Origin of the sequence: Fructobacillus parabroussonetiae (genome assembly GCF_018437265.1) — a bacterium.
Classification (GTDB): Bacteria; Bacillota; Bacilli; order Lactobacillales; family Lactobacillaceae; genus Fructobacillus; species Fructobacillus parabroussonetiae.
The window spans coordinates 1-57,671 of the sequence record NZ_JAAMFL010000002.1; the positions used below are offsets into that span (position 1 = coordinate 1).

Annotated in this window: 52 protein-coding genes, 1 pseudogene and 1 other annotated feature; of the genes and pseudogenes, 38 read left to right on the top strand and 15 right to left on the bottom strand. The window is 46.4% G+C overall.

The window, feature by feature from the left end; translation table 11 throughout:
* Positions 1 to 1,293: DUF2075 domain-containing protein (locus G6R30_RS01140; RefSeq protein ID WP_338018319.1), on the top strand; the 1,293-nt coding region annotated here is incomplete at its 5' end.
* A gap of 35 nt (positions 1,294 to 1,328) precedes the next feature.
* Here G6R30_RS01140 and G6R30_RS01145 read toward each other — a convergent pair.
* Positions 1,329 to 2,105 carry a TIGR01457 family HAD-type hydrolase gene (locus G6R30_RS01145; protein WP_213820646.1) on the bottom strand — a complete coding sequence of 259 codons (777 nt, stop codon included), beginning with the start codon at positions 2,103 to 2,105 and terminating at the stop codon, positions 1,329 to 1,331.
* A 125-nt stretch (positions 2,106 to 2,230) separates the two neighbouring features.
* On the opposite strand from G6R30_RS01145, the gene G6R30_RS01150 reads away from it, so the two are divergent.
* Together G6R30_RS01150 and G6R30_RS01155 are read left to right on the top strand one after the other, a co-directional pair.
* Entirely contained in the window at positions 2,231 to 4,387 is a 2,157-nt protein-coding gene (locus G6R30_RS01150; protein ID WP_213820647.1) for an LTA synthase family protein, read from the top strand.
* A 53-nt stretch (positions 4,388 to 4,440) separates the two neighbouring features.
* Positions 4,441 to 5,343, top strand: coding sequence for an RluA family pseudouridine synthase (locus tag G6R30_RS01155; RefSeq protein WP_213820648.1), 903 nt, complete (start codon positions 4,441 to 4,443; stop codon positions 5,341 to 5,343).
* A gap of 36 nt (positions 5,344 to 5,379) precedes the next feature.
* On the opposite strand, the gene G6R30_RS01160 is transcribed toward G6R30_RS01155, so the two are convergent.
* Positions 5,380 to 6,099, bottom strand: a complete 720-nt coding sequence (locus G6R30_RS01160) for an MIP/aquaporin family protein (RefSeq protein WP_213820649.1) — start codon at positions 6,097 to 6,099, stop codon at positions 5,380 to 5,382.
* 95 nt (positions 6,100 to 6,194) lie between these two features.
* Positions 6,195 to 8,495 carry a copper-translocating P-type ATPase gene (locus tag G6R30_RS01165; RefSeq protein ID WP_238476758.1) on the bottom strand — a complete coding sequence of 767 codons (2,301 nt, stop codon included), beginning with the start codon at positions 8,493 to 8,495 and terminating at the stop codon, positions 6,195 to 6,197.
* Positions 8,496 to 8,789: 294 nt separating this feature from the next.
* Here G6R30_RS01165 and G6R30_RS01170 point away from each other — a divergent pair, with 294 nt between their 5' ends.
* The 9 genes from G6R30_RS01170 to G6R30_RS01210 all read left to right on the top strand — a co-directional run bounded on the left by G6R30_RS01170 (position 8,790) and on the right by G6R30_RS01210 (position 19,164).
* Complete coding sequence (locus G6R30_RS01170) at positions 8,790 to 10,088, top strand: chloride channel protein (RefSeq protein WP_213820651.1); 1,299 nt, start codon at positions 8,790 to 8,792, stop codon at positions 10,086 to 10,088.
* Positions 10,089 to 10,181: 93 nt separating this feature from the next.
* Entirely contained in the window at positions 10,182 to 11,843 is a 1,662-nt protein-coding gene (locus tag G6R30_RS01175) for a formate--tetrahydrofolate ligase (RefSeq protein WP_213820653.1), read from the top strand.
* Positions 11,844 to 12,185: 342 nt separating this feature from the next.
* Positions 12,186 to 13,337, top strand: a complete 1,152-nt coding sequence (locus tag G6R30_RS01180) for a PTS sugar transporter subunit IIC (protein ID WP_213820800.1) — start codon at positions 12,186 to 12,188, stop codon at positions 13,335 to 13,337.
* An 87-nt stretch (positions 13,338 to 13,424) separates the two neighbouring features.
* Positions 13,425 to 13,652, top strand: a binding site (T-box leader).
* A gap of 62 nt (positions 13,653 to 13,714) precedes the next feature.
* On the top strand, positions 13,715 to 15,175 hold the full coding sequence (locus tag G6R30_RS01185; RefSeq protein WP_213820655.1) for an ABC transporter substrate-binding protein/permease: 1,461 nt from the start codon (positions 13,715 to 13,717) through the stop codon (positions 15,173 to 15,175).
* The gene (locus G6R30_RS01190) at positions 15,168 to 15,911 is read left to right on the top strand and encodes an amino acid ABC transporter ATP-binding protein (RefSeq protein ID WP_213820657.1); all 744 of its coding nucleotides are present in this window, start codon (positions 15,168 to 15,170) and stop codon (positions 15,909 to 15,911) included. Before G6R30_RS01185 ends, G6R30_RS01190 begins: the two co-directional genes overlap by 8 nt.
* Positions 15,912 to 16,050: 139 nt before the next feature.
* On the top strand, positions 16,051 to 16,548 hold the full coding sequence (locus G6R30_RS01195) for a TetR/AcrR family transcriptional regulator (RefSeq protein WP_213820659.1): 498 nt from the start codon (positions 16,051 to 16,053) through the stop codon (positions 16,546 to 16,548).
* A gap of 11 nt (positions 16,549 to 16,559) precedes the next feature.
* Positions 16,560 to 17,612 (top strand): FtsX-like permease family protein, encoded by a 1,053-nt coding sequence (locus G6R30_RS01200; protein WP_213820661.1) that lies wholly within the window; start codon positions 16,560 to 16,562, stop codon positions 17,610 to 17,612.
* A 2-nt stretch (positions 17,613 to 17,614) separates the two neighbouring features.
* Positions 17,615 to 18,295, top strand: coding sequence for an ABC transporter ATP-binding protein (locus tag G6R30_RS01205; protein WP_213820663.1), 681 nt, complete (start codon positions 17,615 to 17,617; stop codon positions 18,293 to 18,295).
* A 104-nt stretch (positions 18,296 to 18,399) separates the two neighbouring features.
* Entirely contained in the window at positions 18,400 to 19,164 is a 765-nt protein-coding gene (locus tag G6R30_RS01210) for a CPBP family intramembrane glutamic endopeptidase (protein WP_213820665.1), read from the top strand.
* A 48-nt stretch (positions 19,165 to 19,212) separates the two neighbouring features.
* On the opposite strand, the gene G6R30_RS01215 is transcribed toward G6R30_RS01210, so the two are convergent.
* Both G6R30_RS01215 and G6R30_RS01220 read right to left on the bottom strand, forming a co-directional pair.
* Positions 19,213 to 20,103 (bottom strand): metal ABC transporter solute-binding protein, Zn/Mn family, encoded by an 891-nt coding sequence (locus G6R30_RS01215; RefSeq protein WP_213820667.1) that lies wholly within the window; start codon positions 20,101 to 20,103, stop codon positions 19,213 to 19,215.
* Between the two features lie 80 nt (positions 20,104 to 20,183).
* Positions 20,184 to 20,837 carry a LysR family transcriptional regulator gene (locus tag G6R30_RS01220; protein ID WP_213820669.1) on the bottom strand — a complete coding sequence of 218 codons (654 nt, stop codon included), beginning with the start codon at positions 20,835 to 20,837 and terminating at the stop codon, positions 20,184 to 20,186.
* Positions 20,838 to 21,061: 224 nt separating this feature from the next.
* On the opposite strand from G6R30_RS01220, the pseudogene G6R30_RS01225 reads away from it, so the two are divergent.
* Positions 21,062 to 22,690 (top strand): annotated as a pseudogene (locus tag G6R30_RS01225) (malolactic enzyme); the annotation flags it as partial.
* A gap of 114 nt (positions 22,691 to 22,804) precedes the next feature.
* Here the strand turns inward: G6R30_RS01225 and G6R30_RS01230 are convergent.
* On the bottom strand, positions 22,805 to 24,100 hold the full coding sequence (locus G6R30_RS01230) for a threonine/serine exporter family protein (RefSeq protein ID WP_238476760.1): 1,296 nt from the start codon (positions 24,098 to 24,100) through the stop codon (positions 22,805 to 22,807).
* A gap of 285 nt (positions 24,101 to 24,385) precedes the next feature.
* A complete protein-coding gene (rpiA, locus tag G6R30_RS01235; protein ID WP_213820675.1) occupies positions 24,386 to 25,060 on the bottom strand; it encodes a ribose-5-phosphate isomerase RpiA in 675 nt (224 codons plus the stop codon).
* A 154-nt stretch (positions 25,061 to 25,214) separates the two neighbouring features.
* Here rpiA and G6R30_RS01240 point away from each other — a divergent pair, with 154 nt between their 5' ends.
* The 3 genes from G6R30_RS01240 (at position 25,215) to lepB (ending at position 27,223) form a co-directional block, all read left to right on the top strand.
* On the top strand, positions 25,215 to 26,150 hold the full coding sequence (locus G6R30_RS01240) for a ribokinase (RefSeq protein WP_213820677.1): 936 nt from the start codon (positions 25,215 to 25,217) through the stop codon (positions 26,148 to 26,150).
* A gap of 12 nt (positions 26,151 to 26,162) precedes the next feature.
* Positions 26,163 to 26,504: a hypothetical protein gene (locus tag G6R30_RS01245; RefSeq protein ID WP_213820679.1), complete on the top strand. Its 342-nt coding sequence runs from the start codon at positions 26,163 to 26,165 to the stop codon at positions 26,502 to 26,504.
* Positions 26,505 to 26,599: 95 nt separating this feature from the next.
* Entirely contained in the window at positions 26,600 to 27,223 is a 624-nt protein-coding gene (lepB, locus tag G6R30_RS01250; protein ID WP_238476759.1) for a signal peptidase I, read from the top strand.
* A 127-nt stretch (positions 27,224 to 27,350) separates the two neighbouring features.
* Here lepB and G6R30_RS01255 read toward each other — a convergent pair whose 3' ends face one another.
* The 4 genes from G6R30_RS01255 to G6R30_RS01270 all read right to left on the bottom strand — a co-directional run bounded on the left by G6R30_RS01255 (position 27,351) and on the right by G6R30_RS01270 (position 29,473).
* Complete coding sequence (locus tag G6R30_RS01255) at positions 27,351 to 27,896, bottom strand: helix-turn-helix domain-containing protein (RefSeq protein WP_213820683.1); 546 nt, start codon at positions 27,894 to 27,896, stop codon at positions 27,351 to 27,353.
* A 356-nt stretch (positions 27,897 to 28,252) separates the two neighbouring features.
* Positions 28,253 to 28,417 (bottom strand): hypothetical protein, encoded by a 165-nt coding sequence (locus tag G6R30_RS01260; RefSeq protein ID WP_213820685.1) that lies wholly within the window; start codon positions 28,415 to 28,417, stop codon positions 28,253 to 28,255.
* 52 nt (positions 28,418 to 28,469) lie between these two features.
* Entirely contained in the window at positions 28,470 to 28,832 is a 363-nt protein-coding gene (locus G6R30_RS01265) for a hypothetical protein (RefSeq protein WP_213820687.1), read from the bottom strand.
* A gap of 149 nt (positions 28,833 to 28,981) precedes the next feature.
* Entirely contained in the window at positions 28,982 to 29,473 is a 492-nt protein-coding gene (locus G6R30_RS01270) for a hypothetical protein (protein ID WP_213820689.1), read from the bottom strand.
* A gap of 236 nt (positions 29,474 to 29,709) precedes the next feature.
* On the opposite strand from G6R30_RS01270, the gene G6R30_RS01275 reads away from it, so the two are divergent.
* Entirely contained in the window at positions 29,710 to 30,144 is a 435-nt protein-coding gene (locus G6R30_RS01275) for a DUF1440 domain-containing protein (RefSeq protein ID WP_213820691.1), read from the top strand.
* A gap of 199 nt (positions 30,145 to 30,343) precedes the next feature.
* Positions 30,344 to 30,664 carry a helix-turn-helix domain-containing protein gene (locus tag G6R30_RS01280; RefSeq protein ID WP_213820693.1) on the top strand — a complete coding sequence of 107 codons (321 nt, stop codon included), beginning with the start codon at positions 30,344 to 30,346 and terminating at the stop codon, positions 30,662 to 30,664.
* A 58-nt stretch (positions 30,665 to 30,722) separates the two neighbouring features.
* Here the strand turns inward: G6R30_RS01280 and G6R30_RS01285 are convergent, their stop codons facing one another.
* A complete protein-coding gene (locus G6R30_RS01285) occupies positions 30,723 to 32,693 on the bottom strand; it encodes an ABC transporter ATP-binding protein/permease (RefSeq protein ID WP_213820695.1) in 1,971 nt (656 codons plus the stop codon).
* Positions 32,694 to 32,825: 132 nt separating this feature from the next.
* On the opposite strand from G6R30_RS01285, the gene G6R30_RS01290 reads away from it, so the two are divergent.
* The 3 genes from G6R30_RS01290 to G6R30_RS01300 all read left to right on the top strand — a co-directional run bounded on the left by G6R30_RS01290 (position 32,826) and on the right by G6R30_RS01300 (position 34,736).
* Positions 32,826 to 33,512, top strand: coding sequence for an HD domain-containing protein (locus G6R30_RS01290; protein WP_213820698.1), 687 nt, complete (start codon positions 32,826 to 32,828; stop codon positions 33,510 to 33,512).
* Positions 33,512 to 34,030 (top strand): GNAT family N-acetyltransferase, encoded by a 519-nt coding sequence (locus tag G6R30_RS01295; RefSeq protein WP_213820700.1) that lies wholly within the window; start codon positions 33,512 to 33,514, stop codon positions 34,028 to 34,030. Before G6R30_RS01290 ends, G6R30_RS01295 begins: the two co-directional genes overlap by 1 nt.
* A gap of 130 nt (positions 34,031 to 34,160) precedes the next feature.
* Positions 34,161 to 34,736, top strand: coding sequence for a cadmium resistance transporter (locus G6R30_RS01300; RefSeq protein WP_213820702.1), 576 nt, complete (start codon positions 34,161 to 34,163; stop codon positions 34,734 to 34,736).
* A gap of 51 nt (positions 34,737 to 34,787) precedes the next feature.
* On the opposite strand, the gene zwf is transcribed toward G6R30_RS01300, so the two are convergent.
* Positions 34,788 to 36,248, bottom strand: a complete 1,461-nt coding sequence (zwf, locus tag G6R30_RS01305; protein WP_213820704.1) for a glucose-6-phosphate dehydrogenase — start codon at positions 36,246 to 36,248, stop codon at positions 34,788 to 34,790.
* A gap of 244 nt (positions 36,249 to 36,492) precedes the next feature.
* Here zwf and G6R30_RS01310 point away from each other — a divergent pair, with 244 nt between their 5' ends.
* From G6R30_RS01310 to dnaB, 8 genes are all read left to right on the top strand, one after another.
* Entirely contained in the window at positions 36,493 to 37,731 is a 1,239-nt protein-coding gene (locus G6R30_RS01310; RefSeq protein WP_213820706.1) for an MFS transporter, read from the top strand.
* A 29-nt stretch (positions 37,732 to 37,760) separates the two neighbouring features.
* The gene (locus G6R30_RS01315; protein WP_213820708.1) at positions 37,761 to 39,134 is read left to right on the top strand and encodes a Na+/H+ antiporter NhaC family protein; all 1,374 of its coding nucleotides are present in this window, start codon (positions 37,761 to 37,763) and stop codon (positions 39,132 to 39,134) included.
* A gap of 196 nt (positions 39,135 to 39,330) precedes the next feature.
* Positions 39,331 to 39,630 (top strand): 30S ribosomal protein S6, encoded by a 300-nt coding sequence (rpsF, locus tag G6R30_RS01320; protein ID WP_213820710.1) that lies wholly within the window; start codon positions 39,331 to 39,333, stop codon positions 39,628 to 39,630.
* Positions 39,631 to 39,660: 30 nt separating this feature from the next.
* Positions 39,661 to 40,191 carry a single-stranded DNA-binding protein gene (ssb, locus tag G6R30_RS01325; protein WP_213820712.1) on the top strand — a complete coding sequence of 177 codons (531 nt, stop codon included), beginning with the start codon at positions 39,661 to 39,663 and terminating at the stop codon, positions 40,189 to 40,191.
* Between the two features lie 27 nt (positions 40,192 to 40,218).
* Positions 40,219 to 40,482 (top strand): 30S ribosomal protein S18, encoded by a 264-nt coding sequence (gene rpsR, locus G6R30_RS01330; protein WP_213809430.1) that lies wholly within the window; start codon positions 40,219 to 40,221, stop codon positions 40,480 to 40,482.
* Between the two features lie 127 nt (positions 40,483 to 40,609).
* Positions 40,610 to 42,634, top strand: coding sequence for a DHH family phosphoesterase (locus G6R30_RS01335; RefSeq protein ID WP_213820713.1), 2,025 nt, complete (start codon positions 40,610 to 40,612; stop codon positions 42,632 to 42,634).
* A gap of 50 nt (positions 42,635 to 42,684) precedes the next feature.
* Complete coding sequence (rplI, locus tag G6R30_RS01340) at positions 42,685 to 43,137, top strand: 50S ribosomal protein L9 (RefSeq protein ID WP_213820715.1); 453 nt, start codon at positions 42,685 to 42,687, stop codon at positions 43,135 to 43,137.
* A 2-nt stretch (positions 43,138 to 43,139) separates the two neighbouring features.
* A complete protein-coding gene (dnaB, locus tag G6R30_RS01345; RefSeq protein WP_213820717.1) occupies positions 43,140 to 44,627 on the top strand; it encodes a replicative DNA helicase in 1,488 nt (495 codons plus the stop codon).
* A gap of 39 nt (positions 44,628 to 44,666) precedes the next feature.
* Here dnaB and G6R30_RS01350 read toward each other — a convergent pair whose 3' ends face one another.
* Positions 44,667 to 45,164 (bottom strand): aminoacyl-tRNA deacylase, encoded by a 498-nt coding sequence (locus tag G6R30_RS01350; protein ID WP_213820719.1) that lies wholly within the window; start codon positions 45,162 to 45,164, stop codon positions 44,667 to 44,669.
* Between the two features lie 82 nt (positions 45,165 to 45,246).
* On the opposite strand from G6R30_RS01350, the gene G6R30_RS01355 reads away from it, so the two are divergent.
* The 8 genes from G6R30_RS01355 (at position 45,247) to G6R30_RS01390 (ending at position 55,439) form a co-directional block, all read left to right on the top strand.
* Positions 45,247 to 45,975: a GntR family transcriptional regulator gene (locus G6R30_RS01355; protein ID WP_213820721.1), complete on the top strand. Its 729-nt coding sequence runs from the start codon at positions 45,247 to 45,249 to the stop codon at positions 45,973 to 45,975.
* Positions 45,976 to 46,201: 226 nt separating this feature from the next.
* Positions 46,202 to 48,655: a phosphoketolase family protein gene (locus tag G6R30_RS01360; protein WP_213820723.1), complete on the top strand. Its 2,454-nt coding sequence runs from the start codon at positions 46,202 to 46,204 to the stop codon at positions 48,653 to 48,655.
* 127 nt (positions 48,656 to 48,782) lie between these two features.
* Entirely contained in the window at positions 48,783 to 49,607 is an 825-nt protein-coding gene (locus G6R30_RS01365; protein ID WP_213820725.1) for a Cof-type HAD-IIB family hydrolase, read from the top strand.
* A 97-nt stretch (positions 49,608 to 49,704) separates the two neighbouring features.
* Positions 49,705 to 50,685, top strand: coding sequence for a ribose-phosphate diphosphokinase (locus tag G6R30_RS01370; protein ID WP_213820727.1), 981 nt, complete (start codon positions 49,705 to 49,707; stop codon positions 50,683 to 50,685).
* A 171-nt stretch (positions 50,686 to 50,856) separates the two neighbouring features.
* Positions 50,857 to 51,567 (top strand): response regulator YycF, encoded by a 711-nt coding sequence (yycF, locus tag G6R30_RS01375; protein WP_213820729.1) that lies wholly within the window; start codon positions 50,857 to 50,859, stop codon positions 51,565 to 51,567.
* Positions 51,568 to 51,607: 40 nt separating this feature from the next.
* On the top strand, positions 51,608 to 53,449 hold the full coding sequence (locus G6R30_RS01380) for an ATP-binding protein (RefSeq protein WP_213820731.1): 1,842 nt from the start codon (positions 51,608 to 51,610) through the stop codon (positions 53,447 to 53,449).
* A 64-nt stretch (positions 53,450 to 53,513) separates the two neighbouring features.
* On the top strand, positions 53,514 to 54,650 hold the full coding sequence (locus G6R30_RS01385; RefSeq protein WP_213820733.1) for a S1C family serine protease: 1,137 nt from the start codon (positions 53,514 to 53,516) through the stop codon (positions 54,648 to 54,650).
* 147 nt (positions 54,651 to 54,797) lie between these two features.
* Positions 54,798 to 55,439, top strand: a complete 642-nt coding sequence (locus G6R30_RS01390) for a deoxynucleoside kinase (protein ID WP_213820735.1) — start codon at positions 54,798 to 54,800, stop codon at positions 55,437 to 55,439.
* Positions 55,440 to 55,498: 59 nt separating this feature from the next.
* Here the strand turns inward: G6R30_RS01390 and G6R30_RS01395 are convergent, their stop codons facing one another.
* Positions 55,499 to 56,455 carry a nucleoside hydrolase gene (locus G6R30_RS01395; RefSeq protein WP_213820737.1) on the bottom strand — a complete coding sequence of 319 codons (957 nt, stop codon included), beginning with the start codon at positions 56,453 to 56,455 and terminating at the stop codon, positions 55,499 to 55,501.
* A gap of 89 nt (positions 56,456 to 56,544) precedes the next feature.
* Here G6R30_RS01395 and G6R30_RS01400 point away from each other — a divergent pair, with 89 nt between their 5' ends.
* Positions 56,545 to 57,561, top strand: coding sequence for an NAD(P)/FAD-dependent oxidoreductase (locus G6R30_RS01400; RefSeq protein ID WP_213820739.1), 1,017 nt, complete (start codon positions 56,545 to 56,547; stop codon positions 57,559 to 57,561).
* Positions 57,562 to 57,671: the final 110 nt, after the last annotated feature.

The following is a 57,671-nucleotide window of genomic DNA, read 5'->3' on the forward strand; positions in this document are numbered from 1 at the left end:
GGTTCGAATCCAGGATGGCCCATTGATCAGTCGACTTCGGTCGGCTTTTTTTGTGCCCTTTTTCCGGTGTATACTAAGGGTATGAAAACAAGTATTGATGAAAATTTAAATGCCTATGATCGTGATGATTTATCACAAGAACAGGAACGAGTCATTGACCAGTTAAAGGATTATATCAAGCATTCCCTTCAGTCTGACCAGCACCATGTTGCCGTCATTAAGGGGGCGGCCGGTACCGGGAAATCCGTTGTTTTAACAAAGTTGTTTAAGGAACTTCGTGATGGCCAAAAGGATTCGAATAGTCCCTACTATGGACTAAAAACTGCCTTTACAGTTAATCATCCAGAGCTGTTAAAAGTTTATCAAGATATGGGTGCTAAGTACCAAAACATCTATAAGAAAGATTATCAACGACCAACTTCGATCATTAACGGTTTAGATAAAAAGCATGAAAACTTGGATGTCCTTTTTATTGATGAAGGCCACTTGTTACTTACAAAGCCGGAACCCTATGTGAAATTTCGCCAACAGAACCAGTTATCGGAGCTAATTCGTTTAGCCAAAGTCGTCGTGGTGGTTTTTGACTTTTCACAAGTGATTCAGAGTAAGATGTTTTGGGACCAGGCGCTTCTTGATCAGGTGCTTGAAAAAATCCCACACCAATATTTCCACCTCGATTTTCAATACCGGATGCAAGCTAGTCCAGCAGTCAATCATTGGATCGACGACTTTTCAAAGGGCATTCTCTCTCCCTTACCAAAAAAGGCGGAGCGAAATGGCTACGACCTTGAAATCTTTGGGAGTGCTGCCGATCTATTTGAAAAGCTGAAGGAAGTTGATGCCAAGATGGGTATGGCACGGGTTGTCTCGACAACTGGTTTTCATCATGATGAGGGTGGTAAGCATCACGTCGTAATGGACGATTTCGATCAGCCCTGGGATGAATATGATCCGCAGGAATTGACTTGGGCCAAACGACCCGAATCGATTAATGAAGTGGGGTCGATTTATACGGTTCAAGGATTTGACTTGAACTTAGTCGGCTTATTGTTGAGCCCGGCTTTTGAATATGATCCGGTTCATGATCGCATTTGGGTTAATCCAAAAAAGGTCATTCACCGAGAAATTTATAAAAAGTCGCCACATCTAACCAACCAGCAGGCAATTGCAAAAGCCAAGCAGGACTTTATGCTGAATGCCTTAAACATCTTAGCAAAACGCGGCCGTTACGGTCTTTACATTGCGGCTGCTGATCCGGCATTAAGCAAACGCTTATGTGAATTAGCAAAATAAAAGACATCGAGTCCAACGATTCGATGTCTTTTTAGTTAAAATGACCACTGATCGAAGTTATCGATGCTGTGAGTTGGTTGAATTTCTTTTTTGGCGACCTGTTCTTTTGTTGAAACACCCGTGTAAACCAAAAGGGTTGATAAGCCGTTTTGAATGCCGGCCAGAATGTCGGTTTGGTAGTTATCCCCGACCATAATTGGATTATTTGGCATTTTTAAGCGCTTTAAGGCCCCTTCCATGATGGGTGCCTCTGGCTTTGCGATAATCGTAGCAGAGACGCCAGAGGCCGTTTCAATGGCCGCAACTAAGGAACCGGCTCCAGGGAGCATGCCCTTTTCGGATGGTAGGTTGGTATCCGCATTGGTGGCGATAAATTTGGCGCCGCCCTGGATGGCAAAAGTCGCTTCCATCAGCTTCTGATAAGAGAACCGCCGGTCTAGTCCCATGACGACGTAGTCCGCCTGCTCGTCATCAACAATTTGAATGTCTGGTCGGTCAAAGGCTTCTTTTAGACCGGCCTCACCAATCAGATAGACTTTTTTAATCGTCTTTCCTGATGGATCCCCAGCCACAAAATCAGCGGTTGCCATCGCCGACGTATAAACCTGTTCGGGTGTTGTTTGGATGTCATGAATTTTTGTCAAATCGTCCGCGAAAGCTTCCGCTGTTTTTGTGGAGTTGTTCGTGACAAAAAGGTAGGGAATGCCCGCTTTTTTCAAGCCATCCACAAAACGTTTTGCTTCTGGAATTCGGTTTTTTCCGTGATAAATGGTGCCGTCAAGATCGATTAAGTAAGCATCGTATTTTGCCATGTTGATTCTCCTTTAAAGAACACTTGTCACCATTGTCTACTATCTCAGGACGCCTTTCAAGTAAATTGTTTTCAGCACCTTGTTTTTCTGAAACTTTCCTTGTTTAACGGTATAATAGAGCTATTATGGAATGGTTAAAAAAACAAAGAAAACGTGTGAAAAAGGGGCTCGTCTGGTCCGGAGAAAAGGCGCAAACGCGACTTGGCTTTTATTTCTGGATGGTCTTTTTGCTTTGGGCAAAAACAATCTTAGCTTATGGCGTTGATTTCCATTGGATGCACGCCAGCAATCCCTATCAATTCTTCTTGGTTTTGATTAACCCACTGGGCTTTACTTTTTTTGTGATGGCCTTGCCACTCTTCTTTAAAAAGCGGCCGCTTGTTTATGGGGGTATGATTGTTCTGGATGCCCTGCTCACCACTTTCCTTTATTTGAACGTGGTTTATTATCGTGAATTTACGGATTTCATGTCGGTCAACACCATTTTGACCTACTCTTCTGTTAATCAAGGTGGCAAAGCCGCGGGCGCTGTTTCCTTTAGCTACGGTGATGTGTTCTTTTGGCTGGACCTTGTAGTGCTTTTGTACCTGTTATTCCGGAAACGAATTCGAATGGATCAATCCTGGATTAAGAAAAGTCGCGTTGCGCTATTCATGATGTCTGCCTTTACCTTAATGATGGCCAACTTAGTGCTGGCTGACATCGACCGCCCACAGCTATTAACCCGCCAATTTGACCGTGTGTACTTGGTTAAATACCTTGGCATTGGGCCCTTTATGGGCTTAGATGCCTACAATACCTTTAATACCTCTCAGGTTCGAAAGGCGGCCAAGCCCGAGGAATTGAAGACGGTGCAAAAATATGTCCAGCAGCATTATGCAGGGATGAATACGACCTATGCTGGTAAGGCAAAGGGAAAGAACGTGATTGTGATTCACCTGGAGTCCTTCCAACAATTTTCGATTGATCAAAAAGTCAATGGACAAGAAGTCACCCCTTTCTTGAATTCGCTCTACCACAGCAAAGATTCCCTTTCCTTTGATAACTTTTTCCACGAAGTCGGTCAGGGAAAAACTTCGGATGCCGAAAACATGTTGGAGACCTCAACCTTTGGTCTGCCACAGGGCTCGCTCTTTGCCAAATTGGGGAACGATCAGACTTTCCAAGCCATGCCAGCGATTTTGAATCAACGGGCGGGCTACTCTTCTGCGGTTTTCCACGGCAATAATGGCTCCTTCTGGAATCGAACAAATGTCTACAAAAACATGGGTTACCAGAATTGGGTTTCTGGGGAATACTTCGATACATCAGGGAAGCGCTCAACTGCGTGGGGACTGAAAGATAAGTTGCTTTTCAAGGATTCAATTCCCTACCTGGAACAATTGCAACAGCCTTTCTACGCGAAATATTTGACGGTCACTAATCACACGCCGTTTGAATTGGATAAGGAAGATCAAGATCCGAACTTCCAAACCAGTAATTCTGGCTCGAAGTACATCGATAATTACTTCGTCACGAATCACTATCTCGACCAGTCAATCCAGGAATTCTTTAACTACCTGAAAAAGTCCGGTTTGTACGATAACACAATGGTGGTGCTTTACGGGGACCACTACGGGATTAATAATTCCGAAGATAAGCAACTGGCACCATTGCTTGGAAAAGATCCGAACCAGTGGACGGATCTTGATACGGAAAATCTGCAACGAACACCTTTGATTATTCACATTCCTGGTTTGAATAATGGAGGAGTCCAGCATACTTACGGTGGTGAGATCGACGTAGCACCAACCATTGAGCATTTGCTTGGTCTTTCAAGTAAGCGTTATATTCAACTTGGACAGGACTTGTTGTCAAAGAACCGAACGCAGCTTGTCGTGATGCGAAATAAGGATTGGATAACGCCTGATTACGCCTCCATTTCTGGAACCATTTGGGATTGCAAGACCAATACAGTGGTGGAAAAACCAACGGCTGCACAACAAAAGCTCTTTAAAAAGTTGCAAGATGAAGCAAACGAGAAGCTCAGTGTGTCCGATTCGGTGAACCAAAAGAATCTGCTCCGTTTTTATCATCCAGAAGACTTTAAAGCCATTAATGCGGCCAGTTACGATTATTCGAAGAAGGATACCTTAGCGCGGTTAAAGAAGGCTTCTGCGAATACGAACTCGACGTCGGTCTTTAGTAAGAACGGTGATCAGACTACGACTGGACTTTACCAAACGAATGCCGCTGAAGACAATCAGACGACGGGAACTCAAACGATTCAGCATACGAAATAAAGGGACGTTAAGCAGTAAAAAAGCAGGAATTTTCCTGCTTTTTCTTTTGAAAGATGATTGAACAATACGTTAAAACAATTCAGATAAATCAAGCGGCTGCAGGCCTAAGCGTGAAGGCTTATTTGACGAACTGCTTTCTTTCCAAGCAGATGCGTGGAAAGATCCGTCAGCAAAGAGGGATTCGTGTCAATGGGCAGCGGCAGTCAACGGCCTACACATTGAGGGCTGGCGATTACCTGACTTTGACGGTCGCCTTAGACAGTGAGAATGGGCAAGGACCCTACCCGGCAAATCCCGATATAGTCGTTGCCGTTGTTTTTGAAAACGAGGATTTTTTGCTAGTGAACAAGGCTGCCGGCATGAAAATGCACCCCCATTCGCCAAGGGAAACGGACACGTTATTAAACGGCGCCCAGGCTTATTTGGATCAACATCAGAGTCAATCCTTAGGCCGTGCAGCAAAGGCCTATATGACCCACCGATTGGACAGGGGGACGTCTGGTTTAGTCTTAGTTGGAAAGAATCCCTTAGTCGTTTCCATCCTTAATCGACAAATTAAAGAAAAAATAGTGGTTAAACAATATTTGGCTAGGGTTTCCGGTTTTTTTAAAGAAAGGAAGGGGGCCTTTACGCAGGCAATCGGCCCATCAAAAGAGAACCCCTACCGGCAAAGGGTCTGTTCGATTGAAGCCGGTGGCTTGCCCGCCAGGACGCAGTATGAGGTCTTAGCAGAGAATGAAGAAAAAGGGGAAAGTCTTGTCCAGCTCGACCTTTTGACAGGGCGGATGCACCAACTCCGAGTTCATTTAGCCCATGCCGGTCACCCCATTCTCGGTGATGATTGGTATGGGGGCAAAAAAGCATCTCGACTCTTCCTGCAGTCAACGAAATTATGCTTAAAAATGCCATGGACAATGGAAGAACGAAGTTTTCAGCTCAATGAAAATTGGCAATAAAAAAAACACCCACACGGGTGTTTTTTTGTGAAGCGCTTAAGCAGCTGCTTCGTCGTCCTTTGCGTAGTACTTAACAGCCAAACCAGCCAATGCAGCAGCCAGAATTTCAATCAAGAGGAAGAACCAAAGGTGTGCAGAGCCACCCAAGCCGTTCATGATGGCTGGTGCCAATACACGGGCAGGGTTAAGCAACCCACCAGTCAATGGGTAGGCAACGAAGGTTGAGACAGTCAAGCCCAAACCAGCGATAACTGGTGCTTGCTTTGGCATCTTTTGGAAAGCCAAAACCGTGACAAAGACAAGGAAGAACGTGAAGACGGCTTCGATTGTCAAAGCAACGGGTAGTGAAGTGGCGGAAGTTGCTGGTTGCAAGGTTTCATAGATCTTTGAAGCTGAAACAGATGAGGTTGATCCCGTTGAAGAAGCAGACATCTGTGAGTTAATAACAGGAATCATAGTTGAAACGGCGAGGAAGAGACCAACAACGGCACCGATTACCTGTGACAACAGGTAGAAGCCGAAAGTCTTCCAAGTGATTTGCTTGTTCAAAGCAGCTGCTAATGAAACAGCTGGGTTGAAGTGGCCGCCGTCAGCAAATGGTCCGAAGACAAACATCATCAAGACGAGGCTAAGGCCCAAGATGGCGATTTGGTCAAACATTTGGCCAACTTGGAAAGTCGAAACGTAAACCAAGGCCACCGTTGAAAAAATGACCAAGAAAGCCGTTCCGAATGATTCTGAGAAATACTTGCGCATAAAAAAAGCTCCTTTATTCTTCTGTACAATACTCTATTGTACCCTTCTTAGAATAAAGGAACTTTAAAATGTTTGCTCTTAAGAAAATTTTTACTTTATTTGTGTAAGAGCATGGCGTTTCCAGCAACAATTAAGGTTGAAAGCGACATGACAATGGCACCAATCATAGGGTTTAAGACAATGCCAGCAAAGGCAAAGATACCAGCCGCTGTTGGAATGGCCAAAATGTTATAGCCAGCACCCCACCAAAGATTTTGCAATTCTTTGCTGTTGGCGTTGTGAGCCAAGGTAATCAAATCGATAATCTTTGGTAGTGATGTTGAAATCAAGACGGCATCGGCAGAAGCTTGCGCAACATCAGTACCGGCACCGATCGCAACGGAAAGATCAGCCTGTGCCAATGCGGGCGCATCGTTGATTCCATCACCAATCATCAGGGTCTTACCCTTTTGCTGGTATTGCTTGACTAAGTCAATTTTGTCTTCAGGCGAAACCTGTGACTTGATTTCCTTAATACCAAGTTCTTCTGCGACTTTGTTAGCGGTTTGCTCACCATCACCGGTGACCATTACAGGGGTAATGCCAAGGTCGAGCAAGGACTTAACGAAGTCCTTAGCAGATGGCTTCAACGAATCACCCAATGAAATGGCGGCAAGCACTTGTTTATCTTGCACTAAGTATGAGACAGAACCATCGGAATTCATTGGGGTAAAGTCGATCTTTTCCTGATTCAAGTAACGGCTGTTGACGACTTGGTAGTGACTGCCATCGATATCACCTTGGATACCAGCCCCTTTGATGGTTTGAACGTTTTTGGCTTCCTTAGGAGAAAGCTTCTCGTTTTCTGCCTTTTCGACAATCGCCTTTGCTAATGGGTGAGAAGAAGAGCTTTCTAGTCCGGCCATAATTGCTAAGGCGTCTTTTTCATCGATTTTATCGGCCGCTAATTTCTGAACGGCAAAGTGACCGTTGGTCAAGGTACCGGTCTTATCCATCAAGGCGTAATCGAGGTGCTTAGCTTGCAAGACAGCGCCGTGTTTTTTGATCAAAATACCATCTTTGGCTGCAATTGCCTTGGTCCGTTGGATAACCAAAGGAATCGCCAGGCCCAATGCATGAGGGCAGGCAATGATCAAAGTCGTGACCGCCGTGTTGAAGGCTTCGGCCGGTCCAGAAATGAAGGTCCAGACAATCAAGGCCAGAAGCGCTGCCGTCAAACCAACCCAGAAGAGCCAGCCGGCGACTTTGTTGGCCAATGATTCAGCCTTTGAAGAGGATTGTTCCGTTTGGTTCAAGGTGTCTTTCAAGTGACCGATGAAGGAATCGTTTCCAACCGCTTGGACTTTAACGAGTAAGGTTCCATCATCGTTGATTGTTCCACCGATGACTTTGGCATCCTTTTCCTTCTTAACTGGCTTTGACTCACCAGTCATCAACGATTCATCGACACGGGAAGAACCTTCCAAAACGACACCATCGGCAGGGAATGATTCACCCGCCTGTACTTGCACTTCCATGTCGGGCTTCAAAGAAGCGACGGGCATATCCATAAAGGAATCGCCATGTTTAACGTGTGCGGTCTGAGGAGTCAACTTTGACAACTCGGACGTTGCGTTACCGGCTTTCATCGTTGCTTCCATTTCGATGACGTGGCCAAGTAGCATAATGACAACCAGGCTCGCAAATTCAAAGAAGTAATCCATCGTCTTTTGACCAAAGAAGGTGTTGGCGATGAATGAGTAAATTGAAACCCAGAAGGTCACAATCAAGCCCATTGAAATCAAGGACATCATGGCGGGCTTTTTACTCTTTAATTCAGATTTTGCACCATCAAAGAAGGGCTTGGTTCCAATGACGTACATGGCAGCCGCCAAAATAACGGTCAACCAATTTGAACCAGGGAATGTCAACGTAAAGGGCAAGTCAACACCCATGAAGGGTGTGATGAAGATGATTGGCACTAAGAGGACAAGTGTCCACCAGAAGCGTTTCTTCATATCCCCATGGTTCATACCCATGTGCATACCGCCCATGCCAGCCATGTTCATACCAGACATATCGTGGCCCATGTTCATGTGATCCATACCCGACATGTTCATGTGATCCATCTTCGAATGGTCCATTTTGTTGTGATCCATGCCCGACATGTCCATGTGGTCCATCTTCGAATGGTCCATTTTGTCATGATCCGTGCCCGACATGTCCATATGGTCCATCTTTGAATGATCCATTTTATCGTGATTCATGCCACTGTCACACTTGTCGCAGTGCTTCATCTTCGAGTGATCCATGTCACCCATCTTGTCATGGTCCATGTCATCATGGTTCATCTTGCTGTGATCCATGTGCGACATATCCATGTTGCCCATGGATTGCTTCTCTTTATCCTCAGCCATTTGCAGCTCCTTTCGAACATAATGTTTCTACTGGTCTAGTTTAAATCAAGTATAAAAAAGTCGCAAGTGTTTTGAATTACTCTAAGAACATTTTTGCTTTAACTGTCTAATATTAAAGCATGACGTTCTTGTTGATTGGAAATAGGAAGGAAGTAAAAGAAAAATAAAAACAATTGGTCTATCTATTAGATGACCCATTTTCTTGCAATTTAGAGGGGACTTTTGTACATTAAATAGCGTAAGAAAGCAGGTTTTTCTGCTTTTCGACTTTTAAAGAAATCAGGTAAAAGGTGAATGGATAACCCACAAACCCAGGAAAAAGAAGCCGTCGTTGATTGGCGGCACGTTTTTTCATTATTGTTGACGAGCCTCTTTTTGGCTATTGTTATCGGCTTTTCAGCGATGCTGTTGTCTTACTTCTTAGACATCGTGGCCGACAGCTTTATGCACTTTCATGAATCCTACCACGAAGCGAGTCCAGCGGCCGTTCCCGCATGGCGCCGTCTTGTCTCCGTGACGATTGGTGGTCTGATTGCGGGCCTTGTTTGGTACGCCATCCGTCGTAAGGAACCCAAAATTGTTGGGATTAACGGGGCACTCAAGGGGCAGAAAATGCCGGCCTGGAAAACGGTCTTGAACGTCCTCGCGCAGATCTTTTACGTTGGGACTGGTGGTTCTGTTGGTCGTGAATTGGCCCCCCGTCAGTTGGGTGTCATGATTTCACAACAAGTGCAAGACTTTGGCCAGAAAAAAGGCTTTTTGAAATTAACGGAGGAAGATCGACAGTTGCTCTTAGCAGCAGCGGCGGGGGCCGGCTTTGCCGGTGTTTATATCGCACCGATTACGGGGATGCTTTTCTCTGTTGAACTTCTATTAAAGAAGAATTCGATCAAAAACATCGCCATTTCACTGATGATGTCGACCATTGCCTGTCTGATTGGTTCCTTGGCAAAGGGTTTTACTCCTTATTACTGGGTGGCCTCAGCGGACTTTTCCCGCTGGTTGCTCTTGGCGGCGCTGGTTATCGGCCCCTTGGCTGGAATTGCTGGTGCATGGGCTAAACAGGGCTTTGCTTGGGCACAAAAAAAGCAGGCCTCTGGCAAAGTCCTGCTTGTCACCATGCCCTTGGTTGGTCTGTTGACTGGTATGATTGCCTGGTTCATGCCTGAGGTGATGGGAAATGGACGGGCGGTTGCCCAACTAGCCTTCCACCAAGTGAATGAAGAGCTTTTGTTCTTCTTCATTGTGCTGGGCTTAGTGAAGTTTGCTCTGACCTTCCTCACCTTGTACGGAGGAGGAACCGGTGGAACGTTGACGCCTTCGATCGCCTTGGGGGCGGTTTTGGGGCTCGTTGTTTCAGCTGTTTTTGCGGGGGTTCTACCTGGTATTGAACCCTGGCATTTTGCTTTGATTGGGGCCGTTGCCTTGTTGGCAGCCTCTCAGCAAGCACCACTGATGGCCATGTTCATGGTCTTTGAAATTGCCCACCTGCACTCTTCAGCCCTGATTATTTTTGCCGTTGCCGTGGCCTTGTCATCGGCCACTTCTAAATTTTATCTGCAGGTACAAGAACGCCGTTCGGCAGCTAAATAAAAAAATGACAAGTGATCGCTTCTGATCGCTTTTTTATTTTGCAGTGGAAAATCAGGTATACTAATGAGTAAGAAACACGGAGGAACGTTGCCCATGAAAAAAGATATCGAGATTGCACAAGAAGCCGAAGTGTTACCAATCGCAGAAATTGCTCAAAAGGCCGGCTTGACACCGTCTGAAATCGAGCCGTACGGCTATGATAAGGCAAAGATTAACTTGGATCCGACGATTCAGCGGAATCACGAGGGAAAACTGATTTTGGTGACATCCATTAACCCAACGCCTGCCGGAGAGGGAAAGTCCACGGTGACCGTTGGCTTGGCCGATGCGTTGCAAGCAGCCGGTAAGAAAACGATGATTGCCCTCCGTGAACCCTCTCTCGGTCCGGTCATGGGCTTGAAGGGCGGTGCCACTGGTGGCGGGTATGCCCAAGTCGTTCCAATGGCTGATATTAACCTGCACTTCACCGGGGACTTTCATGCCTTGACGGCCGCTCACAACATGCTCTCGGCTGCCTTGGACAACAGTATTTATCAGGGCAACCCGCTAAAGATTGATCAACGCCGAGTCATTTGGAAGCGAGTGCTCGATATTAATGACCGGGCACTGCGACACACCACGATTGGGCTGGGTGGCCCAACCTCTGGTGTTCCCCGTGAAGACGGCTTTGACATCACGGTGGCGTCTGAAATGATGGCCATTTTGACTTTGTCCACGGACTTGATGGATCTGAAGCGACGGATCGAAAAGATTGTGCTGGCCTATGACTTTGATAAAAAACCGATCACGGTGAAAGAATTGGGCGTGGCAGGCGCACTGACCGTCTTGTTAAAAGATGCTATTAAGCCGAACTTAGTCCAGACACTGGCTCACACGCCCGCCATCGTTCATGGTGGTCCCTTCGCAAACATTGCTCAGGGGACAAACTCCATTCAGGCTACCCGCGCGGCGTTGACTTTGGCCGATTATGCGGTTACGGAAGCCGGCTTCGGGGCTGATCTTGGTGGTGAAAAGTTTATGGACATCAAGGTGCCAAAGCTTGGCAAAACACCGGATGTTGTGGTCGTTGTTGCTACCGTAAGAGCCTTAAAGCACCATGGCGGCCAGGCCTTGGCCGATTTGAATCAGGAAGATTTGACGGCCTTAGAAGCCGGGGTGGGCAACCTCGGACAAAACATCAAAGCGATGAAACGCTATGGAAAGCCGGTTGTGGTTGCCATTAATCGCTTTACTTCGGACACCGATGCCGAATTGGCCCTGGTCCAACAAGCAGCAAAAGCAGCCGGTGCACAAGCGGTAACGGCTGACGTGTGGGCACAAGGTGGCGCTGGAGCAAAGGACTTGGCCACCTTAGTTGTCGAAAAGGCGGGAGAAGTGCATGACTTTTCCCCACTATACAAAGAAGATGATTCGGCGCTAGAAAAAATGACCAAGATTGTCCAGAATGTTTACGGCGGTTCTGCTGTCGAATTATCAGATAAGGCCAAAAAGCAATTGTCCAGCTTTGCGGAACATGGTTGGGACAAGTTGCCAATTGTCATGGCCAAAACCCAGTATTCGCTTTCAGACGATGCGAAGAAACTTGGGGCTCCCAAGGACTTTACAGTGCACGTTCGCGAATTTGTTCCGAAGTTGGGCGCTGGCTTCTTGGTTGCGCTAACCGGGAATGTGTTAACAATGCCTGGATTACCAAAACACCCGGCAGCCTTGGATATTGATATTGATGAAAAGGGCCAGATTACTGGACTCTTCTAAAGGAAAGTTGGCGAAAGCCAACTTTTTTTATTTTTAGGGTTGTTTAATCAACATCTCATGTTATAATAAATTTATCATAAAACATCGGGAAAGGACGATGACACTATGTTTATCTCTCAATCAAAGAATACCGCATCATCTAAGTCATCTGAATTTGCCTTGTTGTTGAGCTTGCTATGGACATCCTAGTGAGTTGATTTTTGTATGAATCAGTTACTAGGGTGTCGACACCTAGTAACTGCTCACCAAGTTCGGTCCCGGTAGTTACGTTTACGTGCTACCGGGACTTTTTTGTTTGATTTGAAAGGAAAAAAGATGGATATGTCAGGAAACCAAGCGGGGATGGCCGCTAATGGAAAAAAAGAAGAGAGCATTAAGGACTTTGAACAGGCCGAACAGGCCATTGAAAAGCAGCCGGAAGGGCAATCCACGGTAAAAGAATACGTCTACAACGTTTCCGCGGCCGTGTCGAACGCCATCCTGGTGACGCTGGGAATGGGACTTTTACTGCAAACGATTGCTGGTTTCATTCACTGGGGACCGATGGTTCAGATGGGCGCGGTGACGAAGGTTATCCTGCCCGCTGCCTTTGGTGCTGCCATTGCCTCCCAAATGAAGACCAACACGATGGTGATGTTTTCAGCCATGGCCGCTTCGACAGTTGGGGCAAATGCCGTGTTCTTCACGACGACTCCAATGGTGTTAAAGACGATGACAGGCTTTTCATCCGCCCAAGTCGCCGGATCAGCGGTCATGACAACCGGTCAGCCTATCTCAGCCGTTCTGGCGGGACTTGCTGCCGTTCTCTTTGGAAAGTGGCTGTCGGGTAAGACACCGCTCGATATGATTATTGTGCCTGCTGCCACAACCATTGTTGGGACAATTGTCGGCTACTACCTGGCCATTGTCACGACGCCTTTCCTGGTTTGGCTTGGCCACAGTATTGCATCGATGGTTGCAATCAACCCGGTGATTGGAACGGCAGTTGTGGCCATGGCCTTTGGTGCCATGACGATGACGCCGGCTTCTGCTGCCGCTCTGGCCGTTGCTATTGGTGCAACGGGAATTACTTCGGCTGATGCAGCCGGCGCCATCCTGGTTGGGACAACGGCAGTCTTTGTCTCCTATCCCGCCATGTCATGGCATGAAAATAAGATTGGCGCAACGATTGCACAAGGTATCGTGACCCCAAAGATTCAATTCCCCAATGTGATTAAGAATCCGATGATTCTGATTCCACCAATGATTGGTGCCGCTGTTGCCGCGCCAATTGCTACCATGGTCTTCCATATCACGGTGCCGTTTACGATGGCTGGGATTGGTTTCAACTCCTTCATTGTGCCACTGGCACTCTTTGGTAAGGGCGTTGGAATCTTTGCAGCCTATATGGCGGTTGCCGTTGCCATTCCGGTTGTTATTTCATTCTTTACTTACTGGGGGATGCGAAAGATGGGCTGGATCAAGGCGAACCAAACGTATCTGGACATGATTTAATGAGTTTTTTGTAAGTAAATTAAATTTTCTCTCATAAAAGTCTTGCATTATGAAAAAGTCATGCTATAGTTAAGGACAAGTTAATAATAAAAAACGTTGTTGAGGAAGTAGTAGTCTTCTTTTTACCGGTCAGTGAAGTGTTGGTTAGTGTGAAACACAGGGTAAGATTAGACGAACGTCGCCTCATGGTGCATGCGATGAAAACCATGCTGGGTGCTCCCATTAAAGAGCTGACGATTAGTAGTTTTGATCGAATAATGAGAGGTGTTCTTTTTGAGCACAATCAAGGTGGTACCGCGTGCAAACGTCCTTTAGTCAAATAGACTAAAGGGCGTTTTTTTATTGTTTACGCCCAATCAAAAAAGAGGAGAAGAAAGATGGGAAAGAATAAAATGGGAAGTTTACTAGCGACTTTGTTGGTGTTCTTCACGATGGCTTTCGGTATGACGGGAAAAGCCTCAGCCGATGACAATAGCTTGCAGAAAATTAAAGAAGCCGGGGTGTTGAAGGTGGCCACGTCACCAGATTACCCACCCTTTGAATCGCAAACGACAATCAACGGTCAGTCGCAAGACGTTGGCTTGGATATCGAAGTGGCTAAGCAAATTGCAAAAGATTTGGGCGTCAAGCTCAAAATCATGAATATGGACTTTGGCTCTGTCTTGGTTGCGATTCAAACGGGGAAGGCCGACATGGCGATTGCTGGATTGACCCCGACAGATGAGCGGCGGCAGTCAGTCGACTTTTCAAAGGTATACTACACCGGCGGACAGACCTTTTTGATTAACAAAAAGGATGTCAAGAAGTTCAAGACGGCTAAGAATCTGCATGGACAAAAGATTGCAACACAGACCGGATCACTGCAAAACAGCTTAGCGAAGAAGTATTTTGACGACAGTACCCTTTCTAGTATGGACAAAACGCCCGATCTGATTTTCTCGCTTGAGAATCAAAAAGTCGATGCAGTCGGCATTGAAAAACCAGTCGCGCAGGCGTATGTGGCACATAATAAGAATTTGGCCATGATTGACGCTGGCTACCCAAATGATGCTGCTGAAAGTGGCAAGGCCATTGCCGTGTCCAAAGGATCAACTGCTCTTGTCAACGCCATGAATCAAAGCATTGACAAAATCGAGCAGCATCACTGGACCAACAAGTACCTGAAAGAGGCTGGTAAATACGTTGATGACAATGCAGCAGACACGTCGATGATGCGTTACTGGCATTACTTCTACAATGGTTTCTTGAATACCACCTTGATTGCGGTCATTGCCGTTGTCTTTGGTATTCTACTCGGGGTCTTGCTCGTTTTGATGAAGCTTTCGGCTTGGAAGTTATTGGCATGGCCAGCAACCGCCTATATCGAAATTGTTCGTGGTACACCGATGATGGTTCAGGTGCTGCTGGTTTACTTTGGACTGGGCGCTTTGATTAATATGCCGGCACTGGTTGCTGGGATAATCGCCGTCGCCTTAAATTCCGGGGCCTATGTCGCTGAGATTATTCGTGGCGGAATTAATAGCCTGGACAAAGGGCAAAAAGAAGCGGCACAAAGCTTAGGATTTTCAAAAGTCGACACCATGCGCTTTGTTATTTTGCCGCAAGCATTTAAAAATATTTGGCCATCGCTGGGTAATGAATTTGTTTCCGTCATTAAGGAAAGCTCAATTGTTTCGATCATTGGCGTGACCGACTTGATTTACCAACTAAACGTTGTCCGGGCTGATACCTATCGTGGTGTGGCACCAATCGTCGTGGTCATGGTGATTTACTTCTTGATGACCTTCTCGTTAACCCGTTTGTTGAACCATTTTGAAAGGAAGATGAACCATGAGTAAAGTAGCGATTGAATTAAAAGATGTGACCAAGTCATTTGATGGAAACCAGATACTCAAAGGAATCAGTGGGGAAATTGATGAGGGTCAGGTACTGGCCATCATTGGGCCATCAGGTTCTGGAAAGTCCACGCTTCTTCGTGCCGTTAACCAGTTAGCGGGGCCAACTTCCGGGTCTGTCGTTTTTGAAGGACAAGACCTGACGAAGGTGGGGAAGCAGTCCCTCAATCACCTCGGTGAAAAAATTGGAATGGTCTTTCAGAGTTTTAACCTTTTTCCAAACCACACGGTTCTGGAAAACGTGACGCTCGGCCCACGTCGGGTTAAAAAGTTGTCAGAAGAGCAGGCAAACCAAGAGGCCATGCACTACCTGAAGCAGGTTGGGATGGCCGAAAAGGCCAATGCGTATCCCGAATCCCTGTCGGGCGGACAAAAGCAGCGGGTGGCCATTGCCCGTGCCTTGGCCATGAAACCAAAGGTGCTTTTCTTTGATGAGCCAACATCCGCTTTGGATCCTGAAAACGTTGGCGAGGTGCTCAAGGTTATCCAACAATTGGCCGAAGAAAAACGAACCATGGTGATTGTGACCCATGAAATGAACTTCGCCCGGCAAGTGGCTGATAAAGTCTGGTTGATGGCCGACGGACAAATTGTTGAAGAAAATGATTCAAAGACGCTATTCACCGCGCCAAAGGAAGCCATTACGAAACGTTTTATTGAACAAGTTTCCTTGGTTTAAAGAAAAGAAATACTAGCAAGAAAAGAATATTGGCTTAAAAAGGGACAGAAAGGTTCTCTTTTTTATTCAAAAAGGTTGACACTGTGTCAAAATGAAGTATACTAGTCCCAGTTGACACGATGTCAAAAAGGAGAAACAAATGCCAAAAGCAATGTTTGATCATTTGAAAGAAGAAAAAAAGCAGCAGATTGTCCAGGCTTTATTCGAAGTCTTTAAGAATAATAACTTGCTAACGGTTTCTGTCAAAGAAATTGTGGAGGCTGCCCAGATTCCGCGAGGGTCCTTTTACACCTACTTCGAAAACCAGGCGGATGCCTATGACTACGTGCTTGAAATCGTTTTAAAACGCGTGCATGAATCGATGCGTGCTAAAAATCCCTTTCAAGCAACAAAGGTCTTTATCGAAACGATCCAGGAAAATACGGACCGCGAATTTTTACGACACTACTATGTCATTAATGAAGCGATTTTAGAGGCAAGTAAAGAGGAAGTGCCCCAACAACAAACAGCGGAATTGACAGATAAAGAGTGGCTAGCTTCGGTTGCGGTGCATCATTTGATCCGAGAATTTTTCCTAAATCCTGCAGATAAACCAGAAATATTAGCGCGTTTGTCTGCTCTTGAAGACTTTTTGTAAAGGAGTAACACATGTTTTTAGCTTGGCATGAAATTAAAAAAGAAAAATTACGTTATGGTTTGGTGATTGGCGTCATTTTACTGATCGCCTACCTGATTTTTATTCTATCCGCTCTTGCCCAAGGATTGGCAAGTCAAAACACGGCTGGCGTTAACAGCTGGCAAAGTCAGAGCGTTTTACTATCAAAAGATGCCAATGGCAATTTAGCGCAGTCCATGCTGACAAAGGCTGATTTGCCAAACGACTTGCCAGCAAAAACAGATCGAATTGGTTTGGCACAAGGAATTTTGAAAGCCGGGGACACCCGGCAGTCAGCCACTTACGTCGGATTAGAAAATCAAGCGGCCATTCGAAAAACGATTAAGCTAACAGAAGGGCGCTTCAATCAAAATAATCAAGAAGTCGTTCTAGGCGATAGTTTGAAGCAGTCAGGCTTTCAGTTGAACGAGAAAGTCCAGATGGGACTTTCACAAGACCAGTATACAGTGGTTGGTTTTGCAAAAGACGGACTCTATAACATGGCGCCGGTTGTCTATGGATCGATGGATGATTGGGCAGCGATTAAGGGAGTGAACAGCGACTTTGTTGGGTCCGGTTTGATTAGTCAAAAGAAGTTGACCAAGAAAACGAAAAATACGCAAATTTTGACAAAGTCAGCCCTCTTTAATAAGATGCCGGGGTATTCGGCTCAAAATCAAACCTTCCTCTTCATGATTGCCTTCTTAGTTGTGATTTCAATCGTCATTGTTGCTATTTTCCTCTATATTTTGACGATGCAAAAATTCGAAAACTTGGCGGTTTTGAAAGCTCAAGGAATTCCAACCAGTTATCTGGTGATGAATACTTTAGCGCAGACGGTAGTGATTTTGGTCTTTTCCGTCGGTCTTGGAACGGCATTGGCCGCCTTGACTGGTTTGGCTATCCCAAAGGCAGTACCAATGACTTTTGATCCAGTCTTGATGACTGGAACAGCCATATTGCTGGTGTTGACGGGAATCATCGGCGCCATCATTCCAATGCGTATTATTTCAAAAATCGACCCAGTTTCGGTCATTGGAGGTTAATCATGGAGAAGCTTGAATTAAAGGCGGTAAACAAAGTCTTTGGCTCGGGAAGTAACCGTGTCCAGGCGCTTTCTGACGTTAATTTTGAAGCAAAGGCTGGCGAACTAACCTTAATTTTAGGGCCTTCTGGGTCCGGAAAGTCGACGCTGTTAACCATTTTAGGTGGTTTGCAACAGCCAAGCGAAGGCCAAGTGCTCGTGAATGGGCAGCGATTTGATAATCAAAGGGGGAAAGCGGCTGATGCCTTCCGCTTAAACCACATCGGCTTTGTCTTACAGTCTTACAGCCTCGTCCCTTACCTGACGGTTGCCGACCAATTCCGTCTGGTTGATAAGGTGAAAAAATCGGGTAATTTGGACAAGTCGACTTTTCAGGGATATATGAACCGATTGGGAATTGAACCGCTTTTGCAGAAGTTTCCAGGCGAACTATCCGGTGGACAAAGTCAGCGTGTTGCCATTGCCCGAGCGCTTTACGGCAACCCAGACTTTCTGTTAGCAGACGAGCCAACGGCGGCCTTGGACTCAGAGCGTGTTCAAGAAGTCGGACAGCTTTTTAAAGATATCGCCGAAAAGGCGAACAAGGCGGTGGTCGTGGTGACACACGATCTGCGTTTGAAGGAAAAGGCGGATCGTATTTATCAATTAGTCGATGGAAAAATTTCTCTTGAAAAGGGTGAATAAAAAAAGCTCGTCTCAAAGAGGCGGGCTTTTTGCTATTTTAGCCTGAAAACGACGCTTTATGCTATACTGCCACAGGGATATTGCATAAGAAAAGGAGAAAGAAAATGACCGAACAAACGACTTTTAAAAAGCTGATTACGTTGACCATCAGCTTTATTGTGCTCGACCTTGTTGTTCAGCACATCATGGTCTATCAAGCCGTCAACTGGGCGTTCTACCAATTTAATCTGGATCAATTCACCGCACAGTTCATTTCAAAAATGACCGAGTTGATCGTGGTACTTGGCATTAACGCCTTTGTCACAAAGCAAAAAATCTATTTGAAGCCGCGCTTTACCTGGCTAGAAGCCCTTTATTGGCTCTTTATGGTGGCCGTTGTCATCCCGTTTTTGTCGGCTGACAACCTGCTGGAGGCATTGGGCACGGGATTGATGGGTGGTTTCCCGGAAGAGTTCCTGGCCCGGGCCGTTTTGATGGGGATGTTTTTAACTTACCTGCTGAAGGGCGGCTATCATCGCCATCAACTAGTAAAAGGGATTTTGTACGCGGACTTGGCTTTTGCCTTGATGCACTTTACCAATCTGACCCATGCACCCTTTTCTTATGTGCTGGTTCAGTCCGTTCTCGCCTTCATTGCCGGGCTGGCCTATGCGGCCATCTATGTGCAAACGGGCAACATTTGGTCGGCCGTGGCCCTGCATTTTGTCGATGACTTTGTCTTGACGGCCAATGCCGCAACGGGTGACCTGGCGATGTATGCCAACGCCGCCTTTTCATACTTTAAGATTGTCCTGGTAATTGCCCTCTTCCTCTATTGGAAGAAGCACGAACCAGAATTGTCCCGTCGAATTCGTCATATCAATGATTAATGAAAAAGTCGCTTGCCAAGATTGGCAAGCGACTTTTTTGATGCTGTTTTAGGACAGTGCCTTTTCAATTTGATTGAGCTCGGAAAGCTTCCAGTCGACATAGGAGGTCTTGTCGGGCGAAGTTTCGGTGACGTTCACAACGGGAATGTTTTCTGCCTTGGCCAGCTTGACTAATTTCGCTACGTCGCCACCAGTTGTTTGTGTGTTTTGGAGAACAAAATCAACTTGATGGTTCTGGATGCTGCTTTGGATTTTCTTCATGACGGCTGGGGATGGATCCGTATCCTCAGCAATCGCATCGGCAAAGTCCGTTCCCGTCAACTGAATGCCAATGTCTTTTAGCATGTATTCGTAGACGGACTCTGTTTCAAAGGCTGTTTTGCCCTTAGCTTTTTCTTTCAGTTCCGCCACTTTGTCAGTCACTGGCTGGAGCTTTTCTTTGTAAGCCTTGGCGTTTTGCTGATATTCGGCCTTGTGAGCGGGATCCTTTTTACTCAAGGTGTCAGCCAGTCCCTGTGCCGCATTCACCATATTATCTGGATCGTTCCAGAGATGGGGGTTGGCACTTTTATCCTTTTTTAACAGGTCTGACACTAAGACGAGCTGTGTTTGCTTGGAGGTCTTGGCTAGTTTGTTTAACCAAGCATCATAACCAAGCCCGTTTCCAAAGGCAATGTCGGCCTGGGAAACTTTTTTGGCGACATCGTTGGTTGGCTCATAGTCTTCTGGTGAGACCGATTGCTTTTCAATCACGGCCGAAACGTTTGCCTGATCGCCGGCAACGGTCTTCGCCAGTTCGGCGTAGACGTTTGTCGAGGCAACGATGGTTAGTTTGCCATTGGAAGAGGAGTCGTCGGATGACTTTGGCCATAAAGCGATGCCCAGAATGACGGCGAGTAAAACCGTCATGGACGAAATTAAGATGACTGTCTTTTTCATTTTCATTTCCTTTACAAAAGCAGTAACAAGAACATCTTTAGCTTATAGGGGGGAGTGGCTTATAGTCAAACCTTGGCCAGCTAATGACTTTTGCTTATAAGGGTAAAGTCGACGGCCGCCGCTGAATCAATGCCAGCCCGCAATTCATCGAGAATTCGGCTAAGGTCTGTGTTTTGTAGGCGCTCCTTGCGGTAGACAAAGGTTAGTGGGAAGGCCGGCAGGACCTTGTCTGCAGAGAGTTGCAAAGGAGGATGGGGAATGTCGATGGCCGTGAACTTTTCTTCTATTGTAACGGGACTTGTTAAAAATGCCGCGTCCGCTTGACCGGAGGCCAAGGCTTGAAGCGCTTCGTTTGTGCCGGCCGTCTGTTTTTGAAGGTGGGTGAAAAAATGATCGGAAAGATGTTCTTCAACTGCCGGAAAGTAGGCGAGGTTGGCTAATTCGGATAGAACGAGGACCAATTTTTGCTCGGCTTCTTTTTGGATTTCTTCCTCGGCTAATTGGTATTGCGTGATGATTTGTTGGGCGTGTTGCTGGAGAATTCGGCCGGGGTGTGTCAGCGCAAATTTTTGATGACCGGGATCTCGCCAAATCAATTCGGTGGAAAGTTCCTTTTCGAGTCGTTGCATCGCCAGGGAAATGGTTGGTTGTGAAACGTTAAATTGTTTGGAAACTTTAGAAAAGGAACCGAGATCAGCCAAGGCCAAATAATATTGTAAATCTTGAATTCGCATCGATTTTTCCTTCCAAAGTCGTTTTCGTGAACAAGTGAAAAAAGTACTTAAAGTATATCAGAAAAAAAGCCTCAATAAGGGACATATCAAGGAAATTGTCCGGTAAAACAGAGCGGTTCTCATTGACTGGAGACCGATATGAGCGTAAACTTTAATGTAACTTAGGTAGGAAGATTGCACCGAATGGTGCGGCCTAAAGTAGATAGAAAAAAAGGAGTTCATCTCAAATGACAACACCAATCGAGATTTTGAACAACCCCTTCTTGAACAAGGGGACTGGTTTCACGATGGAAGAACGTAAGGAACTCGGCGTAGCCGGTTTGTTGCCTCCACGCGTGCAAACTTTGGAAGAACAAGAAGCACAAACATACGCACAATTCCAGTCAAAGCCATCTGACTTGGAAAAGCGCTTGTTCTTGATGGAAATCTTTAACACGAACCACACATTGTTCTACTACATGTTCTCACAACACGTGGTTGAATTTATGCCAATCGTTTACGATCCAGTTATCGCTGACACGATCGAAAACTACTCAGATTTGTTCGTTGACCCACAAAACGCCGTTTACTTCTCAATTGACAACGACGAAGACTTCGAAACAAGCTTGAAGAACGCTGCTAACGGCCGCGACATCAAGTTGATTGTTGTAACGGATGCCGAAGGTATCTTGGGTATCGGTGATTGGGGTGTTAACGGTGTTGACATCGCTGTTGGTAAGTTGATGGTTTATACGGCCGCTGCTGGTGTTAACCCAGCCGACGTTTTGCCAGTTGTTTTGGATAACGGAACAAACAACAAGGAATTGTTGGAAAACCCTAACTACTTGGGTAACCGTCACGAACGTGTTCGCGGCGAAAAGTACGACAAGTTTGTTGACAACTTTGTACAAGCTGCTGAAAAGGCATTCCCTAACCTTTACTTGCACTGGGAAGACTTTGCCCGCCAAAACGGCGCTAAGATCTTGAACAAGTACAAGAACGACATCACAACGTTCAACGATGACATCCAGGGAACTGGTATCATCACGTTGGCCGCTGCTTTGGGTGCCATGAACATCACGGGTGAAAAGTTGTCTGAACAGACTTACTTGTCATTCGGTGCCGGATCTGCCGGAAGTGGTATCGCTGCTCGTATCTACGACGAAATGTTGCAAGAAGGTTTGTCAGAAGAAGAAGCTAAGTCACACATCTACTTGGTTGACAAGCAAGGTTTGCTCTTCGACGACATGGACGACTTGACACCAGAACAAGCACCATTTGCTCGCAAGCGTTCAGAATTTGCTAACGCTGACCAGTTGAAGGACTTGATGTCAGTTGTTAAGGAAATCCACCCAACAATCTTGGTTGGTACTTCAACTGTTCCTGGTGCATTTACTAAGGAAATCGTTCAAGAAATGGCTTCTCACGTAGAACGCCCAATCATCTTCCCATTGTCTAACCCAACGAAGTTGGTTGAAGCAACGGCCAAGGACTTGCTTGAATGGACTGATGGTAAGGCATTGGTTGCCAACGGTATTCCTGTTGACCCAATCGAATACAAGGGTGTTACTTACAACATCGGACAAGCCAACAACGCGCTTGTTTACCCTGGTCTTGGACTTGGAACGATCGCTTCAACGGCTACTGTCTTGAACGATGAAATGATTTCAGCTGCTGCTCACTCATTGGGTGGCCTTGTTGACGGAACGAAGCCAGGAGCCGCTGTTTTGCCTCCAGTTTCACAGTTGACGAAGTTCTCTGAAGATGTTGCGATTGCGGTTGCTCAATCAGCCGTTGACCAAGGCATCACGAAGGAAAAGATCTCAGACGTTAAGGCTGCGATCGAAGCCTTGAAGTGGGAACCAAAGTACTAAACCTTTGGTTTCGCTTTGTAAAAGGAATCGCCGAAAGGCGGTTCTTTTTTTTATACTAAAAAGTCGTCTGCGTACAGTTGAACTGTTGCAGGCGACTTTTTAAATGGTAGTTGTTTAATCAACCTTCCGCCAATCTTTATCAAAAAGGAAGCGGGCGACGTAAAGGCCGAATGGTAAAAAGACCATGATGAGGGCGGCGCGGGTTAACCAGGTGGCCCCATCGCCAATATTGTTGAGCCCGAGATTATAGACCCCGCAATAAATATAAAGGCCAGGCACCATAATCACGATGGCAGGCACCGTTAGCGAAATACGGGGGAAATTCGTATAACGATTAATCAAAGAGGCGGCCACCCCAGCAATTAAGGCCCCAATAAAGGCGGCGGCAGCGGGTGGTAACTGAGATAAGTCAACGAGCTCCAGTCGGGTGGTGTTGGCAAGAGAACCAATCAAGCCGGCCGTAATGGCCATCTTTGGTTGCGAATTAAACATCATGGAGAAGCCAAACACACCAGCAAAGGACGCCACTAATCGACAAGCGATGAGCGGATAAAGGGCTAGGCCCTGGGGTAAGAAGTTTTGTGGATGTAAGTGAAAGGCCAGCGCTAAGAGCCAACCAACGAGGGTGGCGGAGAAAATAATCATTAATGCGAAGGCCAGACGTTCGAGACCGGACCGCATGTCGTTTTTCGAAAGGTCGAGAATCGAGGTAATGAAAGGAAAGCCGGGAATGACAAAGAGCATGGCGCCGATGTAGCCGGCCTCGTGGGCGGCTGACAAATGAGTCGTCAGTCCCAGCAAAAACAGGGTGGCGACATAGGTCAAACAGGCGGCAGCCACACCAAGGACCGTTGTCGCCACAGCGTTCCAGCGACGCCCACCCAGCTTCTTACGCGTGTAGTTACCAGCAAAGGCGCCAGTAAAACAGCCCAGCATCTCAATCAGTCCACCACCAAGCAAAAAGATAAAGCCAGCACAGGCAATGGCGGCCGCAAGGCCAGCCATGATGGCTGAGTAATTACCGGGGCGCTTTTGAATGGCGTCCAATTCCTTGTGGGCAACCTGCGGTTTTTGATCCGCATAGACGGTGGCAAAGTCGGCCACGTACTTTTCAATTAACGTCATCTTGTGCGTATTCACGCCCGTTGCGGCTAATGATAGCGATTCTGTATACGATTCAGTACCATCAAAACAGGTCAGGGTAATGGCGGTAAAACCAATGTCGGCTGAAATGGTTAGCTGTAGGGCGCGGGCCACGGTATTCATCGCTGAACGAACGCGCCAGGCACCGGTGCCACAGGAAAGCAGTAGAATGCCGACACGTCCGACAATGGAGGCACGAACTGGTAAGGAAGCTAAGCGGGCTGGTTGTTGTTCATTTTCAATGACTTTTTCCCAGCGAACCGCCATGTGTTGGTGCAGCCGTTCGGGATGTTCGGTGTCATTAATGGCGGATTGTGTGGTGGTCGAATTCATGTCTGCATGCTCCAGTGACTAACTTTTCTAAATAAGGTTAATATAGCCTAATGATAGGCGTTTGCCGCTTTTTTTTCAAGGGAAAGTGAGGGGCTTTTCTTGGAACAAACGGAATAAAACACAGGAAAAAACCAACTGTTGATTGAAGCATTCCGGTGAATGCGATGCGAAACAAAAAAACCACCGCTTGTTGACGGTGGTTTCAAAGATAGGGGGACATTACCCTTTTCGGTAAATGGCTTCACCCGTATTACCGACGAGCAAGACATCACAAACTTGAATGAAGAGACCGTGCTCCACAACGCCGGTTAAGGCTTTGAGTTCATTGGCGAGCTTGGGTAGGTCATCGACTTGTGAAATATCGATGTCGATGATGTAGTTGCCAGAATCGGTGGTCAGGTAGTTGCCGTCTTCTTGCTGACGGTAAACGGGCTTTAAGTCCTGTTCTTTTAGGTAGTTATAGACGTGGTGAACGCCAAATTTAACGACCTCAACGGGTAATTTGTAGGAGCCCAATCGAGGGTGTCGTTTGGAAGAATCAACGACCCAAATGTTTTTCTGCGAGTTCATGGCCACGATCTTTTCGAAGAGCAAAGCGGCGCCGCCACCCTTAATTCCGTTCAAATCGGGGTCAACTTCATCAGCACCGTCAACGGTCACATCGATCCGGTCGACGGCATCGATGTCGACGACTTTTAGGCCGAAGCCAAGAGCCAGTTGCTGCGTCTGGCCAGAGGTGGCCACGCAGGTGATATCCATGGCCTCTTCGTGTGCTTTTTTAGCCAGCAAATCGATAAAAATGGAAGCGGTCGAACCCGATCCCAACCCGACAATTGCTTGGTTGGGAATCAGGTCAACGGCCATTTGAGCAGCTTTTACTTTATGGTCATTCACGGCAAATCCTCCATCAAAGTGATAACATCTACCTTCTATTATAGCAGACAGGGCAGCCGGCCTTCGATGACTTTGCGCATTTTTACTGCCAAAGTCGCGACTTTCTAGTAAAATAGAAAGTGAAAACAACGCGTTTCGATGAAAAGGGTTGACTATGAAAAAGCAAGTAACGATTGTCGGTTCGACGAATTTGGACCGCGTTACCCGAGTGCCACGTTTGGCACAGTCGGGTGAGACATTATCGATTGGCCAGCACCAAGAAGAGGTGATGGGTGGAAAGGGCTTGAACCAAGCGGTTGCGATCGCCCGTTCAGGTGCTAAAGCCAACTTTATTAGTAAAGTGGGTAAGGAATTTGACCTTGGCTCGAAGGTCCAAGAAGAAAACTTAAATTTGGCCTATTTGCTCCATTCAGACAAGTTTCAAACTGGGCAGGCCTATATCACCGTTTCAAAGGCCACGGGCGATAACATTATCTACGTTTACGAAGGTGCAAACGGCGACCTTTCGGCAAAAGATATTTGGGACCAACAAGCGGCCTTAAAGGGATCGGGCTTTTGCTTAACGCAGCTGGAGATTCCGTTGGAGACGGCGTTGACGGCTTTTAAAGAAGCGAAAAAGGCGGGGGTGACGACGGTTTTGAATCCCGCTCCCGTTCCTGACCAGGAAGACTTACCAAAGGCCTTGTTGGCGCAGACGGATTTGATTATTCCAAACGAGCACGAGGCAGCCCTGATCACTAACATTCCAGTGACGGACCGGGCCTCTTTAATTGCTAACGCTGAGTTTTTTTTTGATTTAGGCTTGGAACACGTGTTGATCACGCTGGGTGATAAAGGCGCCTTTTACAAGGCTAAATCCGGCAAGGAAGTCATGATTCCAGCCATTAAGACAACGGCGATTGACACAACGGCTGCCGGCGATACCTTTATTGGTGCGCTGCTTTCTCGCTTGGCTCCTTCCTTTGATAACATCGAAGGCGCCATCCGATACGCGGTTGCAGCCTCATCGATTACGGTGGCCGCTGCTGGTGCGCTACCTTCCATTCCTTACGAAGAAGCGGTGCTGTCGGAATTACCAAAGACCAATTGAACGGAACGGATCATGAAAACAACAATCAAGGATTTACAGCTTAAAAGGCGTGAGTATTGGGTTTCACTTCAACTGGTGCATTCGCCCAATTCACCACTGCCGATTTTAACGGCGGAAGGTGAAGAGAATCCGGTTTTAGACTATCGGGTGCTCTGTTTTTCATTCGGTGATTACCTGGTGATTGACTGGCTCAAATCCTTTCCTGGACCAAATCCCTTAAATCTTGTGATGTCGCACTTTCAAGAAGGCGACTTAACGAAACTGGACAAGTCCCACGGTCTCATTTCCTTTGAAACAACAGGAATTGGTGATCAAGCAACTTACCGGATTGTGATTAATACTTTGCGTTCTTAAAGAATTGGTTAAAAAGCCGGCAGGGCATGGAAATCCCCCTGTGCAACCTTGCACCAGCTAGAAAAGACGAGTAAGCTTAGACTGAGGTTATGATTATGAAGAAATTACTAGCATTTATCTGGAACTGGGTAGTGCCAATCGCCATTGGGATTTTGGCCTACGTAGCTATTACGACTTTTTGGGTTAACATTGTGACAATCAACGGAGACTCGATGGATCCAAACTTGCTGGATCAGCAAAAGGTCGTTGTACAAAAAACACAGAATCTAAAGCGTGGTGACGTCGTGGTCTTTGATGCACGTAAGGAAGACCCACGCATCAAAGCCGGTAACAAGGATTACGTCAAGCGTGTGATTGCCGTTGCGGGTGACACGGTTGAATACAAGGACGGGTTGCTTTACGTAAATGGTAAGAAGGTTAACGAATCTTACATTAGTAGCGAAGAGCAAAACGCCGGCACAGCTTCGTCCTTTGGTTCTTCATGGTCGCTAAAGACTTTGTCATCGACTGGCCCTTGGGAGAAGAGTGACCAAAACAAAACGGTTGTGCCAAAGGATAGCTACTTCGTCCTTGGTGATCACCGTTCGGTATCAAATGATTCTCGTTATTTTGGTTTTGTTTCGAAGAAACACGTTATTGGAAAGATTCACGTACCATTCTGGTATTCAACGACGGTCAAAGATAACATCGCCAAACAAGATCAACATTACTTCGCCTAATTTAATTTAGATAAGAAAAAACAGCCGCTCGATAGGAGCGGCTGTTTTTATCTTTATTTAAGTCTATAGAAACGACTTGGGGATGTTGGTGTTTATTTGATATTTACTCGTTGGTTAAATATTTGTCTTAGCCCTGAGTGATTTCGGTCGTGTAAAAAACATTGTTGATATTGTATCGAATATAGTTTCGGGCAAAACCGTATAGTAAATTGCTGATGTTTTTGAGGGGCTTTACAATACTTAAGCCAATGGCAAAGAACAAGATGCATAACAATGTTTGTAGAATAGCTAAGTGTTGTATGCCCAATAGAACAACAGTTAAAAGCATTACTGGACTTAAAATAAAGGCTGCTGCGATTAACCAAGAGGAAAGCCATACTGTGAGTAATGTAAGGCCTAAGGTTAAGAATGTAAAAAAGTTAAAAACTACTGATCCTAATAAAGCGAATGGATTAATTTTTTTATTCATGTGTGTCTTATTTTCTCCTAACAGTTCAGAAAGTGGAACATCATATAATGTTGATAAATCAGTCAACGCTGCAAGTGGCGGTAAAACAGAGTCGTTTTCCCATCTTGAAACAGTTTGTCTGGTGATAAATAATTGATGTGCAACTAATTCTTGTGTCATGCCTTTTCGTTGGCGTATTTTTTGTAATTGATTACCTAAAGTCATCTGACACCTCCTTGTTTTTGATTATCATTCTTTCTGTCCGAAATTCCAAGCACGTAATATGTTACATCCTTAAGGTAGCGTTTTTTGTCAGTGCTTCCATTTCATATTCTTATAAATCGTATTCATAATGTACTGTTGATAATAAAATGAATTCAATGGGATTATTTATAAAAAAATATTTTATTGTAAATAGGGAGCATCGATGATAACCGTATAAAAAAACCGAAATTTGGATTTTCCAAATTTCGGGGGCCATATGAAATGGGAAATAGTGGCTGTTTTCTACTGGGCTTAAGGCCCGAAACAGTGACGATCATCTGCTTCACTTTTACCCAGAGGTGTTGATGATCGGGATTTTATTCGTAGGTAATCATGCCGATATAATAAAACCAAAAGGAAGAAGATAATTTAATATCGATAATTTTATAACCATTATCTTGTAAGTCCTTTAAATTTCGGTTCATTTTATCGTCAAAAGTGGCTGCGGACGTAATACTGGAAACGGTTTTTGTTTGAAGCATTGTTTTCTCCTTGTTTCTATTCTCCCGGTTATATTAACTATGAATAATGATTTCACTCAATATTTTGAGAAATCGTATAAGCGATAGGAGAAACATTTAGTCCAATCCACTTTAAAACATAAGTAATTATATACGAATTACCTGTTTCGAACAGTTCAGATATAGTTTTAAACTCATTGGTAAAATCTTGTTTTGTTAAACTTAAGGGGTCCTTTGAATTTAATATTAGTTTTAATGTTGATTGAATAATTTTCTCTTTTGCTTGAGGATCATCTATTCCCATCTTCCAAAGGTAAAAAGATAATGAAACAGGATTGTCAATATCATCGTTTAAGTGATTGGTAATTTCCTCTATAGAGTTGAAAATGATTCTTTCATTTTCAGTTAGTTCGGTATATCTTTTTTCGTTATTCATTAAAATATAGGTTCCAGAATTAATTACACGACAACAACTACTAAAGTTCGATAGATTCCGATAGTAACTACTTGACCAAAATGTCAGGACCCTGTTCTTATGGTCAGCATGTCGAAAAACGACGACTAATAGCTTAAGCAAAGAATGCGTTACTTATTCTTTTTACGTGACCACCAGTGCTTCTTTTGCTCATCTTCCATTTCGATTCGCTGAACACGTGACGTGACTTTGTCTAATTGAGAAAGGGTCGCCATTTGAAGGTGCTGTTGCTGATCGACTGTCGTTTGCGTCTTCTCGAGGTTTTGTTCAGCCTTTTGAAGTGTCGCCTTTAGCGTGTCGATGTGTTCTTTCCGATCTTCTAATTGTTGGTCCTTGTAACCAAGTTGTGATTCCAACAATTGAAGTTTCATCTTTAAGACTTCGACCTCGGCTTCGGTCTCAGCGTTCAGTGAGCCAAGGTAGGCGTTCTTTTCAGGTTTTAGGGCAGCCAGGTCTTCTTCTGTATAGGTGCCGTTCAAATCAATTCCACGCAACTTGGCGCGGTGAAAGAGCGTTTCCCGCTCGATACCGAGGTAAAGAAGGAGTTCGGCGGTCGAACCGAATGTGTAGTAATCGATCATGTTTTCGCGTTTGACTTTCAACAGAAAAACCTCCGTGATGGGCAACGTTTCAAATCGTTGCAATCCGTGTTTTTTAATCGGTAAAGGCGTTCTAAATTGCTCGTTTAAAAGGGCCTTTCAATGCCCTATTATAACAAAAAAATCTGGTGCTTGTCCCAGAAGCATGCTAGGACTAGCCTTTTGGAAGAAAGGCCCTTCTTTTTCTTCTACTAGGAAAAGTGCTATGATTAGAAAAGTGAAGAAAAGGAGAACGATGCATGCTTGGGACGATTATTTTCAATGCCCTTTGGGTTGGCTTTTTGGGAGGCATTTTAGCTTCGCTCGTACGGATTGGTTGGGAACAACTCTTCCGCACGGAAGAAGATAAGAAAACTGAGGCCCTTTCAATTGGCGGCGGGGTCTTCATCGACTTTAGCCGTGGAATTTTCGTCTTGTCATCGATTGTGTTGAGCATTGTTTTCATCATTTGGGCCAATTACGACTCCTCCATTACCCAAGGATCTGGGACATTGTTTGGCCTGATTGTCTGGATCATCATTGATCAGATTTACCGGGTGCTGAAAAAGGAAAAGCAATTCTTCTGGCACCTGCCATGGCAGCAGACAGTGGCTGAAATTGTCGGTTTCTTGCTCTGGGGCTGGGCAATTTACTTGGTGGCCATTGGGCTACCAATCTCGGGCGTTTATTTTTAATGAAACGAAGCAAACAGTCGGCTGATGGCCGACTTTTTTAATACGAAAAATACGGATTTGTCTATAGTTATGAATCTTTTGAATAAAACGAACAAATGTTCGTCTTTTTCCTTGTGGTTCAGTCCCATGACTGGTTATAATAGGGCCAAGACAGAGAGTAGGAAGGGAATCAAACAAGTACCATGATAGGAGGAGCGCAATGGTTCTTGTACATCCCGCAACAATTGAACAATTTGATCATAAATGGATGGAGCTTTCCTTCCGGCAAGAGATCCAAGAGGAGGTGGCGAACCGCTTGCGTAAAGCCCGCTTGATGCGCGGGTACTCGCAGACGGCCGTTGCCAATCGCTTGCACTTGTCCCAATCCGCGATTTCGAAATACGAATCGGGGCAGGTGATGCCGGATCTTTTGATCCTATTAACCTTTTGCCATTTATACGGAAACGAATTGGCCGCATTCTTTGATTGCCCGTTCTTTCGGGCTTACTTAGAAGATTTGCCACCCACGGAGTTGCCATAATAAAAAGTCGCCACCAATTTCAATTGGTGACGACTTTTTAAGTGAGCAAAACCAGCCATTATTCAGCTGATAAGGCATCGATTGGGTTGAGCTTTGCTGCGCGACGAGCAGGTAAGAGCGCAGCCAGCAAGGAGATAATCAAGGCTAAGATGAAGGCGCTGAAGACGTTTGCCCCTGTGATTTGGACAAAGGCGTAATCCGCTGTTCCCTTCAAGAGGGCATTGACACCAGTTTGTGCGAGATAAGCAATGGCCGTTGCCAGTGAGGCGGACAACAAACCAGTAATGAGTGATTCTGAGATGAACAACCAGCGAATATCACGCTTTGATTCACCAAGGGCTCGTAAGATACCAATTTCCTTGGTACGAGCGGCCACTGACATGAACATCGTGACGATGATCATCAAGGCCGACACGATCAAGGAGATACCAGCGATCGTTGAAAGGATTGACGTTGCCAGGTTGACGTAAGTTTGAATCTGGCTAATCAAGCTTTGGATGGTTGACGTCTTGTAAAGACGAGTCTGGCCATCCTTGATTTTGTCGATGGCCTTGGCGGTATCTTCGACGTTGTCTAAGTCATCGACCTTAACCGAGATATCTGTTGGATCGGCGCTCAGGCCGGCAGCCTGCATGGCCTTTTGCAAAGTCGTCGTGTTCACGGCGTTGACCTGTGCACCCTTACCGTCGGAGTGGCCGATACCGGAAACAGTAGCTGTGAAGTTCACGGTCACGGCTGATCCTTGGGCGTTTTGTGATTGGTAAGAAAGCGTTACTTGCTTACCAATCAAGTCCTTATAGTTGTTCTTGTTAAACTTTTCTGCGACCGCTGACTGATCAAGCAAAACTTCGCCTTCCTTGGTTGGGGCGTGGCCGGCTTTGACTGAATCGGTCGTGTTTGATGACGTCCAGTTCGTCAATGAACGCATCTTCACGTTTTGATTATTGTAGGCAACGTTCACGTTCGTTGCGGTGAAGGAGGCTTCGACCGCCTTCACGTGCTTTTGAGTCTTCAGCTGGTTCAGCTGTGCTGTTGTGAAGGCTGGCGTTTCCTGATCCGTTGTAAAGGCGGACATGGAATCGTCGTCATCGTCGGATTTGACGTAACGCGAAACCGACATGACCTGGGGGTTGGCCAACTTCGTGATTTGACTGGACATGTAGCCAGAAATCCCATTACCTAAGCCGGAGAAAAGGATAACGGCAAAAAGTCCGATGGACGTTCCAAGAATGATCAAGGAATTGGTGCCAAGGTTGTGTCGGAAGTGCTTAAAGGCGGTTTTAATCGAAGCACGACGTGGCAGCGAACGGGAAGGAATCATTTCCTTGTCTTGTTCAGGATAGGCCGGCTTGATTCGTTCGTCGGATTCGATTTGACCATCGGCCAAGCGCACGATTCGTGTACCGGCTTCGGCAACGGCTTCTGAGTGGGTCACGGTAATGACCAAACGGCCTTCTGCCGCAATCTCGTTCAACAGGGCCAGGACTTCTTTTGTGTTTTGGGCGTCCAGTGCACCAGTCGGCTCGTCAGCGATGATGACTTTTGGATCAGAGGCCAGGGCACGGGCAATGGCAACACGTTGCTTTTGACCACCGGATAACTGGTTGGGGTACTTCTTGATTTGACCATCCAGGCCAACCTTTGACAAGAGGTTCTTGGCACGTTGTTCCCGTTCTTTCTTTGACAAAGTCGTCATGTCCAATGAAACTAAGACGTTGTCGAGGACAGAAAGGTGGGAAATCAGGTTATAGGACTGGTAGATGTACCCAATCGTCTCGCGACGGTACTTGTCCAGTGCTTTTTCCTGCTTGTGGTCAAGCTTCTTGCCGTTGACCAAGACTTCACCGTTGAAGTTTCGATCCAGGCCGCCGATGATGTTCATCAACGTTGACTTACCACCACCGGATTCACCAAGGATGGAAACAAAGTCACCCAGGTCAAAGTCAAGGTTAATCCCCTTTAAAACGGGAAACTCTTGTGAGCCCAGGAAGTAAGACTTATGAATGTTTTTCAATTCTAAAAATGACATATAATTTCCTATTCTTTATTTTTTTGAATACCCCCATAGTGTAACAAATTTTACAAAATGGCGACACTTGAATCGGTTTTTAATCCATAATAGAATAAGTAAACTAGCGCATGCTGAAAGGGCGGAGGCTAAATGGCTGATTTGAAAAAGATTCATGAGTTTGCTCTGGCGACTTTGGAAGGGGATGCTTCTGGCCACGATTTTTACCACGCGCAGCGAGTGGCGGACTGGGGTGTTGCTTTCTTCATGAACGATCATGAGGCAATGACCGCAGATGACGAGGCAGTGATTCGAGCGGCTGGTCTCTTGCACGATACGATTGATGACAAAGTCGTCGATGATGTACCAAAACAGCTCGTCAAGGTGGAAAAACTGCTGAATGACAGCGGGTTTTCACCAGCGGCTGTGGCGGATGTGCTCGACACAATCCAACACTTGTCCTATTCGGCCAATTTGGCCCAGCACCATGACTTGTCAGCCCTTGGCCAATACGTTCAGGATGCAGATCGAATTGAGGCGCTGGGTGCCATTGGGATTGCCCGCGTCTTTGCCTATGGTGGTGCCAAAGGCCGGCCTTTGGCTGATCCGACGGTTCTGCCAGTTCAAGAAATCAAGGATAAGGCGACCTACCGAAAGAACCAAAACCCCTCGGTCAATCATTTCTATGAAAAATTATTTCTATTGCCCGAGCAGCTAAATACGGCGGCAGGCAAGGCGGAAGGCGAAAAACGAAAGGCTTACATGAAGGATTTTCTAAGAACCTTTCAGGCAGAAACGGGTCTTTTGGATAACCCCGTCTTTGATTTGGAGGATGTTTAATGGAAAACGTGCGCATTGAAAAAGTGACGGAGAAGGATTTAACGCAACTGGTGGCCATCAGCCGGCAGACTTTTACCGAGACTTTTGCCGCTGATAATACTGAGGAAGATCTCCTGGCTTTTTTGGATGAAGCCTACGCGCCAAAACAGCTTGAAAAGGAATTGAAAACGGCTGGCTCGTCTTTTTATTTTTGCCTGGTTGGTGAGAAAATTGCCGGCTACTTAAAAGTGAATCGCGATGCGGCGCAAAGTGAGGACCAGGGAGACGATGCGTTCGAAATTGAGCGGATTTATTTTTTGTCCGACTTTCAAGGCAAAGGGCTTGGTTCGCGCTTTTTTAACTACGCCGAAACACTGGCCCGAGCAGCTGGTAAAAGTCGCCTCTGGCTCGGTGTTTGGGAACACAATGAACGGGCGCTTGCCGTCTATAAAAAGAAGGGCTTTCGACCTTTTTCGGATCATGTTTTCCAAGTTGGCGATGACAAGCAACGGGATCTGTTGATGGAAAAGAATTTATAAAAAGTGATTGTATGAAAAGGGCGTCTAGGTTGACGGCCTTTTTTAGTTAACAGACGCAGCCAATAAAAAATATGATAAACTATTCATACCTTATAAATGAATCATTTATCATATATTTAGAAAGGCCCTTATGAATTTTTATCTTTTAATGCTGACTTTTTTGGCGGTCAACCTCGACTTTTTCCTGATGATGCTTTTCTTACTGAAGAAGTATCCCTTTCGGTCGGTGCTCTTGGCCTACCTTTTTGGTACGCTCTTGTTAATGGTGCTCAGTTTTCTGGCGGGGGAAATCCTCGAAAGGTTCTTGCCGGAATGGTTGCTGGGGATTTTAGGCTTTCTGCCCATTTACTTAGCCTTTCGCGATGACGATGAGGAAGCGGGTGAAAAGACGCGACGGTCACCCTTTTGGCTTGTGTTGACCACCTATTTATCAGTCTGTGCGGGCTGTAATTTGGCACTCTTTCTACCAGCGTTACTCGGCGTTGATTGGCTAACCTTTACTTGGGAACTACTAGTCATTGCTTTGTTGACGGTCATCATTGTTTTTGTTCTTCGTTTCTTAGCCGAAAACAAAGTTCTGGCGATCTTGATTGACCGCTTCGGCGAAAAACTAATGAAAGTTTGCTACATTTTAATTGGCTTATACGTCTTAGTTGATTCGGGCTTTCTCCTTCATGTCCTTGGGTTAGTCAAAAGTATGTTATAAGGCAGTAAAAAAGCGGCACACAGAAGTGAACCGCCTTTTTTTAATGGGTGATTAACCCTTGAAAAACCATGAGTCACCGTTCTTAGCCAGCAATTCATCGGCTTCCTTAGGACCCATCGTGTCAGAAGCATATTTGTAAAGTGGGGCCTTGTTATCAGCATAGGCCGCTGAAAGTGCGTCAACAAACTTCCAAGCAGTGGCCACACCGTGCCAGTCAGCGAAGTTTGAGCCGTTGCCGTCCATGGCGTCGTGAAGCAAACGCTCATAAGGAGCAGGCGTTTCGGCCTTTTGTTGATCGGTTGGTGCCCAGTTCAAGTTGATTAACTGCGTTGAGAAGTTATCGGAAACTTCCTTGGCGTTCATCGACATGGTGATGTGAGCATCCGGTGAGACAACGATTGAAAGAACCGTTTCTTGTGGTTCTTGCTGGCCACCAAACTTGAAGGCGCCAGCCTTGAAGACAACGTCAATCCGAGTCGTCTTAGCCGCCATGCGCTTACCAGAACGGATGTAGAAAGGCACACCTTCCCAACGTGGCGTGTTGAAGTGCAACTCACCGGCAATGTAAGTGTTGGTCTGTGAATCCTTTGGCACATCTGGCTCATCGGTGTAGGCCACGTGGCCGTCAACCGTTTGGCTGGCATCGTATTGACCACGCACGAAGTAACGGTCAGCACCCTTGGCATCGTAGATCTCAAGAGCGGAGAAAGCGGCGTTCTTGGCGTTACGAATGGCAACGTCAGAGAAGTCCTTTGGTTCTTCCATGGCTAACCAACCGATGATTTGCATCGTGTGGTTTTGGATCATGTCCAAAAGGGCACCGGCAGTATCGTAGTAGCCTGCACGTTCTTCAACGCCGAGTGTTTCGGCCAAGGTAACTTGGACGTTTTTGATGTAGTCCTTGTTCCAGGCCGTGTTCAGCATTGGGTTACCGAAACGAAGTGGGGCAATGCCCATGACTTGTTCCTTACCCATGAAGTGGTCGATTCGATAGACCTGGTCTTCGTCGAAGGCCTGCGTCAATTCGTTTTGCAATTGTTCGGCCGTTTCGTATGATGTACCGAAAGGCTTCTCAATCATAATGCGGTTGTAGCCCTTATCAGACATGAGGCCTTCGGACTTCAAGTATTGGGCAATGGTTCCAAAGAAACGAGGGGCAACGGCTAAGTAAAAGATACGGTTACCAACCACGTTGAACTTGGCGGAGGCTTCTTCGATTTGAGCTTTCAAGCCGGCATAACCAGCAGCTTCGGTTACATCAGAGGCGATGTAAGAGAAATGCTTCAAGAAGCTTTCAACTTGGTCCTTGTCCTGTCCCTTTGAGACTGACGTGCGAACCATGTCTTGGTATTCGGCGTCCGTTAACTCTTGACGAGACGTACCCACGATGGCAAAGTCGTCGACCAGGTAGCCTTTCTTGTACAAGTTGAAAACGGATGGGTACAGCAGGCGCTTGGCAAGATCACCAGTTGCACCGAAGAACGTTACTAAGGTTTGTAATTCTTTCACCATAAGATTCCCCTTTTTCTCTTTTTTTCTATCCACTACATTATAAACGATACGAAAGTAAAAATCAGGAGATATTCGTAAAAAGGCAAAAAAATGAAACCGGTTACTTTATGATAAGAAAGCTGTTATTGAAAAAGTCTCACCAATTGGTACGGCTCCCTGGTAGAATAGAAGTTAAAAGGTTTTAAGCAAGTGCTTTTTTGCAAAAAACAAGCGATACGAATGAAGAACGGCTAGGAGGCGTGCAATGACAATGAATTCAAGCAAAAAATTGAATGAAAAATGGCTGCTCTTAGCCAACCTGGCCGCCAATACGGGGCACGCGATGATTTGGCCAGTCACAACGTTGCACATGACGCTGTCACTGGGTCAGACCTTGACCATGTCGGGCTTAGTTCTTTTGGTCGCGGCATTAATGAACGTTTTGGGTTCCTTCATTGCCGGGCAACTCTTCGACCGATGGCGCCCTTATCCCGCTCTGCTGATTGCTTCGGCGATTGCTTTTTGTTCCGTTGGGACGCTCTTCTTTTATAATGGTTGGCCGATTTTTGCCATTCTAATTTGGACCGCTTCGCTCGGTTTGGGTGCTATCACGACCTTGCTCAACGCTTTTGCCACGACGGTGACCGGCAAAAACACGCGCGTGATATTCAACAACATGTACATCGTCTTGAATGTCGGCGTCGTGCTGGGTACTTTAGTCGTTGGCTACCTCTTCGACTACGGTTTTTCTTGGTTAATGTTGATCGCTTCCATTCTGTACCTGACCTTGGGCCTTGTCGTTTTGCTGTTCTTTAACGTAGACACAGAAGTGGCACCGGTTTCAACAGCTGTACAAGAGGTCGAAAACCAAACGGTTTTGTCCGATTCGCCGGAAGTCAAAGAAACCGTTGAAGCTGGTCGGCCAAAGCTCAAAATGACGGTTTTACTTGGTTGGATTGCCGCCTTTCTTCTATTAATGTATCTTTCTTACATGCTTTGGGAAACGGTCATGGCGACCTATCTTCATCGCATTGGGATTTCGACGGCACACTATGCCAATCTTTGGGTTCTGAATGGGCTGACCATCATTATTTTCCAAAAGATGATTTCCAATTGGGCCAACAAGCGAAACTACGCGATTTCCGTCATTGCGGGTGGCTTGATTTTTGCCAGCTCCTTCTTCCTGATGCTTTTTGTTAATCAGTTTTGGCAGATTGTCCTGGTCTTTGAGCTGTTGACGGTTGGTGAGATGCTGGCGTCACCACAGGTTCCGGCCTGGGTCGCACAAGTAACACCTAAAAAAGTCTCTGGGCAAGCCCAGGGCTTTGTCGGCATGATGATTTCGCTTGGCCGAATGTTAGGGCCGGTGTATGGTGGTCTGATGCTTGATCATGGCTGGTTTGCCGGGCTCTTCTTTTCGGTTTTTGCGGCCATGGTGCTGGTCAATATTGGCCTGTATTGGGCATCGATGAAAACGAAGAAAACGAACGAATTAAAGGGGTAATCGCTTGATTACCAGATAGTGGAATTAAAATGAAAACATTAAATCGAACATTCTCAACCCTTCTTCTTTTAGGAGTAGTGGTGATTTTAGCTGGGGGCATTATTGGCCTTGGCCTGGCCCCAATCGCTCCTTTGCTTGTAGCGATTGCCTGGGTTGTCTTATTGATGCGCCTCATTGGTGTTTCCTTTAAAGACGCGCAAGCTGCCTTGATCAAGGGAATTGAGGCGGGAATTGCGCCACTCTTTCTTTTCCTTTTGATTGGTGCCATGATTGCGCTGTGGCTTGGTACCGGTGTCATCCCAACGATGATTTGGGCGGGCTTTAAGCTCATTAACCCCCAGTGGTTTTTGCCAACGGCACTTTTGACCTGTGCCCTGGTTGGCATGATGATCGGTTCTGCCTTTACCACCATGTCTACGGTTGGTGTAGCGCTCATGGGGATTGGAACAACCATTGGCTTCCATCCAGCCATGGTCGCCGGCTTTATCATTTCAGGAGCCATTTTTGGGGATAAGAGTTCCCCCTTGTCCGATTCAACGAACCTTGCGGCAGCCGTTGCGGAAGTTGATCTTTTTGCCCATTTGAAAAACCTGATGTGGACGACCATTCCGGCACTCCTGGTCAGCTTGATTTTGGCCTTTGCCTTTGGAATGACCGGTGGCCATGGTGGGAACCTCGCGGCCGAAGGGTCGAGCTTAACAAGCTTGATTCAGCCAACTTGGTGGGCGATTGTGCCGATTGTCCTCATTTTCGTGACGGCTTTGAAAAAAATCCCGGCCATTCCTTCCTTGTTATTGAACGTTGTGACCTGTTCTGCCTTTTACTTGCTTTCCGGCCACTCACTAACGACTTGGTCGAATTTGGTGGTGAATGGTTTCAAGACGAGTTCCCACAATGCAACCCTGATTGCTTTGCTGAACCGTGGGGGGATGGTCGCCATGATGGACACCATCATGCTGATCATGTTGGCCCTTGGCCTTGGTGGCCTGTTGTCCAACTTAGGCATTTTGCGAGCGGTGATGAACCCCTTGGTTTCAAAGCTCAAGTCCCAACGATCGCTTGTCTTTGCTACCCTGGTGACTGGTATTGCCACCAACTTCTTGGTGGGCGAACAGTACCTGTCAACCATGCTCCCTGGTCAGTTATTTAAGGAAGACTACAAGCGCTTTGGCCTGTCGCCTTTGGCCTTGTCCCGGGCGATGGAAGATTCCGGTGCAATTGCTAACTACTTGGTCCCATGGGGTGTTGCGGGGGCTTTTGCCAGCCAAACCTTACACGTTTCCGTCCTGGCTTTCGTTCCCTTTACCTTCTTGGCCCTGCTTTCGCCGGTCTTTTCCCTGCTTTCTGCTTTGACAGGAATTGGCTTGCGCCAAGCAAAGGAAACCGTTGCCGAAAAAGAATAAAAAATCGTGAAAAAGTCGGTGTATTTCACCGACTTTTTTCGTATGATTAGGTGTAGGGGAGAAGAGCTCTGGTGGAGGTTCTGATTCCCCTTGCGAAAAGTCGCGAAATTTAGTATATTAAATAGACGTGAGTGCAGACATTGCACGCACTCCTTGCAACCAGCCGGTTGCCAGAGACCAAAAGGAGGAAAAATCGATGACCACAGCATACGAATTAACTTATATCATTCGCCCCGACATGGAAGCCGATGCCAAGAAGGCGCTCGTAGAACGCTTTGACGGTATCTTGTCTGACAACGGTGCGAACGTTACCAAGTCAGCTGACTGGGCCGCTAACCGCCGTTTCGCTTACGAAATCGCTGGTTACCGCGAAGGTACTTACCACGTAATCGAATTCACTGCTGATTCTAACGAAGCAGCAAACGAATTCGACCGTTTGGCAAAGATCTCAGCCGACATCTTGCGTCACATGATCGTTAAAGCAGACGAAAAGTAAACCGAAATTCCACCGGGAGGAACCTAAAAGATGATTAATCGAGTAGTTTTAATTGGACGGTTAACCCGTGATGTGGAATTGCGCTATACCCAGTCTGGGGTGGCGGTAGGTTCCTTTACGATTGCCGTAAACCGGAACTTCACCAACGCCAATGGTGACCGTGAAGCTGACTTTATTAACGCCGTTATCTGGCGGAAGGCAGCGGAAAACTTTGCCAACTTTACTGGCAAGGGCGCCATGGTTGCGATCGAAGGTCGCTTGCAAACGCGTAACTACGAAAACAACGCAGGCCAACGTGTTTACGTGACGGAAGTTTCAGTCGACAACTTCTCATTGTTGGAGTCAAAGGCTGATTCAGAACGTCGTCGTGCACAAAACGGCTCCTCTGACCAGAGTCAGAGCGGTTCTTTTGCAGGAAACAACAACTACGGCTCTGCCGCAGCTGATCCATTTGCAAGTAACAGTCAAAATAACAATCAAGCTGGCAGCCAAAGTGCTAACCCATTTGCCGCCAACTCAAATTCGGAAATCGACATCTCAGATGACGATTTGCCATTCTAAAAATTCTTTTCAGAAAGGAGCATACTCATGTCAGAACAAAACGCACGTCCACAACGTCGTCGCCCACAAGGCGGCCCACGTCGTCGCCGTAAGGTTGACTACATTGCAGCCAACCACATCGAATACGTTGACTACAAGGACACGGAATTGTTGGAACGCTTCATCTCAGAACGTGGTAAGATCTTGCCACGTCGTGTGACTGGAACGTCAGCAAAGAACCAACGTAAGGTAACGGCCGCTATTAAGCGCGCCCGCATCATGGCGTTGTTGCCATTCGTCACTGAAGATTAATGGTTAAAAAAGCAGGACTGCGGTCCTGCTTTTTTTATTTCACTCATGCTCGCTTTTTGCGGCGTCAATTTCAGCTAGCAAATTATGGTAAAATAAGTCCTAGGATATAAAGATTGTTGAGGAAAACATGAAGACGTTTTTAAATATCGGGGCCTTATCCCGTTACCAACAAAATAAGACTTTTGTGATGTCAGCGGCCATGGCCACTGTTGTGACAGTGCTGTCATTGGGACTGGCCATTTTTGTTAATTGGATTTTTGGCCTTGTCTGGCTTTTGTTGTTGGTGTTAATGGCAGCTGCCCTTGTTCGCCAGCTGATTTTGGCTAGCCAGGACTCCGAATCCTATTTGGAGGAGCTGACTTATCGAGTGAAGACTGGTCAGCAAGAAGCTGTTTTGCAAATGCCGGTCGGTATTATTTTGTTTGGCGACCAGCGTGTTGTATGGGTAAACCCATACATACAAGAATTGCTTGGTGACCGTGACATCATCGGAAGTAACTTGCTTGACGATGAAGAGGGAATCAAATCAGCGATTGAAAACGATGGCGAATCAACCATTCACTGGTTGGACCGCTCCTTTACGATTGACTATCAAAAAGACCTGGGTGCTTTGTACCTGTTGGATACAACCGAAAACGTCGCCCTTGAAAAGAACTTAGCCGACCACCGGTTAGTGACGGGAATTGTTTCGGTTGATAACTACGAAGAAGTGACGGAAGGAATGCCGGATTCCGAGACGTCGAAGTTGCGAACCGAAGTGACTGAGCAGCTGACGAATTGGGCAAAAAAGTATGATTTGTACGTCCGCCGTTTATCACCGGTTTCTTATCTGCTGATGGGTTATCAGTTGGATTTGCAGCGGGCGGAAGACGACAAGTTTTCCGTCGTCAAAGCCATTCGTGAAGCCACGGCTCAGCAGAATTCGCCTCTGACTTTGTCAATGGGGATTGCCTATGGTGAAAAAGACATTAACTCCCTGGTTCAGTTGGCTCAGACGAACCTTGACCTGGCCCTTGGCCGTGGTGGTGATCAGGTTGTGGTGAAAGCCGAAGATGCACCGGCTCGTTTCTACGGTGGAACGACGAATCCGATGGAAAAGCGGACCCGTGTCCGGGCTCGTGTGATTTCGCAGACGATTGCCGAATTAATGGACCAGGCGGACCAAATTTTCGTGGTTGGCCACAAAATGCCTGACTTGGATGCCGTCGGTTCAGCGATGGGCCTTTGGCGTTTTGCACAAACGCGTGAAAAGAAAGCCTTTGTCGTTGTCGATGAAGAACACATCTTCTCCGATATCCAATCGCTTCTTCGGGCCGTTCGAAACACGGATCCAGAAGATGCGCAACCGGGTGTTAACCTGGGCGCTTCGGTTATTTCTGAAAAAGATGCGCTCGAACGCGCAACGGATCAATCGCTCTTGATTTTGGTTGACCACGCCAAGGAACAATTGACCGGAGCACCAGAACTTTTGCATGATCTTTCAAACCGTTTGGTGGTCATTGACCATCACCGATTAGCAGAAGACGGCTTGTCAGAAAAGCCAATGCTAACTTATATCGAGCCTTATGCTTCATCAACTTCTGAATTAGTGACGGAATTGTTGCAGTATCAAAACCAAAAGGGTGCGCCAATTACTCGTTTGGAAGCCACAGCCATGTTGGGTGGTATCCAGGTCGATACAAAGAACTTTGTTCTTCGTACGGGATCTCGAACCTTTGATGCGGCTTCCTACCTACGTGCCAATGGGGCCGATAACGAATTGATTCAATCCTTCTTGAAGGAGAAGTTTGCCGACTTTAAGGCCCGTGCCGAATTGATTTCACAAGCTGAAATCCGGGAGGACGCGGCTATTTCGGTTGGGGATAATGAGACGATTTATCCTGGTGTTATTACGGCTCAGGCCGCTGATGAATTGCTTCAAATTGAAGGCGTCAAAGCCTCCTTTGTTTTGACAAAGCGCCAAGATGGACGTGTTGGCATTTCGGCCCGTTCCAATGGTGACTTTAACGTGCAGACGGTCATGGAAGACTTGGGCGGTGGCGGTCACTTGTCCAATGCGGCCACTCAAATGACGGACACGACGACAAAGGAAGCCTACGATCAGTTGATTCAAGCAATTGAAGGACAAGAAGCCGAAGAAGCGTCGATTTAAGTTATAATAGAAGAAAGGACTCGGGACCTCGTCCCCAAAAGGAGGCAGAAATGAAAGTTGTATTTTTGGAAGATGTAAAGGGTCGCGGTAAGAAGGGCGAAGTCAAGGAAGTACCCGATGGCTACGCCAATAACTTCTTAATTAAAAACAAGAAGGCGGAACCTGCAACGGGCAAGAATCTCGGTGCGGTGAAGGGTCGCCAAAAGGCCGAGGAAAAGCAGGCTGCCGCTGAGTTAGCAGCTGCTGAAGAACTGAAGGCCCTGCTTGAAAACGAAAAAACCATCGTCACCATTCCTGGAAAAGCCGGAACGGACGGTCGTCTTTTCGGTGCCGTTTCGTCAAAGCAAATCGTGGCGGCTTTGGAAAAGCAGTACCAAGTAAAGTTGGATAAGCGGAAGTTGTTGATGAACCAACCCATTCATGCAATGGGCTTTACAACCATCCCGGTTAAATTGCACAAGAAGGTACAAGCCGATCTGCGTGTCCACGTACAAGAGGGGTAATCATGGCTGATGTTTCATTAATGGCCAACGAATACCGGCAGGCGCCCCAAGACATTGAAGCTGAAAAAGCCGTCTTTGGGGCGATTTTCTTTGATGTCAAGTCAGATGCTGCCATGGTATCGGCACAAGCCATCTTGGAGCCAAAGGACTTTTATCGGACGGCTCACCAAGAAATTTTTAAGGCCATGCAGTCATTGGTGAATGATGATCGACCAATCGATGTGCTGACCCTGCAAGATAAACTAAACGCGAACCAGCAATTGGAAAACGTCGGTGGCATTGCTTACCTGGCTGAACTGGCGGAGTCGACGGCTTCGGCAGCGAACTTAAAGCACTACGCCAACATTGTTCATGAAAAAGCCGTGCTTCGCCGCTTGATTGAAACGCTGACGAAAAACATGTCTTTGGCCTACGATGGCGGGACAGATTCGACCGAATTGCTGGAAGAAGTTTCCCGTGAAGTGGACCAATTGGCGCAAAACCGTGGCGATGATGATCTTCGACGGATCCAAGACGTGATTAAAGAGTTCCAGGAGAACTTGGATGCAGCGGCGGAAAACGATTCGGATATTGTCGGCTTAGCGACCGGTTATCCGGAACTCGATAAGTTAACCCACGGCTTTCGTGAAGATCAAATGATTGTGATTGGTGCCCGTCCGGCCGTTGGTAAAACGGCCTTTGTCTTGAACGTGGCGAAGAATGCGGCCAAGTCCGAAAAGGTGCCGGTTGTGATTTTCTCCCTTGAAATGGGAGCGGTCGACCTGGTGACGCGTTTGGTGGCGGCAGAAGGATCCATTGATTCGAACCACTTAACGACTGGTCAAATGGAACAAGACGACTGGGCTTCTATGACTGTGGCGCTTCAGTCACTTTCGAACATGAAGATCTACATGGATGATACACCGGGGATTCGAATCACCCAGATAGCGGCGAAATTACGTCAGCTTGAAAAGGATTTGTTGGCAAACATGTCCGAGGAAGAACGTGATGAAAACCCACATCCTTTGGGGATGGTCATGATTGATTACCTGGGCCTGATTGAATCTGGTAATACCGAAAGCCGTCAGCAGGCGGTTTCGGAGGTTTCTCGTTCCATTAAGAAATTGGCCAAGGAATTGCATACGCCAATTATCGCGCTGGCACAGCTTTCCCGTGGTGTTGAACAACGAACGGACAAGCGTCCTGTGTTGTCAGATTTGCGTGAATCTGGTTCGATTGAACAGGATGCCGACATCGTTGCCTTCCTTTATCGTGATGATTACTATCGCAATGAAGATGGCGAAGACGGACCGGCAGGTGCGCCGGAACCAGAACAGGATTCGGTTCCAATCGATGTGATTTTGGAAAAAAACCGTGCCGGAGCACGAGGGACCGCAACCCTCATGTTTAACAAACCGACCTTTAAGTTTGCCGACCGGGCGCCAGAATACCGTGCGGGGGGTCCTGAAAATGGTCCAATTCCACCTGCCAATCTGAATAATTCTTGGTAATAAAAAGACGTGTTGATATACGTAATCAACACGTCTTTTTTATTCTGTTAATTCTGCAAAAGAAGAACCAATCATCTTCGCCAAATCGACTGGATTGACTTTGTCAGAGCGACCGAGCTCACCGGCTGAAACGAGGAAGTAGGCTGCGTCTTTAGCGGACTGATCGAAAAAGATTGGAAAGTGTTTGTTTTGCCAAATGCCCACCGGGTTGTTGGCTCCGTGGACATAACCCGTTGTCTTTTCGAGTTCCTTCATGGGGAGCATGTGGACTTTTTTATTGCCGGAAACCGCGGCTAGCTTTTTCATGTCCAGCCGTTCGGTTAGGGGGACAACAGCCACAACTGGACCGGTTTTGTCCCCCTTTGCCGCAAGGGTCTTATAAATATCGGATTCTTGGATGCCGAGTTCTTGGAACTTGGCGGCCTTTTCTTCTTCCGTTAAGTCCAAGGCATTAATTGCCAAGGATTCATAGGGCACCTGGTGCTTGTCGAGCACTTGTTCAGGTAGTGTTTTTTTGTCTTTTTTCTTTTTTGCCATAGTGTTATTTTAGCACAGCGGTCAAGGGGTGAAGGAGCCCAAAAGAATAACTGGTCGGACCAATCTATGGTAAAATCGACCCATGGCAGAATCAAAATACGTAACGGTGCAAGCCGATATCAAATCAAAAATTTACCAGGGTGCTTATCCGGATCTAAAGTTGCCCGATGAACGGTCGATGGCCGAAGACTATGGTGTTTCGCGTTCCTCCATTAAGCGGGCGCTTAGTGTCTTAGTTCAGCAGGGGATTATCTTTAAAAAGCGCGGATCGGGGACTTTTGTCAATCCGCTTTATTTGAAAAATCAGGCGATCTTTCAACACGAGGGCTCAAACCTTGGCGTGTCGGACTCCTTTCGAATTAACGGGCAGGCACCGTCCATTGAGTTGCTCGACTTTCGTGTGATTCAGGCGAATCCGGAACAGCAATCCGCGCTTTTTTTGAACGATGGGGATTTCGTTTATGAAATTAAGCGTTTGCGAAAACTTGGCGGCGTTCCTTTTATGATCGAGTATGGGTATGTGCCGATTTCTTTGCTACCTGGATTGAAAAAAGAAAACGTCACCCAATCGATTTATGGCTACGTTGAAAAGGAAAAACAAAAAAAGGTGACCCGCTCTTTCATGACCATTATGGCGGCGCCTTCCAATGAAGAGGAACAATCGCTACTGAAGCTGAAGGCGACGGAACCGGTTGGGATCATGGAGGGGATTTTCTTCATGGACGATGGTACGCCGCTGGAATATGCGAACATGCGCTTGCATTATCAATACCTCCGCTATAACGCCTTCGTCTCGATTAGTTCGGAATAAAGCTTTTGCCGGCAGGACTTTGTTAAGTGATTAGACAAAGTCCTGCTTTTTATAATTGGAACGGTCCAATTATAAAAACAGGTGTAACCAAAATTAAGAAAGTTCGAGCCATCCGGCCATTTACCTTGAAACCCATTTAATCTGCAGATATAATAATACTTGTAAATATTTAAACCGGAGGTGTGCATCAGCACCCTTCGTGGAAAGAAAAAGGAGTACTATTTACATGGTTGATTACAACTCAAAAGAGTACTTGGAACTCGTTGACAAGTGGTGGCGTGCTACCAACTATCTGTCAGCTGGGATGATTTTTTTGAAGTCAAACCCATTGTTCTCAGTAACTAAGACGCCAATTCAAGCTGAAGACGTGAAGGTTAAGCCTATCGGGCACTGGGGAACGATCTCTGGTCAAACTTTCTTGTACGCTCACGCAAACCGTCTGATCAACAAGTATGATTTGAACATGTTCTACATCGGTGGACCAGGACACGGTGGCCAGGTAATGGTTACCAACGCCTACCTCGATGGCGAATATACGGAAGACTACCCAGAAGTTACACAAGACTTGAAGGGTATGTCAACGTTGTTCAAGCGCTTCTCATTCCCAGGTGGAATTGGTTCGCACATGACGGCCCAAACGCCAGGTTCTTTGCACGAAGGTGGCGAATTGGGTTACTCATTGTCCCACGCCTTCGGTGCTGTTTTGGATAACCCAGACCAAATCGCTTTCGCGGTTGTTGGTGATGGTGAAGCCGAAACTGGTCCATCAATGACTTCATGGCACTCAATCAAGTTCTTGAATGCTAAGAACGATGGTGCTGTATTGCCTATCTTGGACTTGAACGGATTTAAGATTTCAAACCCAACGATCTTCTCACGTATGTCAGATGAAGAAATCACGAACTTCTTCAAGGGTCTTGGCTACTCAGCTCGTTTCATCGAAAACGGCGATATCCACGACTACATGGCATATCACGAAAAGGCTGCGTCAATCTTTGACCAAGCCATCGAAGATATCCAAGCCATCCAAAAGGATGCCCGTGAAAACGGAAAGTATGAAGATGGAACGATCCCTTCATGGCCAGTGATTATTGCTCGCTTGCCAAAGGGATGGGGTGGACCTACGCACGACCAAAAGGGAATGCCAATCGAAGATTCATTCCGTGCCCACCAAGTGCCATTGCCTCTTGGCCAAAACAACTTGGAAACGTTGCCACAATTCGAAGAATGGATGAACTCATACAAGCCTGAAGAATTGTTCAACGCTGACGGTTCATTGAAGGATGAATTGAAGGCCATCGCTCCTAAGGGTGACAAGCGTATGTCTGCTAACCCTATTACGAACGGTGGACGTAAGCGCGGTGAAGATCTTAAGGATCTTGACTTGCCAGACTGGCACGAATACACGAACAACATCACTGCGGACAACCGTGGAACGATGTTGCCAGATGCCAACCACAACATGGACATGTTCACTTTGTCAACTTACCTTGAAAAGGTAATGCAAATGAACCCTAAGTCATTCCGTTTCTTCGGACCTGATGAAACGATGTCTAACCGTTTGTGGAGCTTGTTCGACACGACTAACCGTCAGTGGATGGAAGAAGTGAAGAACCCTAACGACCAATTCGAAGCCCCAGAAGGCCGTATCTTGGATGCTCAATTGTCTGAACACCAAGCTGAAGGTTGGTTGGAAGGTTATACGTTGACTGGTCGTGTTGGAATCTTCGCCTCATACGAATCATTCCTCCGCGTTGTCGACTCAATGATCACTCAGCACTTCAAGTGGTTGCGTCACGCTTCAGAACAAGCATGGCGTAATGACTACCCATCATTGAACTTGATTTCAACTTCTACTGCTTTCCAGCAGGACCACAACGGTTACACTCACCAGGATCCTGGTATGTTGACTCACTTGGCCGAAAAGAAGTCTGACTTCATCCGTCAGTACTTGCCAGCCGATGGTAACGCTACTTTGGCTGTGATGGACCGTGCGTTCTCAGAACACTCAAAGGTTAACCACATGGTTATCTCAAAGCAACCACGTCAGCAATGGTTCTCAGCTGCTGAAGCTGAAGTACTTGCTAACGAAGGTTTGGCTGTTATCGATTGGGCTTCTACTGCACCTTCTGCAAAGGTTGACATTACCTTCGCATCTGCAGGTACTGAACCTACAATCGAAACGTTGGCTGCCCTTTGGTTGGTTAACCAAGAATTCCCAGACGTTAAGTTCCGTTACGTTAACGTTGTTGAATTGCTTCGCTTGCAGAAGAAGTCAGAAGCAGCCGGCAACGACGAACGCGAATTGTCTGCTGACGAATTCAACAAGTTCTTCCAAGCTGATACACCAGTTATCTTCGGATTCCACGGATACGAAGACTTGGTTGAATCATTCTTCTTCGAACGTAAGTTCCGCGGTGATGTATACGTTCACGGTTACCGTGAAGATGGTGACATTACGACGACTTATGACATGCGTGTTTACTCACACCTTGATCGCTTCCACCAAGCTAAGGAAGCTGTCGAAGTCCTTTCAGAACGTGGCGTAATCGATCAAGCTGCTGCTGACACATTCATCTCAAAGATGGATGACATCTTGGCAAAGCACATGAAGGTTACCCGTGAAGAAGGTCGAGACATCGAAGAATTCACGAAGTGGCAATGGTCAGCTTTGAAGTAAGCTGAACACCCTTCGAAAAGGACGAGCATTGCTCGTCCTTTTTTTGTACAATCAAAGACTTTGACAAAAGGCTGCGCCTCTCTTTTGATTTTTGCTATAATAACCCTAATTGGAAAGGGACGCTATGATGAACAAAATCAAATTGATTTCAATCGATATTGACGGGACACTTTTAAACGATAACCGTGAAATTACGCCGGCCGTTAAGGCTGCCGTACAAGAGGCAAATGAACAAGGAATTTACGTCGTTATCACAACTGGACGACCAGCAACCGGCGTCAAAAATGTGATTGAGGAACTTGGCCTTGTATCAGACAATCAGTATGTGATCACACACAATGGTGGTATGGCACAATCGACTGACCATTCGAAGATGATTTATCATGAAACGCTACCTTGGTCATTGTTTAAAGAAGCAGAGGCCTTTGCACAACAACAGCAGGCTTACCTTCAAATTGAATCTGACGAATTTGCCTACACAATGGCTCGTGAACAAAATGTCTTTGTGTCTCAGGAAAACTTCGTGGTGCAATTGCCGCTCAAAGTCGTGGATTCCCTCGCCGATGTGCAGGATGTGCCCTTTGTAAAGGCCATGCTGATTGGCGAAAAGAACTTTATGGACCGCGTTCAAGAGCAAGTGCCAACTGATTTAAAGGAACAAGCGAACGTGGTGCGTTCAACACCGAATAACTTGGAATTTATGAATAAGGATGCCTCTAAGGGAGCGGCAATGCTGGCCCTCGCTGCTAAGCTGGGCATTCAAGCCGAAGAAACGATGGCCATTGGTGACCAGGAAAACGATGTGACGATGATTCGCCAAGCGGGTATTGGTGTTGCAATGGGCAATGCGGTGCCGATGATTCAAGAGGCAGCTGACGTACAAACGACAGATAACAACCATGATGGCGTGGCAAATGCGATCCGCCGTTACGCATTAAATTCGACATTTTAGATTTCAGAGGGCGCAGTGAAAAGCGTCCTCTTTTTTAATGCATTTTTGTTATAATAGAGTGGTAATCTTGCAAATGATGCTTGGAGTAAATGAATCTATGTCACAGTCAAATATTAAGCTCTTTTCGCTCTCATCCAACCACCCCTTAGCTGAAAAAGTTGCTGCTGAAGTCGGCGTGCCGCTTTCTGATATTTCAGTAAAGCGCTTTGCTGATGGTGAAGTGCAGATCAACATTGAAGAATCTGTTCGTGGTGCGAATGTCTTTGTTATCCAATCAACGTCACAACCTGTTAATGATAACTTGATGGAATTGTTGATTATGATTGACGCCTTGAAGCGTGCTTCGGCCGAACAAATCAATGTGGTTTTGCCATATTATGGTTATGCTCGCCAGGACCGTAAGGCACGTTCTCGCGAACCAATTACGGCAAAGCTTGTGGCAAACATGATTGAACGAGCAGGTGCTACTCGAGTGATGGCACTCGACCTCCACGCTGCACAAATCCAAGGGTTCTTCGATTTGCCAATGGATCACTTGCAGGGCGCACCACTTTTGGCCGATTACCTGATTGAAACAGGCATCGCCGACAAGGAAAACGCTGTTGTCGTTTCACCCGACCATGGTGGGATGACGCGTGCGCGCAATTTGAATAACATGCTTGGACTTGAAGCACCGGTTGCCGTGATCGATAAGCGCCGGCCCAAGCCAAACGTAGCCGAAGTTGGCTCGATTGTTGGTGACGTTGCTGGTAAGACGGCCATTATGGTTGATGACATGATTGATACAGCTGGAACCATTACCCAGGGCGCACAGCTTGTGCTCGAACATGGTGCCAAGGAAGTTTATGTGGCTGCTTCGCACGCCGTCTTCTCAGGTCCAGCTTTGGAACGTTTGCAAAACTCCGTTTTCACAAAAGTTATCGTGACGGATTCAATCAATTTGCCTGACTCAAAGAAGTTTGACAAGTTGGAAATAGTTTCCGTTGGCGAACTGATTGGAGAGGCCATCCGTCGAGTTTCAATGAATGAGGCGATTAGTCCATTGTTCAAGCACCGTTTCCGTCGTCGCAATCAATAAATTTAAAAAAGAACTGTCTTTTGAAATGAAAAGCAAAGGACAGGCTTACGAAAAATGTCATTTTTAAGATGGCATTTTTTTGTGAAGTTTTTCAGTAAATAAAGCAACCTTAGTCGCTAGTATGTTAGAATAACTCATGTATATTAATTTTTTTATATGGAGATGGGGTTTATGTATAAAATCTTAGTCGTCGATGACGAAAAACCAATTTCAGATATCATTAAATTCAACTTGGTTAAGGAAGGCTACGAAGTTGTAACAGCGAGTGATGGCCAGGAAGCTTTGGATATGTATCGTTCCGAAAACCCCGACCTGGTACTGCTCGATCAAATGTTGCCTGAAATTGAAGGAATCGAAGTGCTCCGTCAAATCCGTGCCAAGGATAAGACGCCGGTCATTATGGTGACGGCTAAGGATTCCGAAATTGATAAGGTCATTGGACTTGAAATGGGTGCGGATGACTATATCACAAAACCATTCTCCAATCGCGAGATGGTTGCCCGTGTAAAGGCAAACTTGCGTAACCGCCACACTTCTGGTCAAAATGATGATAGTTCACTGAACCAAGATGATATTCAACTTGGTAACTTGGTCATTCACACCAAGACTTACATGGTGACTAAGGACGGTGTTGATGTCGAATTGACACACCGTGAATTCGAATTGTTGGCCTATATGGCCCAACACATTGGCCAGGTGATGAACCGTGAAAACCTACTCCGTCAGGTTTGGGGATATGATTACTTCGGCGACGTTCGTGCTGTTGATGTAACGGTTCGACGTTTGCGTGAAAAGATTGAAGATGTGCCATCACATCCCGTTTGGTTGGGAACTCGCCGTGGTGTGGGTTACTTCCTTTCATCAGGTAAACAAGGTCAATAATTACAATTGAGGAGGACAAGGCAAAAGCCAGTCTGCGAATATGAATTTTTTTGCTAAAACTTTACAATCGATTCGCTTCCGACTGTCGCTCGTCTTTGTTCTCTTTTTTGTTGTCTTATTTGAGTCGGTTGGGATTTTCTTCGTTCACCAAATTGAGTCTTCCGATCTGGTAACTTCAGCTGACCGTCTGACAATGCCAACCTATATTCAAGGTAAAATTGTCCGTGGTTTGACGAATCCGACCGATTCGTCGGCAAAAAATGCCATGGATACTTCGGTGCGCGAATTTGACGATAAGATGATTGATAATGTTGTCGTCTTTGATATGAAGGGCAACATCGTTAGTGATCAAAACGGGTTGACGAAAACGAGTAATCGAAGTCGCCATCTGGATACGAATACACAATTAGCGTTGAAGAGTAGCTCAGCTTATCGGCGTGTTCGGACAAACGACGGCTCCAATGGTCAAGAAGTGATTGTGACGACACCTTTGAAGAACGGTAAACAAACTGTGGGTGCCGTCGTGGTCTACGGAAGCCTTCATGAGATTTATACGAATGCTCGGCGGGTGATGTGGCTCTTTATCTTAGCTGGTATTCTAACCGTCTTGGCTGCCATTTATCTTGGTTTCATTCTGTCGCGAACCGTGACGAAGCCAATTGAGCAAATCGCCAAACAGACGGCCAGAATCACGGCTGGTGACTATGCCATGGTGAACAAAATCGCAGGTTCAAATGAAATCGCGACTTTGGCACAATCCGTCAATGTCATGTCGCAAAAGATTGCCTCATCAACGGAAATGATTTCTAATGAAAAGAATCGTTTGTATTCGGTTTTGCATCACATGACGGATGGCGTTTTGTTGACGGATGCGAGAGGTCGATTAACCATCATTAACCAGGCTGCTTCGGACTATCTAAAAGTCAATGAGTACGAAGCCCTTGGGCAACCAGTCTTTGATGTCTTGGACATGCCGGAATACCAAAACATTCGTGATCTAATCAAGTCGAAGGAACCGTTTACCATGGATCTAGGGGAACGGATTATTGAAGTCCGTATTTCCATGATTAAAGACCCTTCTGGGATGATTAACGCCTTAATTTTGATTTTGCACGATGTTACCCTGCAATTGAAGACCGAAGCAGATCGGAAGAATTTCGTTTCGAATGTTTCTCACGAGCTTCGGACTCCCCTGACTTCTGTCACTTCATATGTCGAAGCCTTGGCTGACGGGGCAAAGGATAATCCAGAAACCTTGGACGCCTTTTTGTCGGTAATTCAAAACGAAACCGATCGCATGACGCGGATGGTCAGCGACCTTCTTGAGTTATCGCGTATTGATCAAGGCACGATGGAACTCAAAACGGAATTGGTGAACCTGCATGCCATGGTGAACTTCGTTTTGAACCGTTTTGACATGATTTTGAAAACAGATAACACTAAGCAAACAAAGCATCCCTTACACATTGTGCGTCACATTCTTGACGAAGAGCTTTGGGCCGATGTTGATCACGATAAGATTATGCAAGTGCTGGATAATCTATTAAACAATGCCTTTAAGTACTCACCCGATGGTGGAACAATCACGGTCGGCCTTGATAAAGTCGGTGATAAGGCCCGTGTTAGTGTCTCGGATCAGGGACTTGGTATTCCGCTTGAGGATCAAAAGCAAGTCTTTAATCGTTTCTTCCGTGTTGATAAGTCCCGTTCTCGGGCCATGGGCGGCACTGGTCTAGGCCTTGCAATTTCCAAGGAAGTGATTGAGACACTTGGTGGTAAAATATGGGTAGAATCGAAGGAGGGCGTCGGTTCGACTTTCTACTTTGAATTAGATAACGTGGATGACGACCTGCTCTCAGAAGATACTCAGTGGGACGAATAAGAATAGTATTAATTTTTGATTAATGCGAATCGGCTAAGCTTAATAGAGCAAAAAACTGGAGTGCATGATGGAAAGTAAGCTCACAAAATTAATTTTGGCTGGTGCCTTTGCCGGTCTGATCGGTGGTTCAGCTGTTTTGGCTGGTCAGGAAATCTACCAAAACTATCAGGTAACCCATTCAAAAGTATTGACGGAAGCCAACACAACCAAACAATTGACGTCATCGGATACGGCATCAACGGCCTATTCAAAAGTTGCCAACGCGGTTGTCTCGGTCGTGAACTTTAAAAAGTCCGGCTCCAACTACGAAGAATCCTCCGAAGGATCGGGTGTTGTTTATAAGAAGGCCGATGGTTCGGCTTTTATTGTGACGAACAACCACGTGATTGACGGCGCGGCGAAGATTCAGATTATCACGAATGACAACCGAACGATCGTCGCTGATTTGGTTGGTAAGGATTCGCTAACGGATTTGGCAGTATTAAAAGTCACTGATGGGGATGACCTGTCAGCTGCCTCTTTTGGCGATTCTGAAAAGATTGCGGTTGGACAAAAGGTACTCGCTATCGGATCACCATTAGGATCGGAATATGCTTCTTCTGTAACAGAAGGAATTATTTCCGCCACGAAGCGCCTGGTGAACTCGGATGATACCTCCAACACGAATTACGGTGGTTCAACAGTCATCCAAACGGATGCGGCCATTAATCCAGGTAACTCGGGTGGACCATTGATTAACTTTGCGGGGCAGATTGTTGGCATTAACTCAATGAAGTTGTCGTCATCATCTTCTGGAACCGCAGTTGAGGGGATTGGCTTTGCCATTCCGTCGGATCAGGTTGTTGACATCGTCAATAAGCTGGTAAAGTTTGGTAAAGTCACCCGTCCAGCGCTTGGTATTTCGATGATTAACCTGTCCCAGGTACCAGCCGATGAACAGAAGTCTACTTTGAAACTGCCAACGGAAGTCTCAGGTGGGGTCGTTGTCTATAAGGTGAACGCTAGCTCACCAGCCGCAAAGGCCGGCTTGAAGAAATACGATCTGATTGTGGCCATCGACGGTAAGAGCGTTTCAACGCAGGCTGACTTGCGTGAAAAGCTCTATAAGTATAAGGTTGGCGATAAGATCAAGTTAACCTACTACCGTGGTAGTGAGAAGAAGACCGTAACGGTGAAGTTGAACCAGACTTTGCAATCGTAAAGAAACGGTAATATCAAATGAAAACATCCTCAGCATGCTGCTGGGGCTGTTTTTAATTTGGTTCGCCCAGACTTTTCAAAAGTCAAGACTACTGGTTATGAATGAATTTTGCTATACTAAAAAAAGCGAAAGTTTAGGAGAAAAATCATGATTGTAATGGCAGGAACAATTGGCGCAGGCAAGACGTCCTTGACGGACCTTTTGGCTGATCACTTGGGGGCGAAGGCCTTCTATGAAAGTGTTGATAACAACCCAATTCTGCCACTTTTTTACAAGGACCCAAAGAAGTATGCCTTTCTTCTTCAGGTTTACTTTTTAAATAGTCGTTTGGACCAAATCATGGCGGCTCAAAAAGAAGAACAATCGATCATTGATCGTTCAATCTTTGAAGACGCCCTCCTTTTTAAGTTAAATGCTGATTTGGGCCGGGCCACGCATACCGAAGTGGCCATCTATAAGGACTTGGTCGATAACGTCTTAGAAGAAGTGGACGAAGAAAATCAGCTGAAGACACCGGACCTATTAATCCATGTCCGTGTCTCACTCGAGACCATGTTGAAGCGCATTGCAAAGCGTGGCCGTCCTTACGAACAGGTTGAACAAGACCCTGATCTATACCAGTACTACAAGGATTTGAACGAACGCTATGAGGAGTGGATTGGACAGTACGACCGCTCACCAAAGCTCATTATTAACGGGGACGAATTGAACTTTGTCGAAGACGCTGCCGCCCGTGAGCAGGTCTTGAAGATGATTGATGAAAAGCTGGCTGAAGTGAAAGCGAGCTAATAAAAAATGCTTAACATCTGTCAAAACAGATTGTTAAACATTTTTCTTTGAAGAGTGAATTAAGCTAGAACAGCTAACATCATCCTTTGGAAGTCATGGACGAAGCGGTCTTGGTCAACAAGAATCGCGGCCTTTGACGTTGTTTCATCCAGTAATTTCTCTGTATCACCGATGGTCCGGCCGTAATCACCGGTCACCTTGTCTGTTGTGACCTTCATGTTGAGAGGCAGGGTGTCAATATAATCGGGTTGCACAGCCACAGCAACAGCAAGCGGATCGTGCAAAGCGGCGCCACGTTTGTCAATGTCGAGGTTATAGTAGGCATCGATGTAATAATCCATGATGTCGGCGTATAGTTGCCCCTTTTGGTTACCAAGAGCACGCCATTCGGCCGTTTCCTTCTTCGTCAAGAGCGTTCGAAGGGTGACGTCCAAACCGACCATTGTTAGTTTTTCTTGTTGCTGGAAAACGGTGTTGGCTGCTTCCGGGTCTTGATTAATGTTGGCTTCTGTAAAAGGGGTCACGTTACCAGGAACCGTCAAGGCACCACCCATTAAGGTTGTCTGGCCAATCAAATGGGCGATGGCCGGATCCTTTTCAAGGGCCAGGGCCAAGTTGGTTAGAGGACCAGTTGGCAAGTAAATGAGTTCGTCTTGATATTGATGGGCCGCTTCGATCAAAAAGTCGATGCCGGATTGCGCGTCAACCTGTCGTGATGATTTGGGAACAGCTACGTCACCGACCCCGTTTTTGCCGTGAATCGTTTTTGAGACGGGCATGACGGAAAAGTCGTCAGTAGTTGTCGAGTGACGAGCACCATAGAAGACGGGAACGTCAGAAGCGCCTAAAAGGTCCAATAGATCGAGCGAGTTTTGCGCAGTGACGTCTGTCAGATTATTGCCATATGAAGCGATAATCCCGATTAGGTCAATGTCTTGGTGGCCAACTGCATAGGCCAGGGCCAAGGCATCATCGATTCCGGTATCGAGATCTAAAATCATTTTATAACGTGGCATTGAAAGTCTCCTTTGTTTCGGTACAATAAGTATAGCAAAAAAAGCGAGCGAAAAGAGCGCCTTTTTAAGAAAGTTTTGGTAAAATCCGAATGAACGATACAAACTACGAAGAAATGTACGATATTATTATCGTTGGTGCTGGGCCAGTCGGCCTTTTTGCCGGTTATTACGCCTCATTACGCGATGTTAAGGTCTTGATTGTCGAAGCGCAAGAGACATTGGGGGGGCAAGTGACGACGCTTTACCCGGATAAAAAAATCTGGGATGTTGCTGGCTTAGCCGGTGTCAGTGGTCGCCAGCTGATTGATGGTCTGGTCAAGCAGGTGCAACGCTTTAAGGTCCCTGTTTTGACGAATACGCGTGTAACGGATTTGGTAAAAAAAGACGATATCTTTACCTTGGCGTTGAACGACGGGACAGAGCACTTGCAGGCCAAAAGCGTGATTTTGGCAACGGGGAAGGGGGCCTTTGAACCAAGGCGCCTCCAAGTTGCTAACGAGAAAGCCTTGCAGTCAAAAGGGCTGGCATACATGGCGACTGATCTGTCGGTTTATGCCGGCAAGCGGGTGGCCGTTTTGGGCGGCGGCGATTCGGCTGTTGATTTAGCCAATGAACTGGCCTCCTATGCAGAAACGACCTATCTAATACACCGACGTGAAGCTTTTCGCGCAATGGAACAGTCGGTAAAAGAACTCGAGGCATCGTCTGTTATTAAAGAAACGCCTTACAAAGTCCAAGCGGTTGACGAAAACGCGGGAAAAGGTCTAACAGTCAAGCTAGTCGATCCAAAAAACGAGGCGCTTTCAAAGGACTTGGTGGTTGACGAACTGATTGTGCAATACGGCTTTAAAACGGCGGGGCAGGCCGAGCGGCATTGGACGATTGCCCTTGATTGGGATAAGGCGGGTCTTCAGGTTAAAGACCAAGTCAAAACAAAGCAGGCCGGCCTTTTTGCAATCGGTGATCTCAGCTCCTATGCTGATCATGTTGATTTGATCGCGACTGGTTTTGGGCAAGCCCCAGCAGCGGTTAATGCGGCCATTGCCTTGATTGCACCAGAAAAGGGTGGCCCCGGTCACTCCTCTTCATTACCAATTGATGATTAACTGTTAACAGCCGAAAGGGCTGTTTTTTTATTGTATTGTAAATCGCCCTAATCTGGACCTTTTGATTTTTCAAAGATGCTTAAGCAAAGGTTAAGCTTGCTTAATTAAGC

Bases quoted from the DNA above. Each gene is read 5' to 3' on its own strand.
- G6R30_RS01310 (WP_213820706.1), top strand. From the start codon at position 36,493: ATGACAATGAATTCAAGCAAAAAATTGAATGAAAAATGGCTGCTCTTA.
- G6R30_RS01380 (WP_213820731.1), top strand. From the start codon at position 51,608: ATGAATTTTTTTGCTAAAACTTTACAATCGATTCGCTTCCGACTGTCG.
- G6R30_RS01335 (WP_213820713.1), top strand. From the start codon at position 40,610: ATGAAGACGTTTTTAAATATCGGGGCCTTATCCCGTTACCAACAAAAT.
- G6R30_RS01180 (WP_213820800.1), top strand. From the start codon at position 12,186: ATGGCCGCTAATGGAAAAAAAGAAGAGAGCATTAAGGACTTTGAACAG.
- G6R30_RS01230 (WP_238476760.1), bottom strand. From the start codon at position 24,100: ATGGCGGTTCGCTGGGAAAAAGTCATTGAAAATGAACAACAACCAGCC.
- G6R30_RS01245 (WP_213820679.1), top strand. From the start codon at position 26,163: ATGAAAACAACAATCAAGGATTTACAGCTTAAAAGGCGTGAGTATTGG.
- G6R30_RS01175 (WP_213820653.1), top strand. From the start codon at position 10,182: ATGAAAAAAGATATCGAGATTGCACAAGAAGCCGAAGTGTTACCAATC.
- G6R30_RS01390 (WP_213820735.1), top strand. From the start codon at position 54,798: ATGATTGTAATGGCAGGAACAATTGGCGCAGGCAAGACGTCCTTGACG.
- G6R30_RS01160 (WP_213820649.1), bottom strand. From the start codon at position 6,099: ATGCGCAAGTATTTCTCAGAATCATTCGGAACGGCTTTCTTGGTCATT.
- G6R30_RS01155 (WP_213820648.1), top strand. From the start codon at position 4,441: ATGATTGAACAATACGTTAAAACAATTCAGATAAATCAAGCGGCTGCA.
- G6R30_RS01150 (WP_213820647.1), top strand. From the start codon at position 2,231: ATGGAATGGTTAAAAAAACAAAGAAAACGTGTGAAAAAGGGGCTCGTC.
- G6R30_RS01395 (WP_213820737.1), bottom strand. From the start codon at position 56,455: ATGCCACGTTATAAAATGATTTTAGATCTCGATACCGGAATCGATGAT.
- G6R30_RS01295 (WP_213820700.1), top strand. From the start codon at position 33,512: ATGGAAAACGTGCGCATTGAAAAAGTGACGGAGAAGGATTTAACGCAA.
- G6R30_RS01290 (WP_213820698.1), top strand. From the start codon at position 32,826: ATGGCTGATTTGAAAAAGATTCATGAGTTTGCTCTGGCGACTTTGGAA.
- rplI (WP_213820715.1), top strand. From the start codon at position 42,685: ATGAAAGTTGTATTTTTGGAAGATGTAAAGGGTCGCGGTAAGAAGGGC.
- G6R30_RS01400 (WP_213820739.1), top strand. From the start codon at position 56,545: ATGAACGATACAAACTACGAAGAAATGTACGATATTATTATCGTTGGT.
- G6R30_RS01385 (WP_213820733.1), top strand. From the start codon at position 53,514: ATGATGGAAAGTAAGCTCACAAAATTAATTTTGGCTGGTGCCTTTGCC.
- G6R30_RS01315 (WP_213820708.1), top strand. From the start codon at position 37,761: ATGAAAACATTAAATCGAACATTCTCAACCCTTCTTCTTTTAGGAGTA.
- G6R30_RS01240 (WP_213820677.1), top strand. From the start codon at position 25,215: ATGAAAAAGCAAGTAACGATTGTCGGTTCGACGAATTTGGACCGCGTT.
- G6R30_RS01365 (WP_213820725.1), top strand. From the start codon at position 48,783: ATGAACAAAATCAAATTGATTTCAATCGATATTGACGGGACACTTTTA.
- ssb (WP_213820712.1), top strand. From the start codon at position 39,661: ATGATTAATCGAGTAGTTTTAATTGGACGGTTAACCCGTGATGTGGAA.
- G6R30_RS01170 (WP_213820651.1), top strand. From the start codon at position 8,790: ATGGATAACCCACAAACCCAGGAAAAAGAAGCCGTCGTTGATTGGCGG.
- lepB (WP_238476759.1), top strand. From the start codon at position 26,600: ATGAAGAAATTACTAGCATTTATCTGGAACTGGGTAGTGCCAATCGCC.
- G6R30_RS01275 (WP_213820691.1), top strand. From the start codon at position 29,710: ATGCTTGGGACGATTATTTTCAATGCCCTTTGGGTTGGCTTTTTGGGA.
- rpsR (WP_213809430.1), top strand. From the start codon at position 40,219: ATGTCAGAACAAAACGCACGTCCACAACGTCGTCGCCCACAAGGCGGC.
- G6R30_RS01205 (WP_213820663.1), top strand. From the start codon at position 17,615: ATGGAGAAGCTTGAATTAAAGGCGGTAAACAAAGTCTTTGGCTCGGGA.
- G6R30_RS01355 (WP_213820721.1), top strand. From the start codon at position 45,247: ATGGCAGAATCAAAATACGTAACGGTGCAAGCCGATATCAAATCAAAA.
- dnaB (WP_213820717.1), top strand. From the start codon at position 43,140: ATGGCTGATGTTTCATTAATGGCCAACGAATACCGGCAGGCGCCCCAA.
- rpsF (WP_213820710.1), top strand. From the start codon at position 39,331: ATGACCACAGCATACGAATTAACTTATATCATTCGCCCCGACATGGAA.
- G6R30_RS01165 (WP_238476758.1), bottom strand. From the start codon at position 8,495: ATGGCTGAGGATAAAGAGAAGCAATCCATGGGCAACATGGATATGTCG.
- G6R30_RS01195 (WP_213820659.1), top strand. From the start codon at position 16,051: ATGCCAAAAGCAATGTTTGATCATTTGAAAGAAGAAAAAAAGCAGCAG.
- G6R30_RS01265 (WP_213820687.1), bottom strand. From the start codon at position 28,832: ATGAATAACGAAAAAAGATATACCGAACTAACTGAAAATGAAAGAATC.
- G6R30_RS01200 (WP_213820661.1), top strand. From the start codon at position 16,560: ATGTTTTTAGCTTGGCATGAAATTAAAAAAGAAAAATTACGTTATGGT.
- G6R30_RS01370 (WP_213820727.1), top strand. From the start codon at position 49,705: ATGTCACAGTCAAATATTAAGCTCTTTTCGCTCTCATCCAACCACCCC.
- G6R30_RS01190 (WP_213820657.1), top strand. From the start codon at position 15,168: ATGAGTAAAGTAGCGATTGAATTAAAAGATGTGACCAAGTCATTTGAT.
- G6R30_RS01210 (WP_213820665.1), top strand. From the start codon at position 18,400: ATGACCGAACAAACGACTTTTAAAAAGCTGATTACGTTGACCATCAGC.
- G6R30_RS01300 (WP_213820702.1), top strand. From the start codon at position 34,161: ATGAATTTTTATCTTTTAATGCTGACTTTTTTGGCGGTCAACCTCGAC.
- G6R30_RS01215 (WP_213820667.1), bottom strand. From the start codon at position 20,103: ATGAAAAAGACAGTCATCTTAATTTCGTCCATGACGGTTTTACTCGCC.
- G6R30_RS01220 (WP_213820669.1), bottom strand. From the start codon at position 20,837: ATGCGAATTCAAGATTTACAATATTATTTGGCCTTGGCTGATCTCGGT.
- G6R30_RS01285 (WP_213820695.1), bottom strand. From the start codon at position 32,693: ATGTCATTTTTAGAATTGAAAAACATTCATAAGTCTTACTTCCTGGGC.
- G6R30_RS01260 (WP_213820685.1), bottom strand. From the start codon at position 28,417: ATGCTTCAAACAAAAACCGTTTCCAGTATTACGTCCGCAGCCACTTTT.
- G6R30_RS01350 (WP_213820719.1), bottom strand. From the start codon at position 45,164: ATGGCAAAAAAGAAAAAAGACAAAAAAACACTACCTGAACAAGTGCTC.
- G6R30_RS01280 (WP_213820693.1), top strand. From the start codon at position 30,344: ATGGTTCTTGTACATCCCGCAACAATTGAACAATTTGATCATAAATGG.
- zwf (WP_213820704.1), bottom strand. From the start codon at position 36,248: ATGGTGAAAGAATTACAAACCTTAGTAACGTTCTTCGGTGCAACTGGT.
- yycF (WP_213820729.1), top strand. From the start codon at position 50,857: ATGTATAAAATCTTAGTCGTCGATGACGAAAAACCAATTTCAGATATC.
- G6R30_RS01255 (WP_213820683.1), bottom strand. From the start codon at position 27,896: ATGACTTTAGGTAATCAATTACAAAAAATACGCCAACGAAAAGGCATG.
- G6R30_RS01145 (WP_213820646.1), bottom strand. From the start codon at position 2,105: ATGGCAAAATACGATGCTTACTTAATCGATCTTGACGGCACCATTTAT.
- G6R30_RS01360 (WP_213820723.1), top strand. From the start codon at position 46,202: ATGGTTGATTACAACTCAAAAGAGTACTTGGAACTCGTTGACAAGTGG.
- G6R30_RS01185 (WP_213820655.1), top strand. From the start codon at position 13,715: ATGGGAAAGAATAAAATGGGAAGTTTACTAGCGACTTTGTTGGTGTTC.